Annotated in this window: 41 protein-coding genes (2 of these 41 only partly in view); 15 read left to right on the forward strand and 26 right to left on the reverse strand. The window is 56.7% G+C overall.

Annotated features, from left to right (window positions below; translation table 11 throughout):
• Positions 1-3,352, reverse strand: partial view of a tandem-95 repeat protein gene (locus BGIM_RS56955; protein ID WP_020468702.1) — the 5' portion only. Its footprint begins 1,640 nt before the window's first position; only the first 3,352 of its 4,992 coding nucleotides appear in the window; it begins with the start codon at positions 3,350-3,352; its stop codon lies off the left edge, out of view.
• Positions 3,353-4,886: 1,534 nt separating this feature from the next.
• On the opposite strand from BGIM_RS56955, the gene BGIM_RS0105030 reads away from it, so the two are divergent.
• Positions 4,887-11,699 (forward strand): right-handed parallel beta-helix repeat-containing protein, encoded by a 6,813-nt coding sequence (locus BGIM_RS0105030; protein WP_020468704.1) that lies wholly within the window; start codon positions 4,887-4,889, stop codon positions 11,697-11,699.
• Between the two features lie 154 nt (positions 11,700-11,853).
• Here BGIM_RS0105030 and BGIM_RS0105035 read toward each other — a convergent pair whose 3' ends face one another.
• A complete protein-coding gene (locus tag BGIM_RS0105035) occupies positions 11,854-12,945 on the reverse strand; it encodes an Ldh family oxidoreductase (RefSeq protein WP_020468705.1) in 1,092 nt (363 codons plus the stop codon).
• Between the two features lie 195 nt (positions 12,946-13,140).
• Between BGIM_RS0105035 and BGIM_RS62500 the strand changes: the two genes are divergently transcribed.
• A complete protein-coding gene (locus tag BGIM_RS62500) occupies positions 13,141-13,314 on the forward strand; it encodes a hypothetical protein (RefSeq protein WP_020468706.1) in 174 nt (57 codons plus the stop codon).
• 141 nt (positions 13,315-13,455) lie between these two features.
• Here the strand turns inward: BGIM_RS62500 and BGIM_RS0105045 are convergent, their stop codons facing one another.
• Entirely contained in the window at positions 13,456-14,673 is a 1,218-nt protein-coding gene (locus tag BGIM_RS0105045; RefSeq protein ID WP_020468708.1) for a nucleoside monophosphate kinase, read from the reverse strand.
• A gap of 381 nt (positions 14,674-15,054) precedes the next feature.
• Between BGIM_RS0105045 and BGIM_RS0105055 the strand changes: the two genes are divergently transcribed.
• The 3 genes from BGIM_RS0105055 (at position 15,055) to BGIM_RS0105065 (ending at position 17,662) form a co-directional block, all read left to right on the forward strand.
• Positions 15,055-15,975, forward strand: a complete 921-nt coding sequence (locus BGIM_RS0105055; RefSeq protein WP_020468709.1) for a DUF1559 family PulG-like putative transporter — start codon at positions 15,055-15,057, stop codon at positions 15,973-15,975.
• 62 nt (positions 15,976-16,037) lie between these two features.
• On the forward strand, positions 16,038-16,481 hold the full coding sequence (locus tag BGIM_RS0105060) for a peptidase associated/transthyretin-like domain-containing protein (RefSeq protein ID WP_020468710.1): 444 nt from the start codon (positions 16,038-16,040) through the stop codon (positions 16,479-16,481).
• Positions 16,482-16,507: 26 nt separating this feature from the next.
• Positions 16,508-17,662, forward strand: coding sequence for an FAD-dependent monooxygenase (locus tag BGIM_RS0105065; RefSeq protein WP_029629751.1), 1,155 nt, complete (start codon positions 16,508-16,510; stop codon positions 17,660-17,662).
• An 8-nt stretch (positions 17,663-17,670) separates the two neighbouring features.
• On the opposite strand, the gene BGIM_RS0105070 is transcribed toward BGIM_RS0105065, so the two are convergent.
• The 9 genes from BGIM_RS0105070 to aroF all read right to left on the reverse strand — a co-directional run bounded on the left by BGIM_RS0105070 (position 17,671) and on the right by aroF (position 28,885).
• Entirely contained in the window at positions 17,671-18,585 is a 915-nt protein-coding gene (locus BGIM_RS0105070) for a DNA-3-methyladenine glycosylase family protein (RefSeq protein ID WP_020468712.1), read from the reverse strand.
• A gap of 30 nt (positions 18,586-18,615) precedes the next feature.
• The gene (locus tag BGIM_RS0105075) at positions 18,616-19,962 is read right to left on the reverse strand and encodes a DUF1501 domain-containing protein (RefSeq protein WP_020468713.1); all 1,347 of its coding nucleotides are present in this window, start codon (positions 19,960-19,962) and stop codon (positions 18,616-18,618) included.
• Between the two features lie 44 nt (positions 19,963-20,006).
• Positions 20,007-21,332: a DUF1501 domain-containing protein gene (locus tag BGIM_RS0105080; protein ID WP_238537525.1), complete on the reverse strand. Its 1,326-nt coding sequence runs from the start codon at positions 21,330-21,332 to the stop codon at positions 20,007-20,009.
• 294 nt (positions 21,333-21,626) lie between these two features.
• The gene (gene pssA / locus BGIM_RS48735; RefSeq protein ID WP_020468715.1) at positions 21,627-22,544 is read right to left on the reverse strand and encodes a CDP-diacylglycerol--serine O-phosphatidyltransferase; all 918 of its coding nucleotides are present in this window, start codon (positions 22,542-22,544) and stop codon (positions 21,627-21,629) included.
• A 57-nt stretch (positions 22,545-22,601) separates the two neighbouring features.
• On the reverse strand, positions 22,602-23,432 hold the full coding sequence (locus BGIM_RS0105090; RefSeq protein WP_202947218.1) for a phosphatidylserine decarboxylase family protein: 831 nt from the start codon (positions 23,430-23,432) through the stop codon (positions 22,602-22,604).
• Positions 23,433-23,623: 191 nt separating this feature from the next.
• Entirely contained in the window at positions 23,624-24,208 is a 585-nt protein-coding gene (locus BGIM_RS48740; RefSeq protein WP_020468717.1) for a class I SAM-dependent methyltransferase, read from the reverse strand.
• Positions 24,209-24,385: 177 nt separating this feature from the next.
• Positions 24,386-25,867 carry a tRNA (N6-isopentenyl adenosine(37)-C2)-methylthiotransferase MiaB gene (miaB, locus tag BGIM_RS0105100; RefSeq protein ID WP_020468718.1) on the reverse strand — a complete coding sequence of 494 codons (1,482 nt, stop codon included), beginning with the start codon at positions 25,865-25,867 and terminating at the stop codon, positions 24,386-24,388.
• Positions 25,868-25,996: 129 nt separating this feature from the next.
• Positions 25,997-27,766: a multiheme c-type cytochrome gene (locus BGIM_RS0105105; RefSeq protein WP_020468719.1), complete on the reverse strand. Its 1,770-nt coding sequence runs from the start codon at positions 27,764-27,766 to the stop codon at positions 25,997-25,999.
• Positions 27,767-27,868: 102 nt separating this feature from the next.
• Complete coding sequence (gene aroF, locus BGIM_RS0105110; RefSeq protein ID WP_020468720.1) at positions 27,869-28,885, reverse strand: 3-deoxy-7-phosphoheptulonate synthase; 1,017 nt, start codon at positions 28,883-28,885, stop codon at positions 27,869-27,871.
• 80 nt (positions 28,886-28,965) lie between these two features.
• Between aroF and BGIM_RS0105115 the strand changes: the two genes are divergently transcribed.
• The 3 genes from BGIM_RS0105115 to BGIM_RS0105125 are packed head-to-tail and all read left to right on the forward strand — an operon-like array spanning position 28,966 to position 31,654.
• Positions 28,966-29,877: a DUF6585 family protein gene (locus BGIM_RS0105115; RefSeq protein ID WP_020468721.1), complete on the forward strand. Its 912-nt coding sequence runs from the start codon at positions 28,966-28,968 to the stop codon at positions 29,875-29,877.
• Positions 29,877-31,025: an acyltransferase family protein gene (locus tag BGIM_RS48745; protein WP_020468722.1), complete on the forward strand. Its 1,149-nt coding sequence runs from the start codon at positions 29,877-29,879 to the stop codon at positions 31,023-31,025. Before BGIM_RS0105115 ends, BGIM_RS48745 begins: the two co-directional genes overlap by 1 nt.
• Entirely contained in the window at positions 31,022-31,654 is a 633-nt protein-coding gene (locus BGIM_RS0105125; protein ID WP_020468723.1) for a class I SAM-dependent methyltransferase, read from the forward strand. The genes BGIM_RS48745 and BGIM_RS0105125 overlap by 4 nt, the downstream gene beginning before the upstream one ends.
• A 143-nt stretch (positions 31,655-31,797) precedes the next feature.
• Here the strand turns inward: BGIM_RS0105125 and BGIM_RS0105130 are convergent, their stop codons facing one another.
• The 6 genes from BGIM_RS0105130 to solA form a co-directional block, all read right to left on the reverse strand.
• On the reverse strand, positions 31,798-32,202 hold the full coding sequence (locus tag BGIM_RS0105130; protein ID WP_020468724.1) for a hypothetical protein: 405 nt from the start codon (positions 32,200-32,202) through the stop codon (positions 31,798-31,800).
• Between the two features lie 189 nt (positions 32,203-32,391).
• Entirely contained in the window at positions 32,392-33,108 is a 717-nt protein-coding gene (locus BGIM_RS0105135) for a hypothetical protein (protein ID WP_020468725.1), read from the reverse strand.
• 78 nt (positions 33,109-33,186) lie between these two features.
• Complete coding sequence (locus tag BGIM_RS0105140) at positions 33,187-33,963, reverse strand: hypothetical protein (RefSeq protein WP_020468726.1); 777 nt, start codon at positions 33,961-33,963, stop codon at positions 33,187-33,189.
• Between the two features lie 253 nt (positions 33,964-34,216).
• Positions 34,217-35,341 (reverse strand): endonuclease/exonuclease/phosphatase family protein, encoded by a 1,125-nt coding sequence (locus BGIM_RS0105145; RefSeq protein ID WP_157368616.1) that lies wholly within the window; start codon positions 35,339-35,341, stop codon positions 34,217-34,219.
• A 72-nt stretch (positions 35,342-35,413) separates the two neighbouring features.
• Positions 35,414-36,331 (reverse strand): TIM barrel protein, encoded by a 918-nt coding sequence (locus BGIM_RS0105150; protein WP_020468728.1) that lies wholly within the window; start codon positions 36,329-36,331, stop codon positions 35,414-35,416.
• A gap of 40 nt (positions 36,332-36,371) precedes the next feature.
• Positions 36,372-37,532: an N-methyl-L-tryptophan oxidase gene (gene solA, locus BGIM_RS0105155; protein WP_040888182.1), complete on the reverse strand. Its 1,161-nt coding sequence runs from the start codon at positions 37,530-37,532 to the stop codon at positions 36,372-36,374.
• 358 nt (positions 37,533-37,890) lie between these two features.
• Here solA and rho point away from each other — a divergent pair, with 358 nt between their 5' ends.
• Both rho and BGIM_RS0105165 read left to right on the forward strand, forming a co-directional pair.
• On the forward strand, positions 37,891-39,012 hold the full coding sequence (gene rho, locus BGIM_RS0105160) for a transcription termination factor Rho (protein WP_020468730.1): 1,122 nt from the start codon (positions 37,891-37,893) through the stop codon (positions 39,010-39,012).
• Positions 39,009-39,224 carry a DUF1653 domain-containing protein gene (locus BGIM_RS0105165; protein WP_020468731.1) on the forward strand — a complete coding sequence of 72 codons (216 nt, stop codon included), beginning with the start codon at positions 39,009-39,011 and terminating at the stop codon, positions 39,222-39,224. The genes rho and BGIM_RS0105165 overlap by 4 nt, the downstream gene beginning before the upstream one ends.
• Positions 39,225-39,265: 41 nt before the next feature.
• Here the strand turns inward: BGIM_RS0105165 and rnr are convergent, their stop codons facing one another.
• The 3 genes from rnr to BGIM_RS0105180 all read right to left on the reverse strand — a co-directional run bounded on the left by rnr (position 39,266) and on the right by BGIM_RS0105180 (position 42,966).
• Complete coding sequence (rnr, locus tag BGIM_RS48750; protein WP_020468732.1) at positions 39,266-41,398, reverse strand: ribonuclease R; 2,133 nt, start codon at positions 41,396-41,398, stop codon at positions 39,266-39,268.
• A 108-nt stretch (positions 41,399-41,506) separates the two neighbouring features.
• A complete protein-coding gene (locus BGIM_RS0105175; RefSeq protein WP_020468733.1) occupies positions 41,507-42,499 on the reverse strand; it encodes a 3'-5' exoribonuclease YhaM family protein in 993 nt (330 codons plus the stop codon).
• A 47-nt stretch (positions 42,500-42,546) separates the two neighbouring features.
• A complete protein-coding gene (locus tag BGIM_RS0105180) occupies positions 42,547-42,966 on the reverse strand; it encodes a thiol-disulfide oxidoreductase DCC family protein (protein WP_020468734.1) in 420 nt (139 codons plus the stop codon).
• Between the two features lie 151 nt (positions 42,967-43,117).
• Here BGIM_RS0105180 and panB point away from each other — a divergent pair, with 151 nt between their 5' ends.
• Together panB and BGIM_RS0105190 are read left to right on the forward strand one after the other, a co-directional pair.
• A complete protein-coding gene (panB, locus tag BGIM_RS0105185; RefSeq protein WP_020468735.1) occupies positions 43,118-43,915 on the forward strand; it encodes a 3-methyl-2-oxobutanoate hydroxymethyltransferase in 798 nt (265 codons plus the stop codon).
• Positions 43,916-44,101: 186 nt separating this feature from the next.
• Positions 44,102-46,975: a beta strand repeat-containing protein gene (locus tag BGIM_RS0105190; RefSeq protein ID WP_020468736.1), complete on the forward strand. Its 2,874-nt coding sequence runs from the start codon at positions 44,102-44,104 to the stop codon at positions 46,973-46,975.
• 45 nt (positions 46,976-47,020) lie between these two features.
• Here the strand turns inward: BGIM_RS0105190 and BGIM_RS56960 are convergent, their stop codons facing one another.
• On the reverse strand, positions 47,021-49,987 hold the full coding sequence (locus BGIM_RS56960) for a protein kinase domain-containing protein (RefSeq protein WP_052639661.1): 2,967 nt from the start codon (positions 49,985-49,987) through the stop codon (positions 47,021-47,023).
• Positions 49,988-50,116: 129 nt separating this feature from the next.
• Positions 50,117-51,316, reverse strand: a complete 1,200-nt coding sequence (locus BGIM_RS65745) for a hypothetical protein (RefSeq protein ID WP_020468737.1) — start codon at positions 51,314-51,316, stop codon at positions 50,117-50,119.
• 389 nt (positions 51,317-51,705) lie between these two features.
• Between BGIM_RS65745 and BGIM_RS48760 the strand changes: the two genes are divergently transcribed.
• On the forward strand, positions 51,706-52,455 hold the full coding sequence (locus BGIM_RS48760; RefSeq protein WP_157368617.1) for a 3-keto-disaccharide hydrolase: 750 nt from the start codon (positions 51,706-51,708) through the stop codon (positions 52,453-52,455).
• Between the two features lie 21 nt (positions 52,456-52,476).
• Here the strand turns inward: BGIM_RS48760 and tsaE are convergent, their stop codons facing one another.
• Positions 52,477-52,977 carry a tRNA (adenosine(37)-N6)-threonylcarbamoyltransferase complex ATPase subunit type 1 TsaE gene (gene tsaE / locus BGIM_RS0105210; protein WP_040887611.1) on the reverse strand — a complete coding sequence of 167 codons (501 nt, stop codon included), beginning with the start codon at positions 52,975-52,977 and terminating at the stop codon, positions 52,477-52,479.
• A 95-nt stretch (positions 52,978-53,072) separates the two neighbouring features.
• Positions 53,073-54,189 (reverse strand): peptide chain release factor 2 gene (gene prfB / locus BGIM_RS0105215; RefSeq protein ID WP_157368618.1). Its coding sequence is split into 2 segments (ribosomal slippage): positions 53,073-54,116 and positions 54,118-54,189, totalling 1,116 coding nucleotides; the frame shifts between segments, so codons are not numbered across the junction.
• A 113-nt stretch (positions 54,190-54,302) separates the two neighbouring features.
• Between prfB and BGIM_RS0105220 the strand changes: the two genes are divergently transcribed.
• Together BGIM_RS0105220 and BGIM_RS0105225 are read left to right on the forward strand one after the other, a co-directional pair.
• The gene (locus BGIM_RS0105220; RefSeq protein ID WP_020468741.1) at positions 54,303-55,028 is read left to right on the forward strand and encodes an SDR family oxidoreductase; all 726 of its coding nucleotides are present in this window, start codon (positions 54,303-54,305) and stop codon (positions 55,026-55,028) included.
• Positions 55,029-55,055: 27 nt separating this feature from the next.
• The gene (locus tag BGIM_RS0105225) at positions 55,056-55,811 is read left to right on the forward strand and encodes a 3-keto-disaccharide hydrolase (protein WP_020468742.1); all 756 of its coding nucleotides are present in this window, start codon (positions 55,056-55,058) and stop codon (positions 55,809-55,811) included.
• A gap of 485 nt (positions 55,812-56,296) precedes the next feature.
• Here the strand turns inward: BGIM_RS0105225 and tssK are convergent, their stop codons facing one another.
• Positions 56,297-57,671, reverse strand: the 3' portion of a protein-coding gene (gene tssK / locus BGIM_RS48765) for a type VI secretion system baseplate subunit TssK (protein WP_020468744.1). It continues 56 nt past the right edge of the window; 1,375 of the gene's 1,431 nt are visible here — the last part of the coding sequence; its start codon lies beyond the right edge, outside the window; its stop codon occupies positions 56,297-56,299.

A 57,671-nucleotide genomic window follows, 5' to 3' on the forward strand; every position in this document is an offset into this window, starting at 1 on the left:
TGGCGGAGACGGTGTCGCCCGTCGGATCGGTATCGGCCGGGGAAACAGTCGTCAAAATCGTGTTCGAGAGGGTATCCAGTACCGGCCGGTCATTGACCGGCGAAACAACAGTGAAGAGATAATCGACTCCTGAACTAAAAGCGGTGCCCCCTCCCTGACTGTCGGGAGAGCTGAGATCAACGACCCCGCCGGCCACGCCAGCCGATTGATCCCAGGCGTGATAGGTGAGGTAGACCTCTCCCGATTGGTTGGCGGCCGGAATGAATCGCACGAGGTCGGTGCTGCGGAGCAATCGAGCCGTCGACGGACTGATTGTGTCGAATGAAACCCAAGACCGCCCGGCGTTGATGGAGAACTGCCAAGTTCCCGACAAGTCACCATCGGAACCGACGACGGCGATCCCGCGCTTGGCGTTTGGGTCCAGATCGGAGATGACGGTTCCGGGCAATCCCGAAAGGACGCCGCCGCCGGATTTGGCGTCTTCCAGAATCGACGAGAAGATGCCCGCCACCCGGATGGTGGCCGTCCGAGTGGCGGCACTGAATGCCGATGAACCGCCGACATTATTGATGAGATTGGCCGTGCTTCCCGCCGTGCCTGATGTCTGGTCCCAAGCGTGGTAGGTTAGTGTGGCCGTGCCGGTGTGGTTGGAGTTAGACACAAAACGGACAAAATCGTCATCCTGAAGAAGTCGGGCAGCCGATTCGCTGACCTGGCCAAGATTCAGCCACGTTTGTCCCTTGTCTTCAGAAAATTGCCATTGGCCGTTGGAGGTGTCCGCGGTGGTAATGGCGATGCCAAGACGGGTTCCCTCGTCGGGATCGCTCATGAAGGCCGTTGCGAAATCGCCGACCCTAGTTCCCGGCGAACTTGTGCTGCCGAGGGCAACCGGATTAAGCATGGAAGAACCCGACACACTTACCTCGGGAGCCCGGTTGATCCCGACGTAAATCTTGAATGTCTGTACGTCGCTGATGGGCACGCCGCCGTTGGCTGTTCCACCGTCGTCTGCCAACAGAACTGTCACCATGGCCACTCCGGACACGCCATCGGCCGGTGTGAAGGTCAGTGTCCCGTCGAAGGAGATTATCGGTTGCGTCAAGAACAATCCGTTTGCATCATTCGAGAGCAAGAAGGAGAGCGTTTGCCCTGATTCGTCCGGGGGGCCACTGAGAAGGGCCGTCGCCCAATTGGGGATGGTTTGTCCCTCTGCATTGCTCCCTGCATAAATATCCGGTCCTTTGGTGAAACTCGGGGCATCGTTCACCGGATTAACGGTGATGGTAAACGTCCGGGAAAAGGTATTCACGCCGCCGTTGGCGGTTCCCCCGTTGTCCGTGACGGTCACGGTGATTTTGGCTGATCCGGAGTGATCGCCAAACGGGGTGAAGGACAGGTTTCCATCGGCCGAGACAACGGGGTTTGCGATCAGTCCGGGGTTGTCTGAACTGGCCGATACGGTGACGGTTTGATTTTCGCCGCCTCCGGGCGTGATCCCAGTAAGAAGCACGGTTTGGAGGCCGGCGTCCTCATTAAGGCCAAGGTCGCCTATTACATTCAGCGTTGGCGGGTCGTTCACCGCGATGATGTTCAGGCTCAGGCTCGCCGGGTCGCTGACAGTATTAGTGGTGTCCCAAACTTGGAAGCTCAGGTTTCGTTTGCCCGTGGTGGGATTATCCGAGAGGTTGCGATAGACAATGGAACGCAACGCCGTCTGATACGCCGCAACGGAAGCCATGCCGGAAAGAGTGAGAACGCCGTTGCTGAAATTGCCGGTAATGCCCGATTGATTGTTGAACAAAAGCTGGTCTTCGCCCGCGACGAAATTGTTGATTGTGACAACTGCCTGATTCAAATTGGTGTCTGCCGAGACAAGCGACACGGCAGACAGGACGAAGTCATCCTGATTTTCGAGATAGTCCGAGGTGGTTTGCGGAACTCCGCTGAGTGAAAACGATTCCGGCACCGTGCCGGTGATGGTGTATTGGCCGAGACTCCCGTAATCGCTGTAGCCCGTGGTGGTCACATTCCCGACGCCAACGCCGTCAATGACCAGATAATAAGTTCCCGGCGTGGTGATGGTCGCGGAGATGAAGGCGTTTAGCGTGTCCTGGGGATCGGAGACGATGGAAAAACTTCCGTCTGCATTTCGCAATTCAGCCCGGATGTCCAAATTCGGCGAGTTCACCCATGGCTCGAAGTCAAAGGAGACTTGTCCGGCCCCAGTGGTGAAGCGATAAACGTCCACATCCGTTGTTTGTTCGATCACGCCGCTAATACTTAGGTTGTTCGAGGTCACACCGACCGGCGTGGCGGTGGCGACCGTGTTTCCGGCGTCATCCGGCCGATAGCCGAAATTGTTCGCTGTATTGGTGATGATGCTCAGGTCATCTTGGGTTTCGTTGGCGTCGGCATACTCGCCCTTGCTCCACTGCACGAGCTGCTTGCCGTAACCGACCCCCATGATCGGCGCCCAGCTTGGCGTGTTGTTGCCGGAAGTTCCCGTGTAATAGGCCTGAACAGAAGTTCCGTCGTGGCTCAGACCGAGGGTATGGCCGACCTCGTGGGAAATCGCCTCGGCGATGTAACCTTCGTTGTTTGGTCCCAGATTGCTGGAAAAGATATAGCAAGTGGTGTCCGTGCCGGTTTTAAAGGATGGCAGATAGGCAATGCCGCCGACCTTTCCGAAAGTAGGCCTTGCCCATGCGTCGTCCGGCGTAATCACGACGCGAATGCCCCAAGATGTGTCGCCGTCTCCGGAATAAGTCAGTCCGGCCAAGCCGGGGTCTTCCGTGGTGACATCCACGTCGAACGGGCTGTAGTCTTCCATCACCCGTTGCCAGATCTTTTGGATGCGGTCTTGCTCGTTGGTCGAAAAATCGGTGTTGGTTCCCTCGAAATTGAAGGCTGATGTCGTGAAGGCCGCCCCGCCGGTGGCGTCAGTGTTCCACCATGTCCCGCTGGTGGTGTGACCGGTGAAATCAAGATAGATCTTCCGGGTCGCCTCCGGGCGACTGTGGAGCGTGAAGGTCTGTCCCGGATACGGAAGAACTCCGGATGCGCTGGCGGCCTCCGGGCCGACGAGCGCGGCCATCGCGGGAATCGCGCAGGCGATGTTTCCGCTTTCCATCCGACGTTGAACACACATCGGGCAATTGCAACCGGGGCCGTGGACGGTGGGTTGAGGTCCGACCACCGCCGGAGTCTCCACGGGCACGACCACCGGCGCCGGGGAATCAAAGGGGTTGACCGCATTGCACATCACGCGGGATTCCAGCATTTCCAATCGGAGTTGTCGCGTGGCGAGAGGACGTTGCTGATTTCGAGAGATCGGAGATTTATCACGGGGCATAGGGCACATTCGGGAACGCACTTAAACCAAGTGCAAAACCCTAGGTGATGATTGTGCCGGTTATGCCGTCAATAACGGTCGTGCCGAATTGAATGATTGAAACGGGATCACGCCTCCCGATAAATTGCGCGTTGGCTCTTACCAGCCTACGACTCGGTAAATTGAGAAGATTTTGAGGGCGAGACGCCTGGTTGAAAATCTCCGGCCGGTGAGGTCGATAAGATCATGGCAGACAAATGAATTGACTGATTGACCTCAATTTCAACGGTGGAAATCTGTGAAAATAACAGCTTGATTAGGAAGAAGTGACAACGAATTTAGTCGTTAATGAGAGGTAGAATAATTGGCGATTCATTCGCAAACACGGATGTTTGTATCGCCTGCTTAACTGATGTGAAATAGCCCTTCATGCGGTCATGATCCGGGGGCTGTTTGAGCAGGCGGGTGATGATCCGTCTGCTCAGCCTGGACGCACCGACTCTGGGTTGGACGAATTTGTGTTGTCCCCCTGAGTCATCGAAGCCCTTGCCGGGAACTTGCCTGAAAATCGATGTGAGGGAAAGATTCTCAGAAACCGGTCAGTGGTGATTATTGCCGAAACAAGAACATTTTGGCTTCACGGGCGCCAAAGCCCATCGGCGTTTGTAAACGGCATGGCATCTTCAAATCGCCAAAGCACACATCGCTGCCACTGATACGATTCTTGATGCTTTTGAGCTTTCATTTGCCCACGCTGAAGTCATTTGCAGATCAGGTTGAGACTCGCACTCTTCGGAGTGCTCTTTTTTGTCGCATCTGCCGAGCCTCTCTTGAAGAAATTCCGATCAATCCTGCGACCTGCTGAAGAGGTTTTGGAACTTTTGTGTTTTGAGAAATGTCAAATAAAGAAATCGTAGATCAAAACAAGAAGATTCACGCATGACAATAATTTGATTTTCCTCCAAAAACTTTTCACACAATTGCCGGAACAACCGCTATAAAAGCGTGAGTCATTAAAGAATTGCCACCCAACATACCACCACAATGGATGACTTCTGCCTGAAAGATGTCCATGTCGTTAGACAACATGTTTCGGAATGGATTTCCTGAATTGTTCTCAAGGCTGATTCCTCTGGCCCGAAAACGGGATTATGACCCGTTTTCGAGATCAGGTTGGAAACGGCATGAATTCGTGAGGACGGGATTTTCCGGCGTGATCATCAGCAAGACGCAGAACGAATGAGTTGGTTTGCAAACATTCGGATCAATTGAAGATCTTTGGTTGCCAAGCCTCAAATCTTCCTTTGCCGTTTTTTGCTTTGGCCAAACTTTGCTGGCGATCATTACCTGATTTGTGCGCTCCACCGGTCGCAAAACAGGTCTTTCGTCGGCCCCCCGAACATCAGTGTGATTTTACCCGCAAATCATCCTGAGAGTCCTTCCGAAAACCCCCGCCGGGTTGGTTTGACAGCCAGAACGCGTTCACTTAACCCGCTCCATGCCTTCAGAGATAAGTCTGACAGGCTGAATTTGCATTTTTTGACAAGGGACAGACATGCCTCGGATTATTCGGTCGTGGTCGATTCGTCAGATCAACAAATCGCGGATGACCCGCAAACCGGCTTCTGCCAGACTGAACATCCAAACGCTTGAGGACCGTTCCGTTCCTGCCGTCACCTGGCAGGTCCAGTCGGATTACTTTGGCACTCGGGACGGTGTGAGTCAGGCTCGAAGTTTGCGAGGGATTGCCCTGTCAGAAGACGGGACGTCTGTTTACGGCGGGTTCATCCAAGGGACAACCAGTTGGGGCGTTCGAGAGGTTAATGCCGGTGTTTTGGCCGTGCCCGGAACAGACACCGCCATTTTCGGGAACACCGGCAATGCTCCCTACGGAACTAACCCCGAGTACAAGGGGGGAAGCTCTGGAACATTTGAAGCGTGGCTCCCCACCGGAGCAAACAGCCAGCCCAAGGGCGTGGCGACGGACGAACGCGGTCAGGTTTATGTCACGAATATCGGCTCCAAGAGCGTCACGATTTACAACAGTGACCTCACCGCCCAAATCGGAACCATCTCCACCGGGGCCGTCGATCCGGCGAATGTGACAGCTCAAAAGATCGGCAACACCTATTACGCCTACGTCGCCACCGGCACCGGCGTCGTCTCGCGTTGGAATGTGAATAATCCCATCTCCCCCGTTCTGGACACCTCTTGGGGAGTCGGGGGACAGGTGAATTTACACACGCAGGCCCCGTGGCTTTCGGCCACCATCAACGGACTGGAGGTGGACCGTGATGGAACCATCTTCATCGCGGGCAAGTTAAGCACGGCTCCCGGAACACAAGGCAACACCGTCTTCAAGGTGCCAGCCGACGGAAATCTTGCAAACGCAATTTCAACGACGGTTCCCGGCGCGTTGGATGTCGCCTTGTTTGGCGACAAGGTGTATGCGACCAAATACGCAGGCAACACGTCGGCCATTGCGGTGCTGAACAAATCCGATCTCAGCAGCGGCGGGGCCGATTTGCTCACCAACATCGCCCGGAATAACACGGATACGGACAACGGCTACAGCGGGATCGACGTGAGCTATGACGGCCGGCTTTATGTGGCTGATCAGCTTTACAACATCACCACGGCCGCCAGCACATACACGCCTCCCGCGACCTCGTTCAACCCCACGCCGGTCGGCATTACTAACACACGGGTCAACTTTGACCGCATCTTGGTTTCTTCCCCGGTCGATACCCCGGCCACGGTGTATGTGGATGATGACTGGGCCGGTCTGACCAATGGCACAGAAGTGGACTCCGACCCGTTGACGGTCGGCGTTCAACCGGCGGTGATTGGGTACGATGCCTTCCCGAAAATCCAGTCGGGCGTGAACGCCGCGGAATCGGGCGGGACGGTGAAGGTTTTGCCGGGGAATTACAAGGAAAACATCACGATCAACAAGCCGTTGACCCTCTTGGGGGCCAACGCCGGAACCGCTGGCGCTGACTCACGGGGAGCCGAGTCGATCATCACGACCAACGGCAACCAGACGTCCGTGGTGACGTTGGCCTCCGCCGGAGTCACCGTTGATGGATTTACGATTGATGGTGACGATCCATCGGTCGTGGGCGGTCCTTTGACGAGCGGTGATGACACCAACGTCAGTTATGGGGTCCGTCCGACGGCAGCGTTCTCGAACGAGACAGTTCAAAATAACATCATCAAACACGTGTACATCGGTTTCCGGGGAGACGGCGCGGCCAGTGGAAACACGATCTCCAAGAACTGGTTCGACAGTATCGGGGTTTACGACTTTGGCTATGCCGTGTCGCTGCGGAGTAACTACTATGCGGATGTCACTGGCAACAAGATGACTCGCGTGTGGACCGGTGTTCACTTGAGCAATTTCTCGCAGGCCGGACCGGCGACTTGGTCGGTGTCGGGGAACGACATCAGCTCTTATGCGGGGGGGATTCTGGACTGGCTGTCGTATTCAAACGCGACGGGGGTGACGATTGACGGCAACAAGATCTCGGCCGCGACTGGGGCGGTGACGAACAATGTCGGGGTGATGTTTGAGTCGGTTCAGGACGGTGTCAAGCCGACGTTCACGAACAACACGATCACGGGCACGGACAACGGGGTTGTTCTGTTCAATGTGCCGACAACGAACACGATCACGCTCGGCTCGACCAACTCGGTCGTCGACGCTCGCCAGACGGGGGTGCTGTTCACAGACAACCTAAACTTTAACCCGGTCGGGACGACGAACTTCCTGTCGGGAGGGCCGGGGGGGGCCTCTAAGGTCATCATCGATGGGATGCCGATCTCAACCATCGCGGGGGGAACGGGCATCAAGGTGGACGCGACGCTCGGGACGGCGACGAATCTGACGGTGATGGGTGCTCCGGCGATCAGCGGGGGCGACACGGGCTTGGAACTCATCGGCTCGCTGGCCGGCCTCACTGGAAACACGCTGGGCGGGGTGTCGTTCAGCGGCCAGACCGGCCCGTATGTGGAACTGTCGAACGGGGCCGAACACGGAGTGGCACTTGATGGCACCGGGGTGACCTACGACGGGGTTCTGGGGAGCGCGGTGACAACGTCCCAAGGATATGCGGTCGAGGACAAGATCACGCACGCTGTTGATGATAGCACGCTGGGCTTTGTTCGGGTGAAGCCAGGCCAAGTGTTCGTCACGATGGGCAGCGCGACGGGCGGCGGCGGGATCACTCGCGGGATCGCTGTCGCCTCGGCCGGCGATCAAGTCAACGTTGATGCAGGCACATATGACGATGATGTGAACATGGTCGGCGGCGCCAAGCCGGGGCTGAAACTCATCGGGTCCGGAGCGGCGAATACCACCATTAAGGGGGTGCTTGGCGGAGCCAACGAAACTGTCGTCATCGGTCAAGACCAAGTGCTGGATGGCTTCACCATCACCCGCGCCACGGGTAGTGGAGAAAACAACATCGGCGTTGCCAACGACAGCGGCTCGACCGGAGCCGTGGTCCGTAATAACGTCATCACTGGTAACCGTACTGGCGTCTATTTGAATGGGAGCAACAGTCAGGCGACGTTTACCCGCAACGTGATTGATGACAACCGCACAGGCTTTCTGCTTCCGGACGGCACTGGCTACGGCGATTATCAGATCACCCAGAATGATGTCACCAACAACAAAACTTTCGGATTCCAATTCGCCGCTCCGACGGCTCTGGGTGCCGGATTCACCATTAGTGGAAACAACATCACGGGGAACTTCGCCAGCCAGTTGGAAAACAACACCGGGTCGGTTCTCAACGCATCGGCCAACTGGTTTGGGTCGGCCCAACCGGTCGTTACCCTCGCCAAATTGAACGGGACGCTTCCGTCCGTGTTTGATTATCCCGGCCCGGCTTCGCAACCGGATTCGCCATACCCGTACACCCTCACCGGTGACTCGGCCGCCCAGATCGATTATTCCCCGACACTTAACGTCGGAACGGACACAGACTCTCTTACTCCGGGCTTCCAAGGTGATTTCAGCCTGTTGAACGTGTTCACCGCCGGGGCACAATCCGGCCCGGATAGTCGCATCCAAGAAGGCATCGATTTGGCAGCCACCGGAGGAACGGTGGCGGTACAGACCGGACAGTATGGCGGATTTGATGGGACGGGCAAGACATTCACTCTCTCGCCAGAGGGAGTGGTGGCCGTCAACGGGCCGGTGAAACTGGCCGATGGCAATACCTTGAAGGTCAATCTGACCGGGACAACGCCGGGCACGGATTACGCCCAACTTGCCGTCACCGGCACCGTGGATGTGACCGGGGCCGCCCTGAATTTGTCGGTGGCCCCGGCGTTCACTCCCCCGTTGAACACCACGTTTGACATTATTGACAACGACGACACAGATGCGGTCACCGGAACTTTCGCCACATTGGCCGAGGGATCAAAGATCGTTGTCGGCACTCGCTCTTACGCCGTGAGCTACGGGACAACAGATAACGATGTTTCGTTGAAGGTCGCGTCGCTGAGTCTTAACCCGCCGGTCAATGCGATTCCGGCGCCGCAAGAAATGCTGGAAGACCAGACGCTCAAGTTCTCGACGGCGAATGACAATGAGTTCACGCTATCGACGGACCCGAATTTTATCGGTGACTTGAAAGTCAAACTGAGTGTCTCGCACGGAACCCTCACGCTCGGATCAACAGACGACGTGATGTTCTCGCAAGGAACCGGCACGGACGACGAGATTGTGGAGATCACCGGAACTGTCACAGCCATCAACACGGCTTTGGAAGGCTTGGTTTACACGCCCGATGCGGACTACTTCGGAGGCGAGGAAATCGTTGTCGTCACGAATGACCTCAACGCCACTGGAAACGGGCCGATTATCACACAGGACACCGCCATCGTGACGGTGGACCCGGTGGATGACGTTCCGAGCTTCACCGCCGGACCCAATCAAGAGGTGGACGAAGATTCCGGCGCTCAGACGGTGACGCCTTGGGCCGAGGACATCAGCAAGGGACCGGCCAACGAATCATCCCAGACCGTTTCCTTTGAGATTTTCTCCAACTCCAATCCCGCCTTGTTCAGCGCCGGTCCGGTCATCGGTCCGGACGGAACGCTAACATACACCTCCGCGCCGAACGCGAACGGGACGGCGACCATCCAAGTTCGCATCAAGGATAGCGGAACCACGGACAATGGCGGTGTCGACACTTCCGCCACCCAGACGTTTACGATCACCGTTGATCCTCAAAACGATGCCCCCTCGGACATCTCGCTCGCCAATTCCAGTGTCCCGGAAAACTCGCCGGCCGGGACAACGGTTGGAACATTCTCAACGACGGATTTGGATGGGGACAACGCTTTCACTTACACGCTGGTTCAATCGGGAACCTACCCGGACAACAATTCGTTTACGATTGACGGCTCGACACTGAAGACGACCGCAAGCTTCGATTACGAGACGAAGAATATCTATACGATTCGAGTGAATTCCGAAGATGCGGGCGGTTTGTCCACGGAAAAAGTGTTCACCATCACGGTTGCTCCTGTCAACGAGCAACCGACGATTGACATCACTCCGACCCTCATGTTGCCGGACGTGGCCAAGAACGCCCTGAACCCGTCGGGTATTCAGGTGGCGGGATTGGTGGTGAATGCCACCGATTCTGAAACTCCAACCACGGTGGGCGTGGCCATCACGGGGCTTCATGGCACGGGTGGCAAGTGGCAGTCCAGTCCGAATGGCTCCGCCGGTTCTTGGGTGACGTTGCCCGCCGTTTCCTCAAGCGGGGTTCTTCTTCTCTCCCGGAACTCGTTTATCCGGTTTTTGCCGAACAAGAACTTCGTCGGTTTTAGCGGGATTTCTTATCGGGCTTGGGACGGGCAGATTGGCACGACCAATACGATTGTGAACCCCGCCACGAATCCTGTTGCCTTCAGCACGGCGACAGACACGGCTTGGGTTCAAGTCGGGGTCACGGTTCCGGATGTGGATGTTGCCGGCCGGGCGGTTTTGCCGAAGACGACCGAAGACAACCTCAATCCGCTCAGCAAGACCTCAAAGAGCATTGTCGGCTTCCTTGGCGTGGATTATCCCGCGAACGCCAACCTTGGCCTGGCGGTCACGGCTACGACCGGCGACGGCACTTGGCAGGTGAAGGTCGGGACCAAGTGGCAGCCGATTGATGGTGTTTCGGACACCACCGCTTATCTTCTGAAGGGAACTGATAGCATTCGCTTCTTGCCGAATGCCAATTGGTACGGCAACGCCACGATCACTTACAGGGCTTGGAGCGTCCTTCAAGGTTCGGGCGGGGTTGACCCCAAGCGGGGGAACGTCACGACCGGAAGCCAGTTCAGTGTGGAGAGTGAAACGGCCGTGGTTCAAGTAACACCGGTCAACGACGCCCCTGTGTTGGATCTGTCGGTGGCCCGGATCTTCACTTCCTCGCCCCGCAGCGTGGCTGATCTCAATGCCACAGGAGCGAGCGATGTGGACACGGTGCTGGGGCCGACACCGGTGAACACGTCTGTCGTGGACAATACGAACCTTGGCATTGCCATCACCAAGATCACCCAAAAGGGGGGCTTCTGGGAATACAGCAAGACGCCCGCGAATCCGCTGACGTGGGTGAAGATCCCGACCAACATTTCCACTGTCCGGGCTTTGTTACTCAATGGAGCCGCTGAGATTCGATTCGATGCGGGTGCTTCCTCGGTGGCGTCCGGCCAGTTCCAATACAAAGCATGGGATGGTTCATCGGGTGGCGTCTCCGGAACGTTCAAATCAACGGCGGGGACGGCGTTCAGCAAGGGCATCGAGACAGCCACTTACTCGCTCGGCAATCAAACGCCGACCTTCAAACCGGGGGCGGCGACGAACTTCCCGTCCACCAAGGAGAACGAGTTCCCGAAGGATATCTTCGCCCAGAAAGTCATTTCAGCAGGAGGACGACGGTTCCTTCAACCGCAAATCATGCAGGAGACAAAACTCTCCGGTCAACCGGTGTCCATCTTGTTGGGATTGTTCAGTGACGCCGACACGGCCGCGCTGAAAGGCATCGCCATCTACGGCAGTGATGAAACGATGACCACTAACGGGGGAGGAACCGCCCAAGGGACGTGGGAATACATGATTGATGGCAAGACATGGCAGCCCGTCGGAAGCGTCTCGGCTGGATCGAAGTTGTTGTTGCGAAGCACGGATCGGCTGCGATTCGTGCCGGCCGAAAACGCTTACGGAACAGTCAGCCTGTCGTACAACGCTTGGGATCAGAAGGCCGGAGTTGCCGGAGATCGTCTTGACGTGTCCAATGATTCAGTGAGTTCTGCCTCCCTGACCTCCAAATGGACGGTGATTCAGACTCCCATCTAATCGGTCTGTTTGGCACGTGTCAAAAACATGTTTGGAAAATGCAACAAGCCAGCGGGCATCCCCGCTGGCTTGTCGCATTTTCCAAACATGTTTTTGGCCGAGGTTGGTATCGTTTTTCCAGCCTCCAAGGTTGGTGAATCAGGTCTGCCGCATTTTATCCAGCCGTTTCCCGGTCATCGGCAAGTGGTTCCGGGAGTTTCACATTCAAACGCTCCGCATGTGGTTGTAACGCCGCCATGATGCCGGGGTATAAGGCAACGCCTTCGATCAGCGCCTGTCTTTTCCGCTCAAGCCCGCGCTGGCCGGGCAGACGCACGGCATCGACGCCGGGAGCGGGTGGATTTTCACGGCAAGCAGTCGCGGTCCAGCCGGTTTCGCGACGGAACGCTTCTTGACCGCCGAAAGCCGCCGGGTCAATTGCCTGGACGAACACGGAAGCGCCCCAGTTTGTCGGCGTCTCAGCCCGGCCATAACCGCCGAGTCCTTGGGTTAATGCTTCGATCATCAGGGCCAACGCATAACCCTTGTGGCCGTGGTCGGCGCCTCCGGTTGGCAGAAGCGTGCCGGGTGGGTTTGTGAACAGAGCCTCCGGATCGTCGGTCGGCAGACCATCGCTGTCGAGCGCCCAGAGACCGGGGAATCGTTTGCCCTCTCGGCGCAGCCGGTCTGACAGGCCATTGGTGGTGATTGAGGCGCTGATGTCGATCAAGATCGGGTCGCTGTCCGTCGGAATGCCGACCGCGATGGGGTCCGGAGTGAACACGGCCTTTCGGCCGCCGAAGGGAGCAATGCTTGCGACGGCCGGGTCGGAGCAGGTCACGGTAATCATCATTCCGCGTTCAGTGGCTCGTTGCAGAAAGGCAGCAAGACAGCCGATGTGGTGGCTACGACGAATCGCCACGGCCGCGATTCCGTGGGTCGCTGCCCGTTCAACCGCGAGATCCACCGCCTTGGTGGCCAGCCAGACGCCCGGCAAACTCCGGCCATCCCAAGTCACGGTGGCTCCCCGGTCGGCAACGACTTCCGGGTCGCCACTTGTCGGCATTTTTCCGGCGGCGATTTCCTGGAGGTAAGGAGCGGCCAAGTGAAGCCCGTGCGTTGTGTGCCCAAGCAGGTCGGCCTCAACCAAGCCTGTGGCAATGATCTCCGGTTTGTCACCGTCACACCCGGCCGCCGCGAATAGACGGGTGGCAAAGTCGATCAAGTCGGAAGCTTGGTATCGCACGTCTTCGCCGGTTTTAACCATCGAATCAACTCTCTCTGCTGTGTGTGCCGCGTGATCGTCTGGTCATGGTAGCCATCCCTTGACAGACAGGTCGAAAAAAGTCCTTGGCGGTATCATTGGTTGCGGTTGAAGTCCCCGATTTTAAGTTGGAACTATAACCGGTCATTGGAAGGTGTTATTCTCAACGAACGCTCAACAAACTTACGGAAACAATAGATGTTCCGAATTTCGTCGCTGTTGTTGTTGCTTGTGATCGAGTCGCATGGATTCGCCCAAAAGCCGCCCGTTCACCTTTGGTGCGAACAGGAGTGGTTTGACGGAGTAAAGGGAAGTTTCGGCTACTGGACCGGCGACAATCGGTCGAGGTGGTGCGGACAACGTTGCCCGTGAAAGCGGTCAAGGAAATCACCGGGCCGCGCGAGTTGGCGCCAAATATCGTGGCCGGATCAACGGAGATTCGTATCACCGTGCATCCGGGCGATGTGCAAGTGATCGGATTGACTACGAAATGAAACTGAAGACGTTGGCCGATCAGTGCCCGCGGCGAATATCGGACGGAGGGTAGCGGACTTCGATCCGGTAAACTTTCTTCATCCGGCAAATGATGGCCCAAGTTTCGGGGTCGATCCGTTCCGGCACTTCGACGCGATGGATGTCCACCGTCACATGGAAACCGCGTTCCCAAAGAACATCAATCACCATTCGCAGTGCCAGCGGGTCGTCCAGCAGACACTCTTCACTATTGATCTGCGCGTGCCCGGACATTGCGTGGGTGCGCACAATCGGGATGATCTTCGCCTCGATCAACTTCACAACTTGTCGGAATAATTCCTCGTTTTCCTCCCCATATGTTTCCAATCGGCTTACCAATTCTTGGCGGGCGTGCATGCCGAGTTGGGTGGCGACGGGGATATTCTGAATCAGGTCGAACACTTCGGGGCTGAGTTCCAGCGTGCTTTGGTAGGCGAACTCCCGCAGGATGTTTCGCTGGACTTCGGGAAGATCACCCTCGGCATCAATGAAGTGAAAGTGAAAAATTTTCCGTAGTGATTGGAGGGCGTCGAAGTTGGTGTCCTTGAAACCCATATATCGCTTGCGGCAGAGTTCCGGGTCGAGATCGGTCACCCGCTCTTCGAGAAGCACGCCGACGCCGGATTCACGGACCTGTCGGTTGTGTTCCCGAATTTCCCGGCCCCGGCTCAATTGCCGCTGAACGCTCACTTCTTCCGAAACGAACAGCAGAGAGATCCGAAACATCGGCTTGCGATGGAATCGAGCCGTTCCAGTGGAGCGGAATTCGGCATGCAGTTCCAGCATGGCGTGATAAAAAAGTTTCAAGCACTCCACCTGCACCTTCGTGCGGGGGAACCCGTCGACAATCACGCCGTCTTGGTATTGCGGATCGAGTAGTTCCTGAAGCAACAGACCGATGACTTCCCGATCTCCGACCATCTGACCGGCGTTTTTGATCGCCACCGCTTGGGGCGTGGTGAGCAGCGCGCTGATGACAATCGGCGGGGCCGTGATATCGCGTGCTTGGGCGATAAACGGGGTGTTGGTTCCCTTACCGGCCCCCGGCGCGCCGCCAAGCCAGATGAACTCGCGCGGAAACCTTAAACCGTCCCGTCCGTGGCGCTCCTGCAAATCAGCCCACACCGCCGAGAAAATGAGTTGGGCATCCTTGATCTCCAAATCCGCGACCGCCAAGGTTGATCGCACAGACGGCGGGCTGGGGACGGGTTCGCTCACAATTACTCCTCGAATCGAAGAACCAAGTTGATGCGGGAACTGCTCACGATGCTGTCGAAATCTTCAATGTAGCAAAACATTGGCTGTTGTGTTCACAGGTTTGATGCTTCATTTGCCGCTCTCATTTTTGTGTTTTTCAGATTATTGTCTTGAGTTCATTGTTTGATTTCTTTATGGTTGCGAACAAGTTATGGTCGTATTGGATGTTTGGCCTGACTCGATTCGTTGGCCGAATTGTTCCTTTGATTTTTCACCAGATTGGTTATGTCGGCTCGATGCAGATTTGACGAAGAGGCATCCCTTTTTCCGTCAAAACCGATGCCTTCCCGTCAAATGGTATTTTCCCGAAGCATGGCCAGGCTTGGGAAAAAGAGGTGGCTCATGATCTCAAATCGCAAGCGGGTCGCATTTACCCTGATTGAGTTGTTGGTGGTGATTGCGATCATCGCCATCCTCATCGGATTGCTCCTGCCGGCTGTCCAGAAGATCCGCGAGGCCGCGAATCGGATGGCTTGCACCAATAACATGAAGCAACTTGGCCTCGCCCTCCACGGTTACCACAGCCGCATGGGCTGTCTTCCCTCGTCTGTCGGACCGGGGATTGTGGACACCATTGGGACAGGCGGCATCGGAACCCAGTTTGGTTATGTCTCGGGTCAGGTTTTTGACATCTCTTGGGAAAGACAGATATTGATCGATTTCGAGCAAGCCAAGGCAGGGTACAACAATCCGATCAAGGTGCTCTCATGCCCCTCGGACCCGCGAGGCTTCGGCACCCTTGGAACAGTCGACGGGCGCGCGTACACCAGCTATCTGGCGGTCACCGGCTATAGCCTCACCACCGCCACCAGCGGCGCCAATCTGGGGATGATGTACAAATATTCCAAAGTCGAACTCGGAACGGTCTCGGACGGCACCAGCAACACGATTGCCCTAGCCGAACGGCCTCCGCTGATGCAAGGGGTTAATTGGGGTTGGGGGTGGTGGGATAGCAATGATGAAGGAGATGTGGCCATTGGCTTGTACAACCAAGATCAACTAAATGGCGTGAGCGGTTGTGTGTTTCCTTCCGTGTTTGGCCCCGGTGCCCGCTCTGCGGACACGAACGGCTACATCGGAAATCCCAACGGCAGCACGACTCCTTCGCCCGATTGCCACGGTCACCACCCCTGGAGTTTTCACACCGGCGGCGCCAACATGCTCATGGGGGACGGAGCCGTCAGATTCTTTACTTACAATGCCGCTTCGATCATGCCGGCGCTGGCCACCAAGGCGGGTGGCGAAGTCGTGACGGTTCCGTGATTCCACACATCTGAACCGATGGTTTTGTCGCATGGCAATGTTCGGTGTTTGGGAAAAACCTCATGAAATATGTTCGAGCGATGCGATCAAATCTCGGGCGTCGGGCGTTGGTTCTCAGTGTGACCCTGCTGGCCTTCATCGGTTGCGGCGCCGGAACCGGGGAATTGTCCGGGACGGTGACCTACAATTCAAAACCATTGCGAATGGGATCGGTCGTCGTGTCTGCTGGTGATGGGACAGTCGTGGTTGGTCAGATCAATGACGACGGATCGTATTCGATCATTGGTGTGCCGTCCGGGTCAGCGAAGATCGGAGTCAGCAGTCCCAAACCCAAGGCCGACAATATCCACATGAGAAAGAAGGACGAGAAAGCCCCCGCTCCGGCGCTGGTTGAGGATACGTCGAAATGGATGTCGATCCCGGAGAAATACGCCGACTTTAAGGGATCAAACTTGGGCGTTGATATCAAAGCAGGCAAGAACGTTTTTAACATTGATTTGAAGTGAAGCCTCCTTGGTTAAACTCTCCTCTCGTGATCGCCGGGGGTGGGATCGCTGGGCTGGCGCTGGCTCATGCCTGTCGGAACCGGGGAATCCCGGCGGTGGTTGTCGAACGCGCTCCAGTTTTGCGAGAAGTTGGTTCTGCAATTCTCCTCGGCATGAACGCCTATCGCGTTCTTCAAGAATTGGGCATTTCGGCAGTCGTGGAGTCACATGCAGTCGAGGTTGAGCAAGCCGAACTTCGTGATTGGCGGGGTCGGTTGCTGATCTCGATTCCCCTTGGCCGGTTGAGCCGGGAATGGGGATTGAAGACACTCGTGTGTCGTCGTTCGACATTGCAAATGGCTCTTGCCTCCGGGCTTTCGCCAGACCAACTGCTGTTGGGATGGGAAGTTCGTTGTTTGCGAAATCTGTCCCGTCATGTTGTTGTGGAAAACACCAACCGAGAGATTCTTACCACGGATTTGGTGGCGGGCTGTGATGGTATTCGTGGTGTTTGCCGGCAATATGTGACTTCTGACACGGAGCCGATTTACTCAGGAAGCATCTGCTGGCGGGGCATCGTCGCCACGGACGACACGTCTTTCGTGCCGGTTCACACGATGGTTGAACGGCTTGGTCCGGGGATGCGATTCGGGGTGGCTTGGAACGAATCCGGCCGACTTGGTTGGTATTTGACTAAAACCGGCCCGGCCGGGGGGCATGACGAACGGCACAATCTTCCCGAGCGTCTGGCCTCTTTGGTGGGCGACTGGCAACCGGAGGTTGGTCGTGTGATCGCCTCGACCCCGGCCGATGCCATCCTGCGGACGGATTTGATGGATCTTTCAACGCCGCGACGGTTGCATCGGGGTGGGATCATGCTTCTGGGCGATGCCGCCCATGCCATGCTGCCGAATTTGGGACAGGGCGGGGCATCCGCTCTTGAAGACGCCACCAATCTCGCCCGTCATCTGGCTGAGGCTCCCAATCGGGAAACCGCCCTCATCTGGCATGAACAGGATCGTTGGCGACGAGTGCGATTCAAACAATTCTTGAGCAGAGGTTACGGCATCTTCAATCAGCGACCGGAACGCTGGCAATGTTCCGTGCGAGATTTTGTCCTACGGTGTTTGCCCAATGGGATAACAGGACGGGCTTATCGTCATTGGGTCGCCGGTTCGGAGATCACGTTTCGCGGGCGATGATGCCGAAGTTATTTGGCGGTCTTTGCCACATGCGTCGTCATGTGATCGCGGATAACATCCATCCACAACGCGAGACCGCACCATTCGCCGAACGATTCATACCAAGCGGCTATTTCGCTATCTTTTGCGGGAAGGCCGCCATTGAACTGTTCCCGAAAATTGGCCCGGCAAACAGAATCCAACCCCAACCGGTCAAATCGCCCCAGCAATCGGCACATGCTCCCGGCGGCATAATCACCGAATCCCTTCAACGTTTTGATCTGACGAAACAAATCGCTACTTGAAACGGTGGGTGTTCGCCACGATTCGGGATCGGTTTTTCCCGCGACGATGGCTGTTGCAAGTTCGTGTAACCAAACGCTGCGATATCCGGCCCGCACATGTTCGTGAAATTCATTGACGGGCATTTCAGCGATCCGTTCCGGTGTCGGGAAGGAATGCAGCCCATCGCCGAATGCTTCGCCGAGTGTGGCGAGACGTTTGCACATCTGCACCGTCACGACCCAAGTGGTGTTGGTGGTCAGCAAGGTTTTGGCCAAGTCTTCCCAGACGGTCGGCGATACTAGCAATCGTCCCGCCCCCATTTTTTCCACCCAGCGATATTTCGGGTTCCGGCGAACGGTCTGGTAAAACGGCTGAAGATCCAATCCGAGGTTCAAAGCATTTCTGACCGATTGTTCCACTTCTGTCTGACGTTGACGGGTCAACCGACCGGAGTTTTCAATTTCGACGGTGAGAGTGTCGGCTGGTTCTCCTTCGTGGATCACGAGTCGGGCCAAACCGCCATCATTGAATTGGTGGGTTCGTTCCAGTGCCTTTTGCTCGGGCAGGTATCGGAACGGTGGAAGCTGATGCCAGCCGTGGCCAAAAACAGTCGCCGCGAAGCAGAACCCGGCCGGGGTTTTGATGGTGATGGCCTTCATTCAGGCATTTTACGACATGATCGCCCAAGGTTATATCAACACGTCTTCAATAACATCCCCCCAAGGAACGAGAGTGTAAGGCCGGTCCAAGCCGTCTCTCAATTCCAACTCTTTGGAGATGCCCAGACAGTTATAAACGGTGGCGATGATATCGGACGGCGTCACTGGATTGCTGGAGGGGCGTCCTCCAATCTTGTCGCTCGCCCCGAAGACATGTCCCCGCTTGATGCCGCCTCCGGCCATCATCAGTCCGTAACAGAAATTCCAGTGGTCCCGGCCGGCGGCGGCGTTCACCTTCGGACTTCGTCCAAACTCTCCGGTCACCACCACCAAGGTCCGCTCCAGCATCCCGCGGGCGAGCAAGTCGTTTAAGAGCGATGAAACCGCCGCATCGAGTTGCGGGAGCAGCTTTGTTTTCAGGCTGTTGAAGTTTCCCCCGTGAGTGTCCCAAGTGGCGTTGGCGTCCGGCGCCCAGGAGACACAGGCCATGCGGGTTCCGGCTTCGATCAGTCGACGGGCAAGCAAGACGCTTTGCCCGTAGATATTTCGCCCGTAGGAGTCGCGGGTGCGATCGGATTCCTGTTCAATCCGAAACGCTTGCTGGGTGGAGTTGGATGTGAGGAGATCAAAGGCATTTTGCTGAAACCCGTTCATCTCACGGGCCAGGCGGTCCATGCGGGCCGTCGGGTTGGATCGGATGGAACGAAGAAGCTCCTGTCGCGACTGAAGCCGAACGGACGGCACTTCGGCGGGCGGGGATAGTTCCTGCACCTGAAAGTCGGTCGCATTGGGATCACGCAGCACAAACAACGGATCATAAGTGCGGCCGAGCCAGCCCCCGAAGAAACCAGGTTGGGGAGGACCGCCCGCTCCTTCTTTTGTGATGTAAGGCATAGACACATAAGGCACCACCGGCTTGACCGGCGGGTACACTTTGCCCAACACGGAGCCAATCGCGGGGTAATCGGTTGGTTTCGCTCCACCGCCGTTTTCGCCGCGATCATGTCCCGTCAGGGCGGCATACACTGCCGCCGCATGGGAGTTGTTCACGCCGTGATGAACGGATCGCACGATTGTTGTTTCGTGAGCCAGTTTCCCCAACCGGGGAAGATGCTCGCTGAGTTGAATTCCGGGCACAGTTGTCGAAACAGGTTTGAATTCCCCGCGTATCTCGGCCGGGGCATTCGGCTTCATGTCCCACATGTCGAGATGGCTCGGACCGCCGTTCAAGAAAATCATGATGCAAGAATCGGCCCGTCTCGCCTTGCTCTCCGAGACGGTCTGCTGATCCGCTCGCAGTAATTGCGGGAGTGACAAATTCAGACAGCCAATGCCGCCCATTTGGAGCAGTTGGCGTCGTGAAATTTCGGAGGGCATATGCACGGCGTGTCTCTCCATCACGGGAATCAATACTCAATCATTTAACCACGACCGAAGAGATTCGGAATGGGATCGGCCTCGGCCATCTGTTGAATTTCACGAGGCAACCCACGCACCACGCGAAGCTTGCCAACATCGAAAAGGGTGTTCATCACAGTCCCGACAAGATGTTTGATCGTCACCGGGTCCGAGTTCGGTTCTCCACCGTTTCTCGCCGACCGGCCGATCACCTGGCCCATGTTCAATCCACCACCGGCGAGGAGCAACGGCCCAAGGTTGCCCCAGTGATCCCGGCCCCCTTTGCCGTTGATCTTCGGCGTCCGGCCCATTTCACCACAGCAAACCAACAAAATTTTCTCGGACAGGCCGCGAGCTTCGAGGTCTTCGACAAAGGCCGAGACGGCATGATCGAGGGGCGGGGCCATGTAACTCATCCCCTCGGTCATGGTGGCGTTGTTCACATCCGCGTGCATGTCCCACACAAAGTTCGTGGTGACCGTCACAAATCCAGCCCCTCGTTCGCACAACCGCCGGGCCAGCAACAGTAATTTGCCAAGGGTCTTCGAGTTGTCGCAGTAGTGGTTATAATTCTTCCACTTCTTGTCGATGTTCTCCGGCCGAACCAGCGGAGCCGTGTCGTAGCGAGCAATAGTCTTGGAATCTTCCCGCGACAGATCAAAGGCGTCGGCGACACCGCCCAACAGCATTCGGCAAGCCTTGTCGCGGCCGATGTCGTGGCCCGACTGCTGGCTTTGGTCGAGGGATTCTTTCGCCCGATCCAGTTGAGTCAGCAAGGAACGCCGGTCGTCGAACCGGTCAACGGGCAACGCGAGTTTCATGTCCTTCTGGAACTGGCCGGTGCCGCCGGGGACAAACGGCACGGCGGCGGCGCCGAACATCCCCGGCGAGAGGAAATTGCCGAATCCTCGTTGCTCGGCTTGGGCGGTCGGTTCGACACATCGGGGGAACAAAGCAATGTTTCGCGGCATTCCGGTTGCGGGATGATTCCCGCCTTCCATCCGGGCGAATGCCGAACCCAAGTTGGCTCCCGCCGTTTCTTTGCAGACAACGGGCTTGATATCGTGATTGGCGTCTCCGGGCACATACGACCGAACAATGGCCAGGCGGTCGGCGAGTTTGGCCAGTTTCGGAAAAGACGCCCCAAACTGAACGCCGGGCAAGGCGGTCGGGATATGTCCGGTGGCGCTGCGGGTTTCGACCGGAGCCTCCGGGTGGGGATCAAACGTCTCGATCTGCGACGGCCCGCCGTGCAGAAATAGAAAGATAACGCTTTTTTCGGAAAGTGAAACTTCCGGCGAGGCCCGGAGAACGCCCTGACCGGGAAGCGCCAGGCCTCCCAGCGACATGGCCCCGACTCGGAGGAAATCACGGCGACCGAGACGTTTTGGATCGTGAAAGGAGAGCATGGGTGGGATTCGACAAGGAGAGAGCGGGGTGGGATAAATCCCAACATACCAGACCTTCGTCGGGCATGCAACACTCCAGTTTTACAAGTGGCAGGCCTGCAAAGACGAGCTCGATTTCCACTGTCAACCCGGCGGCAGTCGGCTTCTCGCAGGTCAAGGTCGGACCAAAGTCTCGATAGTACCGTGAATGTTCACGTTGGATGCGGGTGACGACCGATCAATTTTGGCCGCTAATTATTGCCCCTCGACATGAACCTGCTCTGGTGGCGTCTCTTCAATCGGTAATGTCGGAGGCTGTGTGCGGCGTCGCCAAAGCGCCCGCATGGGTGTTGAGAATGCGTACCATCCGAACAGAAGCGGGACCGCAATCTGTGGCATCACGAAGATCACGGCCACTGCGAAAACCAACTTGATCATATACGAAACATTTTGCCGACCACGAACCATGTAATGGAAGGTGTCCGGATAGCGGACTCGTGACACCATCAGGCATGCGACCAAGAGTGTGACCGGCGGCAGAATGCGAGCCATCGCCCAGTCAGTCCAGTCAGCGAATCCCTTCCACATAAAGTCGTCAGCCGTAATCTCCAAAGACTTTAGCCCAAATACCATGAGCGGGAAGGAGGCGACTGTGCCGGCGGCGGCGGGCGACGGAAGACCGCAGAATGATCGGTCTTTGACGGTGTCATCTGACTCGACGTTGTATCGGGCCAGTCGCAGCACGGTGCAGGAAACATAAAGCGCGGCGATCAGCCAGAGCAACCGATGGTGGAAGCCGGCCGCGAGCTGGAGCATCAGTAAAGCTGGCGCTGCCCCGAAACTGATCGCGTCGCAAAGAGAATCAAGCTGGGCTCCGAATTCGCTGGTCTGTTTCAATCGACGGGCCGTGCTTCCGTCCAGGGCGTCAAAGACCATTGCCAGATAAATCAGACATGCGGCAGCGAACAGGGATGTGGTTTGGTCGAAACCGGTCCAACGGCCGGCGAAAGTAATCGCGCCGAACCCGCAGATGGCATTCCCGAGTGTCAAGAACGTCGGCAGGACAGACACCGACTTTCGGGCCATGGCCGCGCGGACATCCCGATCCGTCATGGCCTGATGGACCTTGCGGGCGAGGGGCAATCCTCGGCGATCAATTTTGCGTTTGGACATCGGCGCCCCCTCGCTTTCATGGAGACAGGTTTTCAACCCGCTCACACGCAACTCCTGCTATTCGTATGCCGCCAAAACCGTCTGCCCGGCTTTTACTTTGTCCCCAAGTTTCGCACAGATTTTCAACCCGTTGTCACGCGGCAAGACAAGTTCGGTTCGCGAGCCCAGTTTGATCATGCCGAACTGCTCCCCGCGGGCCATTTCATCGCCGGGCTTGAGCCAGCAGACGATTCTGCGGGCAATCGCCCCGGTGATTTGCCGGACGACATACCGCCGGTAAGGGGCTGTCGTCTCTTGCATCCGAACCGATAGTTGTTCGTTTTCGCGGGCTGACTCCGGACGCAAAGCGTTCAAGTATTTGCCCGGCTTGTAACGCACTCCAATCACCCGGCCTGCCACCGGAGCCCGGTTAATATGGACGTTGAAAATCGAGAGAAAGATCCCGATTCGGACGGCCGGTCCGCCGATGAAATCGTCGTCATCAATCTCATCGATTGCCACCACTTTGCCGTCCGCAGGCGAGACAACCAACCCGGCTTCCATCGGGATGCGTCGCGGCGGGTCGCGGAAAAACCAGACGATGTGCAATCCGATGATGACCAGCGAAGCGACGACAAGCCAGCCAATCACCTGAAGCAACAGGTCGATTTCGGTTCCCGGCCAATTCAGCCAAATGGCCAGACCGGCGGCCGGTCCGAACGTCATCAGCGAGAATACGAGCAATTCGGCCAACCCGGACCGGGCGAACGGAATCCGGTCTCGCCAGCGAAACAGGTCGTCCTCCGGATCCCAAAAATAGCCTGGCTGATTCCGGAAGAACTTCACGTCTCTTGGGTCGATCACCTCGTGCGGACAGCCATTCACTGTTCCTTTGCGAGTCGCGGCCATGCGACGCACATATCCTGGTCGAAAAGTCTTCAACCAGAACCGTCGCCAGCGCCCCCAAGCCAGTTCGAGCCGACAAACCACCCCGCCGCCGGGCTGAATCCATCGGAGTTCCGGGTCCATCGGTTCAAGTGGCAGTGGCCCGTTTTGAGTCACTGGTGTTGGTTCATCAGACGGCAAGGTCATGTGATCAATCAAGAGGTTGATGCGGCATCGGCAGACCGCTCGAATGTGAGGACGCTGGCCGGCGGGATGTTAAGCATGACTCGTTGCGAGGGGAGAGCCCGAAACCCTTCGACGACGAACCGGCGCCATGCCCGCCGGGAGTAAGTGAATTGCACATATCGTCGGCCGGGCCGAAGCACGCCTCGAATGGCCGCGAGAATCTGCCGTGACACCTCCACCGGGAACGCAAGCAGCGGGAGCCCGCTCAGAACGGCTCCGACATTCTCGGGGGCAATCCCCAGAACTTTTAAGTGGGTGTCCAGATACGATGCGTCTCCGCGAACCACTGTCACCGTCGGGAACGTCTTTTCGAGTTGGGCGGCAAAGGCCTCAATGATCTCAACGGCGACGATCCGGTTATTGGGGAATCGTTTGACAAGTTCGCGGGTCGTGACGCCCGTGCCCGGCCCGAGTTCGACGAGAACCTGCCCGTCCGCGATCTGTCCGGCTGCGCGGGCAATTGCCCGTGCGAGGGAACGACCGCTGGGGGCGATGGCTCCGGTCGTCCGCCACCGGGTGAAGGTATGAGCCATGAATAGGATGGATTCTTTCATTCGCGAGCGTCTTAGGTGTCGGGCGTCGGTGTTTTGGGTGGTTGAGGCATAAAAACGGTGCCTGCTTTCTTATCGGTCCCGCATCAGTTGGCAACCACGCCCGTTTCTGGACCCGCCGCTCAAGGTCTGAATTAAAACTCTTGCGACGCCAGTTTGTTTGATGAAGACCGATCTGTTTCAAACCATTGGCAATCCGAACCGCCGTGTCGGGACCATCTTTGGGAATGTCCCGTCCCGTGCGGTCAGTTCGTCTGATCCCACCTCGCCTGTCAGCACGGTGGCATAAAGTGTAAACGGGCTGGCCTCGTCAACTCGCAGTTTAATCATTTGACCGATGAGTCGCTCATTCCCCTCGAAGACCACGATATGATCAGTGGTCGTCCTTCCGGTGAGTTGTCGGGGACCGGGGCCGATTTGTCGTTCGCCGACCTTGCTCGGACCTTCGACAAGAACCTCCACAATCGACCCGACACGCTGCTTGTGATCCTCCAGACAATTCAGGTTCTGCACCGCCAGCAGATCGTTATTGCGGCGTTTCTTCACATTCTCGGGAATGTCGTCCTCGTACAGGTCGGCGGCCTTTGTGCCTGACCGGGTGCTGTACTTGAAGATGAAGCTGTTCTTGAATTTGGACTCGCGGACGATGTCCATCGACTTTTGGAACTGCTCCTCCGTTTCGCCACAGAAGCCGACGATGAAGTCGCTCGTCACGGCCACGCCCGGCACTTTTTCCCGGCAGCGGGCGAGCATTTCGCGGTAAAGTTCCACCGTGTAAGTGCGCTTCATCTTTTTGAGCATCTCGTTGCATCCCGATTGCACCGGGACGTGAAGATACTTGGAGACTTTCGGCAAATCACGCACGGCGTCAAGGAGATCATCCGTCATGTCTTTCGGAAAGTTCGTAATGAACTTCACGCGAACGAGGCCGGGAATGTCGCAAAGCCGTTCCAGCAAATCGCTGAGGCGTGTCACCCGACCGTCGCCGTGATCGTAGCGGTAACTGTTCACCGTCTGGCCGAGCAAGGTGATTTCTTTGCAACCTTCATTCGCCAGCTGTCGGCATTCGGCGACAATGTGATCCGGAACCCGGCTTTGTTCCGGGCCACGGGTGGCAGGGACGACGCAATAGGTGCAAAACTTGTCACAGCCGATTTGGATGCGGACAAACGCTTGAAACGGCGTCGGCCTCATGGTGGCGTCGCGGGGGGGATCGAAGCTCTCGAAACTCGCCTCGACTTCGCTTCGACCGCCGTCTTTGCGACCGAGGCTGAGGGCGTACTGCGGTATCCGGGTTCGTTCCACCTCAGCAATCAATTCCGGCACTCGGGCGAGTTGACCGGTGCCGACGACGAGATCAACGTGAGGCATTCGGTCGCGGATGTGTTCCTGATCTTTTTGGGCCATGCAGCCCAAGACGCCGATCACTGTTTCGGGATGCCTCTTCTTGTGCTGGGTCAAGCGGCCGAGGGCTGAGTAAATCTTGTCCTCGGCATGTTGCCGGACGGAACAGGTGTTGAACAGAATCACGTCCGCTTCGGTCGGGATGTGAACCAGTTCATAACCTTGGCGGCGGAGACTGCCGACGACGAGTTCGCTGTCCAGAATGTTCATCTGGCAGCCGACGGTGTCGATGAAGAGAGTTTTCGTGCGGTCTTGCATGACTGGCCTCGGGGAATCGGGTGTGAAACCCGTGCCGGGGAAAAGAAAACACCGCAGGGAAATGCCCCCTGCGGCGGGTGATTCCAAACAGTGATGATATGACTGTTCCGAAGTTCGGAACAGTCATGGTCATTTCTGGTTGACGACGGGCTTGACGGGCTTCTTTACCAAGCCGGTATGAACGACGTTCTTCCAGTAATTGATCAAGTCGAAATGGGGGTCGTTCTCGGGGTCATGACATTTGGCGCATGTCGCAATGACACCCTGATAAACTGGTTGCTCGACGGGGTCTAACATGGCATATTGTTTGTTCGTGTCTTTTTCAGCCGCCATCGCCGCAAATTTTTGAACACTGGGCAGCTTGGCGTTTGGATTCCCGGCCTTCCACGGACTGAGCATGGCCAAGTATTTGCTGGTCGGTTTCTTCAATTTCAGGTTGGCTTGCTCCTCGTCAACATGGAGATTGCCGGGACCGTGGCAGCTTTCACATTGCACATTCATCAAATGCTTCGTCACTTTATCATTCACAAAACCAGTTTTGTAATCGTATCCAACCGTGTGGCAGATGATGCACTCACCATCGAATTGCCGTCCGGTCGGTTTCACAGATGTCTCCAGTGCCTTGTAAGCACCCGCGTGTTTTGAATTGAACCAAGCGGCATGTTCGGCTTGATGGCAGGCAACACATTGGCCGTCGCCGACATAGGCTGCGTTTTTGAACAGGATTTGGGATGTGTGATCTTTTTTGCGCATGCGCATATCGGAAAGATAGTCGTTATCCCTGACGGTGTTCGAGTAGTCTTGAAGCGTTTTCAACACTGGATGATCGGCTTCCTTGCCAGCCGGAGTGTCGAATTCATCGGTGATGGCGACCCGCTGATAGAACAGCTGGATTGCACCGCCGATCTTGTACACACCAATCACGCCAACATTTTGCCCTTTGTGGCCAACCTGAACGATGATCGTGTTGTCATTGTTTGCCTTTTTAGGCATGTTTGGCGGTTCAGCATCGTTGGAGAGACAGATGACCACATGAAACTGCGGGTGAGCGGCGGCAATGGATTCCGCATCAGCCTTCACCCCTCTCGGATCTTTCCAATCCAACGGACCATTGTACATGAGTACGTTCAAATCTGGTACGTTTTTCGCTTTGGCCCAGCCTTTCAAGACCTGATTAAGCACTGGTCCAGGTCGAGGGCTAAACTTCACCGAATTGTCGGGGTTCGCAGTTTGAATTTCTGCGCCTACGATACCCACCACACCAATGTTGAGTCCGGTTTTGGCGGTGATGATGTCCGATTCAACCAATGCCGAACCACCGTTGGCGTTTGGGAATTCGTCACGGTTATCGATGTTTGCGAAATGTACCTTTGGCGTTTCATTGCCTTTTTGAGCGGAATATTTGGCCAGTGGGTTGAGAAGTTGAGCCGTAAGTTCTTGAACACCTACGCCAACGCCTTGATAACCCATCAGTTTCATGGACTGCATTGAGCATTCATATTTTGACAGGGTCTGTTGGAATGTCGGGGTGTAATCCAAAGGTTTCATCACATCACCGAGATCGAGCCCAACGACTTCCCATCCTTTCGCCCGCAAGCTTTCCATGAAGTTGTAACGGCGATCCAATCCTCCTTTTTGAGGGTTGGAACAACCGCATTTTTGAATGTAACCGTTGGTCTGTCCGGTGACGACGATCACCATCTCCGGCTTGCCTTTGGTCGGCCAGTGGGTGAACAATTCTTGTGGTTCGGATTTTTTCGGCGGATCGGCGGCGAGCAATTCATTTGTGTGGTAGCGGTCGGCATAGACCCAACCGATGGCCGCCAAACCGGCGATCAGGACGAGACTGGCGATATAGTACCGGCCTCGTGACGGGCGGGGCGAGTTTGTGGTGGCCATTCGAGAACCTCAAGGAACCAATCTTGGGCGCGGGAATGCCTGTGACGGCAACGCCCGCACGTCCGCTTCATTTTATGTTATCGGACGAACAGCCTTCCGGGTTCACCCCATTTGCCTGCCCAGCGGTTCCGCGATTTGTCGAAGCGACCCGAGCATCTTCTGAAAGTTGGGGAAATCGAGGGATTGCGCCCCGTCCGACATGGCCCGGTCCGGGTCTGGGTGAATTTCCACCAACAGCCCGTCGGCCCCGGCGGCGAGGGCGGCGAGCGACATCGGCGGGACGAATGCGCGTTTGCCCGTCCCGTGACTTGGATCGACGAAAATCGGCAAATGGGAAAGAATTTTTGCAGGTGGAATCACCGAGAGGTCCAGCGTGTTCCGGCTGTGGTCAGAAAACGTCCGCACGCCTCGTTCGCACAAAATCACCTGATAATTGCCGCCGGCCATTACATACTCGGCGGCCATCAGCCATTCTTCCAGTGTGGCACTCATGCCGCGTTTCAGCAACACCGGTTTGCGGGTCAGGCCCACCCGTTTCAGCAGGGAAAAATTTTGCATGTTCCGCGTGCCGATTTGGATCACGTCCACGGCGTCCTCGACGGCGGCGGCATGTTCGGTGTCCATCAACTCGGTCACAATGCCGATGCCCGTGCGTTTTTTCACCCGTTTGAAGATTTCCAAACCTTCCAGTCCCATTCCTTGAAAAGCGTAAGGGCTTGTTCGGGGCTTGAAGGCTCCGGCTCGCATAAGTTTGACGCCGTTTTCCATCAGGAACTCGGCGGTTTTCATAATCATCGCTTCGTTTTCGAGCGAACAGGGCCCGGCGACCATTGTGAAGGTCTTTGAATTCACCTTTGTGGAGGCGATGTCAAAGGCCGTGTCGGCCGAGTGCATCTCGCGGCTGGCGAGTTTGTAAGGTTTGGTGACGCGGATACACTCTTTGACGCCCGGAAGCACCTCCAGCAACCGGGAATCGACGGCGCCGGTGTTGCCGGTGATGCCGATGGCCGTGCGGGTGGCTCCGGGCAACGGATGTGGCGTGAGTTCCAACGCCCGAATCGAGTCCAACACCCGGCTGATTTGCTCGGGACTCGCCCCGGCTTGCATGACGACCAGCATGACCAACCCACTTTCTCAATATCGGTCTGACGGGTGATATTATACCCGTTGGGAAGAACAACAAGCGGTGAGGAATACCGTTGGACGATTCACCGGACACCACTCCCCGAGACATTGGTTCGGACTTGGCCGAAATCACCAGCCGGCTTGGCGAACCTGATTCCATGCACCAAACGAACCGGGGCCGGGTGATCTGGCGGTTTGTGTTTGGTGTGTTTTTGGTCGTCGCCTCGGCTGTTTTCCATTACTTGTTCTGGACGGAAGAAATCCCCTGGCCGGCCGCCCGGCATTTCAAACTTTGGGCGTTCATCCTTATCGCCGGGGTCGTCGGTCCCGGCGGGGGGCTGGCGTTGATCGGTTTTGCTGTCAAAAGCATGAAAATGTGGGTGCTGACATATCCCGCCGGGCTGTTCGTCTGGCATCGCGGGCAGGTTTGGGCTTATCCGTGGGGTGACATTGTCAGTTTGCAATTCAGCGGGTTGCCCCCGAAGGCCGCGTTCAATTTGCTGAAACTGTCCGATGATCCCCCGGAAATGGGTTGGTACGATTTGGAAAAAAGCAGCGGCCGAATCTTCGGCACATCAATCACGCTTGAACGAGCCAACGGGGAGGAAGTCTCGATTCCCTCAATGTTGGATGATTTCGCGGAACTCGGCGAACGCATTCAGCGGGAAACCTTCACGCAGATCTTTCCCGTATTGCGAGAACGTCTGCGAGCCGGTGAAACGGTGGAAGTTCAACCATTTGCCATTTCCCCAATTGGGTTGACCTACGACAAAAAAGAATTGACTTGGGCGGAGATGGAACGAATAGACCGTGTGGGAGAGGAGTTGCACATCTTCAATAAAGACAAGAGGCGGCCGTGGAAGAAAGTTCCCATGGGAGTGGTTAAAAATCTACATATCTTCATGGGATTGGTCGAGGCGATGTTGACATCAGATCGTGGGAAAACAGAACCGTCAAGGGAAGAAAACGACGGGGAGAAGTCTTGATGTTGTCTGCGTTTATGCGTTACCGAGCCACTCGAACCTTTGGCGCGCTCAACGGTCTTCGCGGATTGAGTATTCTGGCGGTCATTTCACATCATGCCGCCGGTCACTTGGAATGGTTGCCGATGAGCCATGACGAGCGAGGATTTTTGGGCGTCGATCTCTTTTTCGTCCTCAGCGGGTTTTTGATCGTCACCCTGTTGCTGCGTGAACACGATGCCACGGGAGGAATCTCCCTGCGGCAATTTTACATACGGCGGACACTCCGCATCTTTCCGTTGTATTACGCAGTATTGCTGCTCACGCTGATCATTTATGGCTTCCAAAAGTCGGGGCCGGAGGTTTCGGCGAAGTTCTTGCGAGATCTGCCGTTTCTGGCCAGTTACACCAGCAATCTGGTGGTTCTCGCCTCGGCGACACCGTTGTTCGTTGCGTGGTCGCTGGCTACAGAGGAGCAGTTTTATCTGATCTGGCCGGCGGTGGAAAAGTGGTTGAAGGGTCCGATGCTGGCCATGGTCTTGGTGGTTCTGCTGGCGATCAATCAAATCATCAATTTTCGGCTGGCGAACGGGTTGCTCGAAAGTGTTTTCGGGCCGGGATGGGAAGGGTTGCTGATTCTTCAAATCACCTTCACGCCCATTTTGCTTGGGACAACGCTCGCCCATTGGCTGCATCATCCGCGGACATTTCAGTGGCTCAACCATTTGGCGGGATTTCGGTTCGCCTCGGTGCTCTGGGGCATGGCTTTAATCGCGGTCCTGAACATTCCCCAGCCGGATATTCAGGGGCTCCATCGTCTGGTGATTCAATTGTTGATGACCGTTTTGCTGGCATCATGTGTGATCCGGGAAGATCATCTTCTTCAGCCGATTCTGAAATTCAGGCCTCTTGCCCGCCTTGGCGTGGTGAGTTATGGCATGTACCTCATCCATATGTTTGTTCTGCCGGTGAGTAATGGCCTTCTCTCCAAATTGCATTTCGAGCGGCCGGAGGCCCGGTTTTTGATGACGACCTTGTTGTCGTGGATTGCCGCCGAGATCAGTTTCCGGTTCTTTGAACACCGGTTTCTCGCCCTCAAAGATCGATTCACCCCGAACCGGGATACTAGGAACGTCCCGGTTGCACCAACCACGGAGAGTATCCCGTCATGATCCGATGGCTGCTTCGGTTGCCCCTCAAGGCGAGTTGTTTGGGGTTCAAAAAAGGCCCGCATGTCACGCGGTATGCGATGTATCGCCGGATGGCCGATTTTCGCTGCCCAAACCCGGCCGGGCTAAAGGTGTTGTCGATCAGCCATTCCGAGCCGCTTTGCCATATTTTGGGATTTGAAGATTCTCAACTCACGGATGCCAGTTACCCGGCCGTCAACATTCTGAGCCTGCCTTACCCGGATGCGACATTCGATTATGTGATCAGTGATCAGGTGATGGAACATATTGAAGGAAATCCAAACGCCGCGTTCGACGAATGTTTTCGAGTGCTGAAACCTGGCGGGATGGTCATTCACACGACTTGTTTCATTAATCCCATCCACGGATTCCCGAGCGATTATTGGCGGTTCACGCCGAACGCCCTCAGTTTCCTATGTCGGGACAAGGCGACAATCTTGGAATCAGCCGGTTGGGGGAATCCCTATGTCTGGCTGTATTCGGCCATCGGGATGCGTTCCCAGCCGATTCCTCATGCGAGATGGCATCCGTTGAATTGGCTCGCTCGCAAGAATTCGCAATACTGGCCGATTTCAACGTGGGTGGTGGCCAAAAAGCACGAAGTTGCTTGAACATGCGCATGGAAAAGGCCGGGGGTGTCGCCCACATCACCCACCGGCCGGGCGGCCAATCTCACGATCAACTCGCCCAATCCAGTATTAGGCATTCGTCAAGAGGGCGGGCAAGCAACCGAGTGGATTTCGGTTGCGAACCATCACTTCGGTTCCCACATAAAGAAGTCGCGCGGGCTGCGAATATAAGGATTTTGCGGGAACACCAGCGTGCCGCCTTGGGCCGCTTCCATCGTCGGGCCATACGGACCCTGATTGCCGCCGTGACCCATGCCTTTATGATTTCCGGGGAAGGCGATTTTGTCGATGAATGCCTTGTGCGGTTCCAGCAACCGGCTGATGGCGGGACGCACACCATACACGGCACTATGAAGATGACCGCCCGCTTGCGGGTAACCGTAGCCGGGGGCGGCGGCGTATTCGGGGCCTCCTTGGGCACAAGTTGAACACCCACCCGTCGGACCTGCTGCGACCACTTGAGCCGAGGCGGAACCGGCTGACGCCGTCAGGGCGATCACGGCCGCCAAGGCGAACATGAGCTTCTTCATTCGGGAAAATTCCTTTCTTCCAACATGCGGACGGACACCGTGTCGGCATCCGTGTGTGTGGGTAGCATCGGAAGAAAAAACGACCGGTCTGCGGGGAATGAATGCTCAAAGACGAGGACAGGCCGGGATCGGGATGTTAATCCCGGCAAGATGGGAGAGGAAGCGTCAATCGGCAGAAACGGCTTGCGACTAACCGACCGAAATCATCAGGACGACCAGAAGAACCATCCAGAACAGCATCAACAGCATGACCGTCACGGCGGCCGTGTACATCCAGCCGGCAATGGCCAGCCGGGGGGCGTTGATGCCGGTTAATGATTTCTCAATCGCCGCCTCGATTTGAGGCCGGACGTTTGCCCAATCCCCGTTCCATTTCAACAAGACATGATTCATCACCCGGAAATTTTCGACCATCAACCCGGCCGGGGAACGACCGGTTTTCCCGTCGCTGATCGTCCACAACGGGCCGCCTTGTTGCCATTGCAAATGAAGTGCGGTGAGGGTCGCGGCCAGCAGAGTTTCCAATCGGGCCATGTCGATGTTGTAAATGGCCGTCACCGATCGTCGGGACCGGATCAGGCCGGGAATCACGCCGAGCATCAACAGAAAATACCCGGCCGACATGAGCGACCACGCACGGGCTTCCCGGGTTCCGAACGTTCGTAGTTCGGACCAGTTGCCGTAGGTGTGGGACCGCCATCGGGAGTCAATCACTGTGAGAAACAACGGGCCAGAAAGCAGGATGAAACCGGACAGTCCCAACAGGGTGGCTGTGAAGTCCCAACTACCGGAAACCATCACCGGGTGCGGTTTGGAGTTGAGATTGGCGAGATAAAGGAGATAAATCGCCAGCGGCATGAGGCATACCAGGCAGCCCGAACCGATGAGGATCAGAGACGATTCCAAACGAACATCCCGCCGTTTCCAAGGGTGAAAAGGATCATCTTCGCCGGGACCGGGTCGTTGGGCAATGGTCCCGGAAAACTACCGGGTATTCCGCACCAGCGCCGAAGGCCGGTGATCGGCCGAATTCAGGGCGTTCCGCATTTCCCGGTCTTCCCCCGCCGGAAGCGGGGCAAACACGGCGTTGGCGGCGGCGGCTCGCAATGCTTTTTCCGCCGGGCGGGGTTGGTCGAGCCGACTCCAGACGAGATGAAGATACCATGCGGAGCGGGCATCATCTTCCTTCAGTGTCCTGGCTTCCTTGAGTTCATTGGCGGCCCGGCACCAAAGTTGTTCGGCCTCCGGGCTGAGTTCATTCGGGTCTTCGGCTTTTGACTGAACTTCCCCGGCAATCAGGTGCAAACCAATCCCGCGGTGTAGTTTCTCCGCAAAGGCATCTTCCCTGACTTGGGCAATCTCCATTAACCGGGTATGGCAATGAATCCGCTGGCCGAGCAATGGAAGGCCGGAAGCGGCCGCCGTTTCGTCAAATCGCGCGAAATGAAACTGAGCTTCCGCATGGCGATCAAGTTTGAATAGCAATTCGGCCAGTTGATTCCGGAACACCAATTGGTCCGGATGATTTCGCAGATGTCTCTTTAGATGAGTGGCCGCTTCCGCATCGCGTCCGGCGACCATCGCATCGGCCGCCAGACCGAGAGAATCTTCCTCTTCCACCGGGGAATCAACCGCCCGGCTGACGGGCAACGCCGCCACTTCATTTGGCTTGCTTTTGAGATGTTCGGGGGAGATGACATGGCAGCCCGCCACGCTTGCACCGCCGACCAACAGACAGCCCCAAGACCAGTATCGGGTCACGGCAACTCCCCCGCGAAAGACCGGTCCGGGATGGATCGGGCGACGAGGGGAAATATCGAATATCGGGAAAGCCGGGATTCAGCGAAAGATGGCGATGTTTCCGCAAGTGATGGCTACTGGGTCCGCTCATGCGCATCGGGAAAACCGGGGGATCTGGATAATTTTCAAGTGAAAATTGGCGAGTCAAATAACTAAACAGTGGCCGTTTCAGGGATTCTTTGATCCAAAAGCAAAATTTAATCAGATCACGGACTTACGAACCCGCAACGTTCAAGCGGACCGTCACCGGGAAGTGATCGCTGTAGCCTCGCGGGCCGGTGGCCTTGGGTTCGCCGAATCGGAATGGTGTTCCCGCGCGGCCAGTGCGGAATTCTTTGGGAGCGAAGATGGTGGCCGAGGTCGGGTCGGCAGACCATCCTTTGTCATCCAACAAGCCCCTTGTCACACACAGATGATCAAAGATAGACCAGTGACTTTTGCCGTAGATACTCCCTTTGGGATCGCCGGACCAATTCGCCAAGAGGGCCAGCATCTTGGGCGGGTCGGCCGATCCCTTCACGGCTTCTGCGTCTGCTGAGGCATTCAGCCCCTCTTGCATTGACTTGTCTTGAAACTCATCGTTGAAGTCCCCGCAGAGGATCACATCCGCGTCTGGGTTTTCCATCAGGATGGCTTTGACTCGCCCATAACAATCATGGGCGTAGCTTATTCGACGGTCGCCGTCGCCATCCTTGTCCGTCACCCGGCTTGTCCAGTGAGCCGCGATCACCGTCAAGTCATACCCGTTTACTTCGATGTGACCTTCGACGATTCGGCCGTTCCCGTGTTTGCCCAGTTTTTTGGTCCGGTCGGCGATGACCGGCAATCGGGTGAGGATACCGGGGGCGAAGTGTCGGCCGGTGTTATCCCCGGTGAACAAGATGTTCTGATATTTCTTGTCACCCAGACCGGCCGCATCGAGTTTGGTGTTCAGTGCGTCTCGCAGGGCCTCGAAGCACCGCTTGCTTTCGACTTCCATCAGGGCGATGATCTCCGGTCCGGCTCCGTCGTTCATCATTAACAAACCGGTCGCGAGATGATCGACTTTGAGTTGGAACATGTCGGGATTTTGCCCGTACCAGTCTTCCATCTCGTCGCGGATGTTTGAGTTGTCCGTGTCGTCAAAGAAGTTCTCGGCATTCCAAGAGCAAAACAGAATGCTTCCGGGCGGTCCCTTGGTGCCCGGACCGGAATGAGGCTTGAATTGCCCGCCGAATCGGACGACCAGATAGCCAATTCCGACAATCACAATCAGGGCGATGACCACACCCTTGGGCAACTTGGAAAGGAGTTGCAAGACTGCTTGGATGTCTTTGGGATTGATTCGGTTGTCGGCCATGTTGTTGATCTGCTTGATGTGAGGGAGAAATGGCAATCCGGTTTTCGCCGGATTGCTTTGGGTCAAACAGACTTACCCCTTGGCCAGTTCTTCACGAATGGTTTCGAGAAGCTTTTTGGTCGCCACAATTCCTTCGCTTTCGCCGATCTTGCCCCCTTCGTACTCGATGCCGACATAACCGGAATACCCGGCGGCGAGGACGATCTTCATCATCTTGCGGTAATCGGTGTGGATTTCGTTGCCCTTGTCGTCAAAGTCGTGGGTCTTGGCGCTGACTCCCTTGGCGAATGGCATCAACTCTTGAACGCCCTTGTAGCGGTCATATTGCTTGCCATTCCCGAGGTTGAAGTTGCCGAAATCCGGTAGCGTGCCGCATCGTGGGTGGGCGGCTTTCTTGATCGTCGCCGCCAGCCATTCGCCGTTGGACGACAGGCCGCCGTGATTCTCAACGATCACGTTGATCTCGTGCTTGTCGCCCAGTTCGCACAATTTGTGCAACCCGTCGGCCGCCCGTTCCATTTGCTCTTCGTAAGTTCCGCTGCTTTGGGCGTTAACGCGGATGGAGTGACAACCGAGGGTCTTGGCCCATTCGATCCAGCGAATGTGATTCTCGACGGCCGTTGTTCGCTTCTTTTCGTCCGCATCCCCCAAGGCGCCTTCGCCATCGCACATGATGAGCACGCTCCGGACGCCGAGATCATCGCAACGCTTCTTCAGTTCCTTGACGTAACCGTCGTCCTTCTTTTTGTCCTTGTAGAACTGATTCACATATTCCACGGCCAAAATGCCGTAATCATTCTTGGCGATTTTTGCAAAGTCAACGGGATCGAGTTTCTTGGCGAAAAATGCCTTATGCAACGACCACTGGGCCAACGAAATGTCAAAGAGAGGTTTCTTCGTCTCTTTGGCAAAGGCGGCCCACGGCAGGGCGGCGCTTGCGCCCAGAATGGCCGAAGTCTTCAGAAAATCACGACGTTCAAAATGGAACATGCTGAAATCCTTGAGATGAGAGGGGGAGACTGAAATTACTCTATTCAACCGCTTCGTCGGCGGGAGGATTTCCAAGCAATCGGCCGATGTTAAACATGCCAACAGGCAGATCGGTTCCACCCTTTTCGGCGAAGTCGGCCATGATCTCGCCGATCACCGACGCGAACTTGAAGCCGTGTCCGCTGAAGCCTCCGGCGATGAACACATTCGCATGTTCCGGATGGGCATCCATCACAAAGTGGCGATCCGGCGTCAGAGTGTAAATGCATGTTTGGGCATCACTGACATCGCCATTGACACCCGGCAAGTATTTGCCAAGAAAATCACGCAAAGGCGCTTCGTCCTGCTCCCCGACGTTGCCATCAACTTCGTTTGGACCGCCCAGTTCTTCGGCCCCGTAATGCCGGGCGACTTTCACGCCTCGCTGGTCCAGCATGGGCAACCCGTAGAAATATCCTTCCGGAGTTTCGCTGATAAAGATGGGGAAACGATCCCGCCGGAAGGCCGCCGCTCCGATCGGGTTGATCCACCACATGATTTGCCGCATCACCGTGAACGGATAGCCGAACTCCCGAAGTAATTCAGGAAGCCACGGCCCGGCGGTGATGATCAGTTTGGCGGCCGAGTATGTTCCCTGAACCGTCGTTACTTCCACCGTATCCCGATTGGCTGACCAATTCAGGACAGGTTCTTCAGCATGGATGCTTGCACCAAGTTCAATGGCCGCATCCAGATGAGCTTGGACGCAATCCTCGACATAGAGGAATCCCGCGCCATGCTCCAACAGACCGACGAAATTCCCCGGCATGGTGAACTGAGGATAGGTCGTCTTCAGAGCGGCCGAGTCGAGATAATCGACATTGAGCCGATGTTGCGATGCGGAAGCCATCACACCCCGGACCAATTCGCTTTGCAGCGTGCCGAGACTGAGACACCCGCATGAGGTGAGCAAATGTCGGCCGGTTCGCTGCTCCAGATCGTGCCAGCGTTCATAGGCCCGGTGAAGCAGGGGGACGTAATCGGGGTGTTCGTAATAGGCTTTGCGGATGATCCGTGTGTGCCCGTGTGAACTTCCGAAAAGATGGCCCAGTTGGTATTGTTCAAGGGCCAGCACGGAATGGCCGCGACGCGACAGTTCAAAGGCTGTCGCCGATCCCATGCCCCCGGCCCCGATCACGATGATGTCGAAGGTGTTTTTCATCCGGAAATTGTAAGAAATCGCAAGCGGGCAATAATTTTCCAAATCTCGGCTTGCATTTCGTGCTAAGATGAATTCAAATACTCTAAGACGATTTACGGATGGGATTGCCTTCCCGCTCCCCGTCATACTCTCCTTGCCATCTGAGTTCGGTCCGACTCGCTGGTGCGGAGTAATCACCCTTAACCTCTGTTTGATACTTTTTTCACTCGCCACGCAAGTAGATGCGTGACCGACTTATGACGAACTGATTTGCTTACCCTGTTCAATTGTTTCGACCGTCCGGCCCGTCCGGCGGTCTCCCCGGCCACCCTCATTTCTGTGGGCTCGGGAACGTCCATGTTGTGATCGGAAGAAGAAAATGACCGTTGAAGAAAATCTGACTACCCAAGGCGTCCTCGAAGTTCATCCCAAGGGATTTGGCTTCCTGAGAAACCCGGCCCGACATTACGCGGCCCAAACCAGCGATGCCTATGTTCCCGCCCCGCTCATTCAGCGGCATTCGCTTCGCGAGGGAATGATGCTTCGCGGTCCTGTGGAACCGCCCAAGAAAGGCTCGACCGGTCCGCGGCTCACGGGTGTTGAACTCATCGAGGGGGAAAGCCCCAAAAGCGTGAAGTACCGCGATTGGAACGAACTTACCCCCATCGACCCTCGCGAACAAGTTCGCTTGGAAATTCCCGGTGGCCCCCTCACTACCCGCGTGATGGATCTGTTTATGCCCATCGGCAAGGGCCAACGCGGCCTAATCGTCGCCCCGCCGCGAACCGGCAAGACGGTGATGCTCGGCCACATCGCGGATTCCGTCAGCAAGAACCATCCCGAAATGAAACTGATGGTCCTTCTCGTGGACGAACGTCCCGAGGAAGTGACCGAAATGCGCCGGACCATCAAGGGGGATGTGATCGCCTCCACCAGCGACAACGACGCTGGTAATCACGTGCGAATCGCCGAACTGGTGATGGAACGGGCCAAAAGATTGGCCGAACAAGGGCAGCAAGTTTTTGTGCTTCTTGACAGTCTGACCCGCTTGGCCCGCGCCTATAATAAGACGGCTGGAAACAGCGGTCGCACAATGACCGGCGGGATGGACAGCCGAGCGTTGGATACCCCCAAACGTCTCTTCGGCATGGCCCGTTCATTTGAAGAAGGTGGCTCTCTTACGGTGATGGGAACTTGCCTCGTCGAAACAGGTAGCCGCATGGACGACCTGATTTTCGAGGAGTTCAAGGGCACCGGCAACATGGAGTGCATCCTGAACCGTGAACTGGCTGACCGCCGGATATTTCCGGCCATTAATCTCGGGGAAAGCGGCACCCGCAAAGAGGAGCTGATCCTCCAACCTGAAGTTCTGGCACGTGTGACATTGCTTCGCCGACATTTGATGGGGATGAAGCCCGTTCAAGCAATGGAATCGTTGCTAAAGCAACTGGAAAAATCGGGCTCAAACCAAGCCTTCCTTGACCGTATGGTGGTGAAATGATTCACGCACTTGCTCCCGGCAAATACCGGCATTTCAAGGGCCGCGATTACGAAGTCCTCGGCACGGCCCGTCATAGCGAAACTTACGAAGCGATGGTGGTTTACCGCCCGCTCTACGAAGAGAGTGGGTGGTGGGTGAGGCCGCTGTCAATGTTTGAAGAAACGGTCGAAGTAGACGGGAAGACAGTTCCCCGGTTTTTCAAATTAGATTGAGCCGAACAAAACCGATCTGTTTCGTAAATCTTTTCTCCCTGTCAGCCCTTTTTCTTCTTTTTCCGCACCACCGTGAAATCCAGTTGTCGGCGGGGAATGTCCACCTTGGCCACCTCCACGGTCAATCGGTCTCCAAGACGGAAAAGGATGCCGGTCTTTCGACCTTCCAAGGTCAGGGCGTCCGGGTCGAACTCAAAATAATCCATCGACAACGAAGCGATCCGCACCAACCCCTCGGCCGGGAATTCCACTCCTGTGGCGAAGAAACCATATTCGGCCACGCCAGTGATCGTGGCTTCCATTTGGGTGCCGATGCGATCTTCCATGTAAGCCAGCAACCTCAACCGCACGGCCTCTCGCTCGGCGTTCTCGGCCCGACGTTCCGTTTTAGAGCAATGATGACCGAGGTTTTTCAATTCCTCCATGTTGGGTTTGGTTTTCCGCTTCGCAAGCCACTGACCCAACAGACGGTGAACGCTCAGGTCCGGATATCGCCGGATTGGTGAGGTGAAATGGCAGTAATGGGTGCTGGCCAATGCGAAGTGTTCAACCTCCGCCGGTGTGTAGGAAGCCTGTTTTAACGAGCGTAACAGACCGTAATGGATGGCTTGTCGGTCGGGCTTGTCGGCGGTTTCAAGCAGAAGTTTTTGCAGGTCGAACCGGCTCGGGCGTTTTGAGATTTTGTGGCCCATCGAGCGGGCGAACTCGGCAAAAGCCGCCAGTTTTTTCTCCTCCGGCGCCGGATGGCCGCGACGGAGAATCAGCAAACCTTGTCCGTGAAAGAACTCGGCCACTGCCTCGTTGGCGGCGAGCATGAAGGCCTCGATGAGTTGATGGCTGTCATCATTGACGGCGAAGTGGGCGCCGTTCAAGTGGCCGTCGGCATCGTATTCCAGCACCGTTTCGGGCATGGAAAGTTCCAGTGAACCTTTTTCCGAACGACGCTTCCGCAGAATGTGTGACAACTCCCGCATCCGTAAAAGCATGGCCACAATTTCCGGGGCCACGCCGCGAGCAACTTCCCCGGCTGGTTCTTGAAGAATGGATTGCGCCTGTTCATAAGTGAACCGTTTGCGGTTGCGGATCACTCCTTCATGAAAACGTTGCGACACCCGGACGCCGTCATTGGTGAACTCCATCACCGCCGTTTTCACATATCGTGTTTTGCCTTCCTGCAAACTGGCCAGCCCATTGGAGATGATCTCCGGGAACATCGGAATCACCCGCTTTGGCAGGTAAACGCTTGTTCCCCGCAATCGGGCTTCCACATCAAGCGGACCGCCAGGCGGGACGAACGCCGCCACATCCGCGATGTGAACGGTCAATATCCAAAACCCGGTTGATTCATCCCGCGTGAGCGAGACGGCATCGTCGAAATCTTTGGCGTCCACGGGATCGATCGAGATGACGAGTTCACCGGTGAAATCGGTTCGCCCGGCGTGGTCGTCCTCGTTAAATTTGACAGCCTGTTCGCGGGCTTCCGCTAGGACTTCTTCCGGAAATTGGTCCGGGATGCCCAACGCCCGCACGATGGATGTGGTGTCCACCCGCGGATCGCCGGACTTGCCCAGCACCTCGGTGATGACTCCCTCGCCCCGAGTGTCCGGGGTGGGAAAACGAATCATTTCCAGCACGACTTTGTCGTTGGGTTTGACTCCCTTTGTCGCCGCATCACGAACGGCGACACTTCGACGGAATAACTGCCCGTCGATTCGCACAAGCGTGTCGCCATCCCGCACGGAGTATGTTCCGACGAATTGCTTGGTGGCACGCCGAACGATGGATTTGATCTCGGCCGTTTGCTCGTCATGCCGCCCGGATCTTCGGCGAATCGTGATCTCAACCTCATCCCCGTTGGCGGCGTCCCCGGCTTGTTCCTCCGGGACGAAGAACTCTTCGTAGCGTTCTCCTTCGCCTTTTTCGACCCGGACAATTCCGTCTCCGCGTTGCAATCGCTTAAAGGTGCCCGTGATGGTTTTTTGCGGTGTTCCCGGCCGGATCGTCTGGTTTTTGCCGAGTTGAACTTTCCCTTCTTTCAACAAAGCCTGAAGGGCTTTCTTAAATTCACGAGGTTGCACCTCCATGTCAAGTTCACGGGCGAGGGTGCGAGCCGTCAGGGGGACATACCCCTTCGCGGTGACGGCTTCCAGAATCTTGGGGGTGAGGTCTTGCATGGTTTTCTTTGATTTGTTGGCCGCAGGCGGCTTGGCAGCGGGTGGAGAGACTAACCAAAACGAAATGTAACCCGTTTTGATTTTGTCTCTCCACCCACTGCTCATTGCTTATTCGTCCGTGTCGGCCGAATCCGGATTCCGGCCGCCCTTGTACAACCGGCGTTGCAGGGCATGGTTGAACGGCGTCCATGTCGTCGGATGTTTCTTGTCTTCTTCGATTTCACGCAGGGCGATGAAGATTCGGGAGTCCATCACGTCGATGGTGTGCAGGGCGACGGCTTCCGGCGTCATCGGAACCTTCGGGCTGCCGAACTGCGGTTCGCCATGATGACTGAGAATCAAATGCTTCAATCGAAGGAGCGTCTCGGCCGGGAAGGGTTCGCCCGTGAGGTCAGGGACTTGCTTCACCTTGTCGGCGAGCATTTCGAGGCCGATGGTGAGGTGGCCGAGGAGTTGTCCTTCGTCGCTGTAGGCAAAAGCGCGGGTATAACTGAGTTCACGGATCTTGCCGGTGTCGTGCAGGAAAACGCCCATCAACACAAGATCGCGATTCACTTCCGGGTAGAGCGGCAGAATTTTGTCCGCGATGTCCAGCATCGTGACAACGTGTTCAAGCAGGCCGCCAATGTAGGCATGGTGAACCTTGATGCCGGCCGGGGCTTTGGTGAAGCCCCGCATGAAATCGTCGTCGATGAAGTATGTTTCGGCCAGGGCTTTCAGGTGGGGATTGCCAATCCGGCGAAGCGTTGTTTTCAGCTTTTCCGTCAGTTTGCCAATGTCCTGCTTGGTGTGGGGCAGAAACTCCCCGAGGTCCACGCGAGAGGCGTCGGCTTTTTCAAAGCTGTTCAGGATCATCTGAAGCGATCCCTGAAAAAGCTGCACCTTGGCCTTGATGTTCAGGAAGTCCCCGATTTCAAAGCTGCGAAATTGCTGGTCCCCGGCGTTCCACATCCGGGCTGTGATTGACCCCGTGCGGTCGGCCAATTCCACTTGCAGAAACGTCACGCCGTTCCGGTTTTCTTTCAATTGCTTGTCCGCGACGAGATACACGTCTTCGACGTTGGAACCGTCCGCGAACTGATCGACACATAGCCGAGCCATTATCAGCCTTTCCCCATAGGAAGCGGCGCCGGGGAGAAGCCCCGGCCTCAAGACCGCTTGGGGGGAATGGTACAGATGCCATTGTGACATGGCACGATTTGAAATCGCCGCCGGGCGATCCACAGATAGATTTTCTGGCCGAGTTGCGGAATTCCGGGAACATACATCAGCGGCAAGGCCAGCCAGCCCAGCGGCAATCGCCCGAAGATCCACCGCACCGCCCGGAAGCCGGAATAGGCCCTTTGGCGGTCTGGCGTGAGCAGGTGCATTTCCTCAAGCATTTTCTCGGGACGGAGATTGGCCGAGTTTTCGGGAATCCCGGCCAAATCCCGGCAGTTGTGGTAACCCAGCCGGTGAAACCAATCCAGTTTCTTCAGCAAAGCGACGCTTTTCTGACAGAACGCACAATCTCCGTCGAAGAGAACAACGCCCTTCGGGACAGATTCAGCGACAGTGATCATCTCCATCAAAAATCTCGCAGTGACAACATTATGATAGCTCATTCCCGACAGAAGTCCGGCAACTGAACTTCTTTGCATTTCATTAACCGCATTTCTCCGGTGAAGCCGACAGGGGAGATGCGTAAAATAACTGTCAGCGAACCTGTGAGAGCATCGGATGACCGGCCCCAAACCCGTGACCGTCAATGATTTTCGACTGGCCCGTTCGCGCAATCAACGGCTCGGCGTGTTGACGGCTTACGATTATTCAATGGCCAAACTGTTAGATGCGGCCGGTGTCGATGCGATTCTGGTGGGGGACTCCTTGGGGATGGTTTTGCAGGGGCACCCCACGTCCCTGCCGGTTACGCTCGACGAGATGATCTACCACACCAAATGTGTGGTTCGCGGAACAAAGCGGGCAATGGTCATCACCGATTTGCCGTTCATGACCTATCAACTTGGCCCCATGCAAGCGTTGGAATCGGCCGGGCGGGTGCTGAAAGAGTCCGGCGCGAACGCCGTGAAACTTGAAGGGGGCGTTCGCAGCCGGGAGATCATCGCTGCCGTTGTCGGGTCGGACATCCCGGTGATGGGGCACATCGGTCTGACGCCGCAATCTGTGCAGGGCTTCGGCGGTTTCCGTGTCCAGCGAGACGCCGAGAAGTTGATTGCGGATGCGAAGGCCGTGGAGGAGGGCGGGGCTTTCGCAATGGTGGTGGAATGCGTGCCGGCCGAGATCGTGCGGAAAATCCGGGAAGTCACAACGATTCCGCTCATCGGCATCGGAGCGGGCCCCGAGTGTGATGGTCAGGTGCTGGTGATTCAGGACATGCTTGGCCTCTATGGCGATCTGGCTCCCAAGTTTGTGAAAAAGTATGCGCAGCTCGGCGAGCAAATTACTTTGGCGGTTCAACAGTATTGCAGAGAAGTAAAGGACGGATTGTTTCCCGCCGAAGAGCATACCTTCCACTGACAGGCTTTTCCCTTTCTCGTTTATTTTTGTCGACAAATCTCGGTCAATCGACTTATCGGCATCACGGTTGCAAACCAAATTTCGTTCAAAACCACGAAGAGCTAACAGCCTTCCAACATAAGCATTTCCGCTGACAACGATCCGGTCGCGGCTAATGTTCTGATACCCAACAAGGCACGTATATCCATGTCACGCAAAAATCGTGTTCGCCCCTTCCTGCGCTTGCAGAATTTGGAAACTCGGGAAACACCCGCCAATGTCACCACTTCCCAAATGGGCACCATTCTCACCGTAACCGGCACATCCGAAGCGGATGTGTTGACGATGAGGAACCTCGGCACCGGCGTTGAATTCACGGCCGGCGGCACAACGACGATCGACACACTGGCAACAAAATCCTTCAGCAACGTCACCTCCGTGCGTTTCATCATGAAGGAAGGCAATGATCAATTGACTCTGGACACTTCCGCCGCGTTTTCGTTGATCGGGGCTCTCTCGGTCGATCTTGGCGACGGAGACAACACCCTAACCCTGGCGGCCGGAACCAACGCGGTCACATTAGGCAGTCTTGCCGTTGTGGCCGGGGATGGAAATGACACGATTTCCTTGGGGGCCGCCGGAGGGACGACGACGATCAATGGTGCGTTGGCCGTCAGCGCTGGAAACGGCGGGTTGAATTTGAATGTGACCGGGGCCACCGTATTTGGGGAAATCGGAGTGGCGGCGACGACAGGGGTGGACAACATCGGGCTGAACACAGTCATTGCCAAAAAGAACATCGCCTTAAGCCTCGGCGCCGGATCGGCGGCCGTCGACTCCCAAGTGAACATCGCCAATGCCACGGTCACGGGCAACGTAACCGTCACTGGACTCGACGGATCGGAACAAATCGTTCTGACGGGCGCAAACAGCATTAATGGCGTGACGGGACTCACTGTTAATGGCGGCCGGGGAGACATTGATTTTTCCGCGGCGGGAACATTGAGCCTCCCGGCCGGCGGGGTGACGGTCACTGGCACGCTGGGCACGACAACCGTAAATCTTTCCGGCGGGGCGGCGATCAAGAAAAATTTGACATTCTCCAACAAAATCATTGATGCCACTTTCTCTTCTGCAACGGCGATCACTGCCGGGGCGGCCATTTTTACAGGACTGGATGACACCCAGCTTGACTTCACGGGAGCAGGGGCAGTCAGTGTCGCGGGCCTGACCATGTCTGCCTTGAGCACTGTGGGCACTGCCGAACTGACGACTGCCACCGGATCAAATGTCACGGTCAATGGAAGACTGACGGCGACCTCGACCAAGAATTTAACGGCGACGTTGAACGACAGCCTTGCTGTCACCGGAGATGTCGCTTTGTCGAGTCTAAGGGGAAAGGCCACCCTGACGCATACGGCCGATACTCTGGCTCTAAGCGGCTTGGTTGCCATCAAGGGCGGGGCGGGAGCCGAAGTGGATCTCCAAAGCACCGCCGGGGCAAACATTACCAAGAGCCTGACGCTCACCGGAGGAGTCGGCGATGTCATTTTGAACCAGACCGCCGGGGCGGTATCCGTCGGAGGCGCGCTGATGGTGTCGGCCTCTGGAAACGCGACCTTGTCCACGGCGGCCGCTTTCACGGTCACGGGCGACACCACTTTGAGCAGCCTCCTCAAGGCGGCCACTTTTACCAGGATGGCGGGAGTCGTCAGCCTGAACGGGGCGCTGACTGTCCGGGGTGGGGTGGGGGCCTCCATCATCGTGAGCGCGCCAGACAATTTGACCGTGTCCAAAAATCTGACGCTGGCCGGGGGAGTCGGGACGGCTGACTTCAATCAGACCGCCGGGGCGATCACTGTGAACGGCGTTATCGCCGTGACGGCGGCAGATGATGTTTCTCTTGAGTCTGCCGACAATCTCACGGTTGGCATGAATGTCAGCCTGGCGAGTACGTTGGGGGCAGCAACTCTGAACTCAACGGCTGGAATTCTTGATTTGAACGGGTTGCTCGCCCTCAAAGGTGCGGAGGCTGTTTCCGCGACATTCGCCTCGTCGGCCGGAACGGATATTGCCAAGAATCTGAGCCTTTCCAGCACATTTTCCTCGGCAAACCTTGTTCATTCCGCCGGAACGTTCAAAGTGGGCGGGGTGTTGACGGCAACCGCCAAGACCAGTTCGGATATCACTTTCTCCAGCGGATTGGCGGCCGAGGTCGTCGGTTCGCTGACACAAATTGCGGGCGATCAAGGAGCCAGCATTGATCTCTCCGGAGCGGGAAGCCTGAAGGTCGGCGGTACGCTCACCCAGACAGCCGCCGGGGATGCGACTTTGACGCTCGATCAGGGTGGCACGAAACAATTCGTGAGTGATGTGTTGATCACCTCGACCACCGGATTGGCCGGATTGAATGTCGCCGCCGGAGGTTCCACGTTTAGCGGGAATGTGTCCGTCCGAGGATATGAAACCAATATCGCCCTCGGAGCCACGGCCACGGGAAGCATTGCCAAGAACCTGACGGTGATTGGGGGAGTCGGGGCTGACTCTTTGAATTGGGGCGCCAATTTCTCCGTGCTGGGGAACACCATGCTGTCCTTGGGAGCCGGTGTGGCGACGCTGCAACTGGGGGCGGTGGGTGGCGTTGCCGCCCAGACGAACAATCTGACGGTGACCACGGGGGCCGCCGCCGATTCCGTGTTGTTCGATAACTTCAAAGTGCTCGGAATCACCACGATCAACACAGGTGACGGGGCGGACACGGTCAATGCGGAAAATGTCACCGTGTTCACCGGAGCCTTCAACCTTGACACCGGCAATGGCGATGACATTCTTCAGTTCGGTCAGAACGGCGGGGATTCACTGGTGGCTCCCTCTCTCTCCTTCGTTGGCAAGGCAACGATCAAGGCCTCGGGAGGCAACGATCAGCTCTTCCTGGGAGTGTCGGGAGCGGGATTCAGCAAGGTCAACTTCGGCGCCCTTGGATCGACGATCAACGCGGGAATTGGTTTCAATGCCTATGACCTGACACATGCCGGACTGCTCGGAACACTTGTGGATGTGTCCACGTGGATCACGATTTGAGAGCGACCATGTTTGTTTTTACAGTGACAAGTCATCTCCATCGAATTACGCCGGAACAAGCCATGTTCCGGCGATTCGATCAAGAGGACTCCGATCCGGATCGATCAGGGTGAAGATCAAGCTTGCCGGCAGGATTGCCAGCGCGATCCACCACAGGATTTCCCAGGCGAGTTCCACTTCCGGATGCGTTGATCGAATTAAAACCACGACAGTCAAGAGTGACGTTTGCGGCAGCCAGAACAACAATGCTTTCAACGCATGTTGTCGCCGATGGGCCAATCCTCCCGTGGCTCTCACCAAACGAAGCCCGAAGAACATGCGCATCAATAATCCGCTTGCCAGGAAAGCGAGCAAGGCCGCGATCAACGGCCAGAGCAACAGATCGCGGACGGATGTTCCCCAAGGATGCGGCAACCGGGCGGCTGGTGTCGGCGGCGTGGCCAAAATCTTATTCGCGGCATCCATCAGTTTTGCCGGTTCGGGGTCGATATCTTGAATGGCGATTCCGCGGATCACGATGGTTTCAGGGACTGTTAATCCTTGGAACATCAAAGCGGCGTGTCGTGTTTCAATGGCGAGCCGGTCTTCCAGTTTTTCACGCTGCGAAGGAGTTTCCGCGAGAAACTTTGTCCCCTCTTCACTCTCCGCCAGTTGAAGCGTTTCTTGGAGGATCAGGATGCGGGCTTGTGTGTCCATGTAAGACTTGTCTTCCAAGACTACTGGCAGACTTAGAAAAGCAGAGCCGCCAAACATGATCAGCCACGGAAGCAGAAAAAGCACTGCCTGAAAGGCTGCCTGGAGTGTTCGCATTCCCCGGCTCATGCGGGGCAGGAGTGTCTTCGTGGCGGCCAAATCATCTGCGAAATGTTGCAGCGTGGCCAGATTGGCCGGGGAATGGTGCAAGCGATTGAGCATTCGCTCGGCGTGCCGGGGCAGGGGGGCTTGATAATCCGAACGGTCGTCGGGTTTTCTAACCTCTCCCTCCAGCAGCACGGCGGCCGTTTGCCGGACCAGTTCCGCGCTCGGAACGCCTTTCGCCGGCTTTAGCGGAAATTCCATCAGTTGTACACGGCCGTCGGTCTGCACCCAAACTTGTTCGATGGTGAGTGGCGTCGGGAGGGTGTTGTCCTTCTCGGCCTGGAGCAATTCGCCGACAAGTTGTTCCAGCACCGGGCGAGCCTCGGGCCAGCGGACCGGTTCGCCAGGGTCGGCCGCGTCCGCCAACGGTGATCCCACCGGGGCAACGAACGCTTTCCATCGAAATGCCTCCCCGCCCACGGCCACGGTTCCGGCTCCGAGGGACCACAACCGGCCGGGTCGGCCCAACGGGGGGAAGTGCTCTGGTTGATTTGGCGGGGTGAGTTTCAAAAGAATCGCCCGCCCAAGCAAAGGATCTTCGCCGACCGCCTGCCAGCCATCGCCGACCCGCATGGCCCGTGTGATGGCATATGAACCAATCGATTCGGGAAATTCGACTGGTCGCCGGGGGATTTCCGCGAGCCGGTTCACCCGGCCGGGCCGTAGTTTCAATGGTCGGGGCCGGTGCGGCAAGCGCATCACACACGTTCCCGAGAGGAGTTCATGCAATCCGCGATAGTCGTTTCGGTCGCGCATTGGCACAACCAAAAGGAGCAGGCCGATCCCAAAAGGAACAATGTTCCATATCAGACTCAGGCCGGATCTTCCCATTTCCAGCTTGTCAATGGCCAGGGGAAATTGGGCGAACGTGAGGGTAATCAGCAGGAAGAAGATGACGGTGCGCAAGCCGGCCCTTTTGAATCCGGGGGGCATTGTCGTTCCCTGCCGGCAAACACGCAGGCCGAGGATGGCCTTGCCGATCGACCGGCCGAACAGCCCCTCAAAGAGAACGAAGTAGAGCGGGAACATGGCTAGCGTGACGGTTTGGTTGAGCCAGGTCCACGGGATGACGGCCGACATGACGAGCCGCAATGGTCCGACTAGCAATAACCTGACGAGAACCTCATCCAACACATAGGCTCCGATACGAACGCCCATGCCGCCGAAGGTCAGTTGCTCCGGGATCAGCGAGACAAGGGCGGCCTTCATTTCGGCGAGACTTGCATATCGTCTTGATCGGTCCCGTTCCAGACTGCGGTGGACCACCTGGGCCAGATCGGACGGGATGTCCCGGTTGATGCCCCGAATGTCCGGAGGGGACTCGGAAATAATCTTCGCCAGCACGGCCGTCGGGTTTTCGTGTTGAAACGGCGCCCGGCCGGTGAGCAGGTGGTAAAGAGTGGCCCCCAGAGAATAAACATCCGAGGCGAAATCGACCGGCTCACCCCGGATTTGCTCTGGCGAGGCATAGAGGATTGTGCCAAGGAATGCGCCGCTTTGCGTGAGTTGGGCGGCCGAGCCAAGAGACTTGGAGAGGCCGAAATCCCCGATCTTCACCCGGCCATCCGGCATCAGAAAGCAGTTTGATGGTTTGATGTCCCGGTGAATCACTCCCAACCGATGGGCCTCCTGCAATCCCTCAATCACATCAAGAATTAACCGGATTGCCTCGGCGGCCGGGAGAGGTCCCCGCCGGTCCACGAGATCCTTCAGGGTGTCCCCCGGCATCAGTTCCATCACAATGTACGGCTGTCCCCGGTCTGCGTCGGCGCCCAGCACAAAGACACAGCGGGGGTGGGCAATCTGCCCGGCGAGTCTTCCTTCTTGTTTGAAGCGTTCCACCGAGACCGGATTGGCTTGGAGGCGGGAAGAGAGGATTTTGACCGCCACCGGTGAACCGCCGACCACGGGGACGGCCTCGTAAACGCGACCCATGCCGCCGGAACCCAAATGCCTGATGATCCGATAACCGCCGATCTGCGAAGGATGATCCTCCAGTGTGGATTTGGCGGTGGGAACGTAGGCCCCGGTGTCTTCCAGAGCAGGCGGTGGCTGGGTGGAGTCCCGAAGGCGTTGCCCGCAATATGAGCAAAAACGAGGCGGATCGGCTGTTTCCGGCAGGGGTCGTTGGCAGTGCGGGCAGACCGTCGGCATCGGAATTTCAAGAAAGGAACAGGTTGGCTGGATGCAGTATGACGCAGCGAAGCCAAAACGCGAAGTGCAAAAACAAAGAAACCCCGCCGGTTGGCGGGGTTTCTGGCATCACGATATTGAAACCGGAAATTACTTGCAGAAGTGGAACAGCTTGAAGCTCGTGCCGCAGCACTTCTTGGCCGGGGTGGCGCAGGTGTCGCAAGCCGGGGCCGGGGCGGCACAGGTGTCGCAGGTCGGGGCGGCACACGGGGTCGTCACGGCGACCTTGATGGTCTTCACGACGGGAACCGTCTTCGTTTCGACGATTTCCTTTTCTTCTTCGACGGTCACGCAGGTCGTTTCCAACCGCTTGCCGACCTTCTTGACGGCGACGCATTCCGTGGTGGTCACGTCTTGCGTTTCGACGACGGAGACGATTTCACAAACCTTCCGGGTCCCCTTCTTGGCGACCGGAACGCACTTCACGACGGAGAATTCTTCGTTCGTGACGACCGGGACGCACTTGGTCACGGTGCGGGTGCCGTTCTTCACGACCGGAACGCACTTGGTCACCGGAACGGTGACTTCGGTGGTTTGGGGAACGCGTTCCATCACGGTCTTGCAAACCGTTTGGTATTCGGTCACGCAGGTCGTGGCCGGAGCGGCGCAGCTGTGGTGCGAACCGCAACCGCCGCCGAAGCACTTGGAGAACAGACCGTGGCCACAGCTCGGGGCCGGGGCACAACTCGGGGCACAGTCAGTCGGGCAAGCCGGGACGACTTTGACGACCGGAACGCATTGCGTGATGGTCTTCGGCACGCAAACGTAGGTCGTTTGCAGACGCTTTTCCATCGTCGTGACAGCTTGGTATTCCGTGTAGCTGTACGGAACAACTTCCGAGACCGTCGTGTACTTGGTGACCGGCCGGGTTTCCTTGGTCGTGACGCTTTCGTACACGGTGTAGTCGAAGCTGACGTCCTTCCAAACTTGCTTTTGGACGGTGACCGGCTTCTTTTCCGTCTTCGTCACCAGTTCGTTGACCGTGTAGTCAAACGTGACTTCCTTGGTGACCGGCTTTTGAACCTGAACCTTGATCTTCTTCTTTTCGGTGACGCATTCGTAGGTGGTCACTTGTTGATCAACGTAGGTCACCGTCGGGGCCGGGGCGGGAGCGGCGCAGGGGGCAGGTGCGTCACAAGCCGGAGCCGCACACGGAGCCGGGGCGTCACAAGCCGGAGCAGCGCAGCTCGGCGTGCTCTTGCAGCCTTTCAGGAGGCTGCAAAAGTGAGCTTGGGCCGGACTGGCGGCCAGCAGGGCGGCCGTAACCATCATCCCAAAAATACGTTTCATAAGCTCTCCCTCGCCGCCACGTTCAACTCAAGTTGCTTGTTCACCGGTTGCTGCGAATTTTGCAGTGTGGCGGTTGCCAGTACGAATCTTGCCGCTGGTTCTCGCAACCTCCACCGGTTGCGATGCTGAGGATCACGTTGTTGTTAAACTGGTGAAACCAGCGAGTTCGTACCATCTTTAAGTAACAGACGAGTGTCAAGATACCCAGTTTGCGGGAGATGGAAAGACTAAAATGGATAAAATGTCGAGAAGAAAAATCCACGCAACCATCATATTCCACACAGGTTCCGTTCCTCCCGAGGCTTTGGAATTTGATAAACTGACCATCTGTGACAGGGCCACACATTGAATTTCGGCCTGAATATCCGTATCCAACGGGAGTTTTTCACATGGTTTTCGCACGCTGGCGGTCTCTCTTCCTCGCCGCGGGATGTATGCTTTATGCCGTTTGCAATGGTTATGCCGAGGACAAGACTAAGGATTCCGATGGATGGGTTCAACTCTTCAACGGCAAAGACCTCACCGGTTGGAAGATTCACCCGAACCCCAACGGGGCCATCAAGGAGATCACCGAAAAGAAGGTGGACGGCAAGGTCGTCGCCATTGAGGGAACGGTCAAGGGTGTGAAAATTCCCCTGTGGCGGGTCGAGGAAGGCACGATCATCGGGGGCGGCCCGTCCACCCACCTGTTCAGCGAGCGGGGCGACTACACGGACTTCCATTTCCGTGTCGAGGCGAAAGTGAACGACAAGGGCAACAGCGGCCAATATTTCCGCACCGCGTTTGGCCCCGGCTTCCCGGCGGGTTACGAAGCCCAACTGAACGCCACCCACGGCGACCCGGTGAAGACCGGCAGCCTGTACCCGGACAGCCGGACCAGTCTGGTCAAGTACCGTGACAAGATCACTGTCCTGAACACCGCCCCGCACAAGCCTGATGAGTTCTTCACCCAAGAAGTCATTGCGGTCGGGCCGAAGATCACGATTCTGGTGAACGGAAAGAAGACCATCGAATTTGAAGACCCGGACCAACTCTACAAGAAGGGGCACTTCGCCCTTCAGGCCCATGATCCGGGTTCGATTATGACGTTCCGCAAGGTTGAAGTGAAGGAATTGGCCCCGGCCAAGAAGGCTGAATAACTCGTTTGGAACCCGGCACGGTCAAAGACCATTCCGGGTTCCAATGGCGATCATATCTGTGAGCAGCCGAACATATTCTTCGCCGGATGCGGTGGCATTTATCTGCCGACTCTCTTCGCCGGTTGTCGTCAAAACCAATTCCAATCGTTCAGTCGGCATGGCGTCCCCCACGCGGTCAGCCCATTCGATCAGGCAGACACCGCCCATCGTGTAATACTCGTAGGCACCAAGCTCCAAAAAATCGGTTGTCGTGGCGAGACGATAGGCATCAAAATGGAAGATCGGCAGGCGGGCGGGGTATTCCTGAATCAGCACAAAGGTGGGACTCGTCACCGCCATTGGGTTGCGAACTTCAAGCCCCTCGGCAATCGCTCGTGAGAGATGGGTCTTCCCGGCTCCCAAACCGCCGATCATTGCCACCACGGCGTTGGGGAACAGCAACTTGCCCAAGCGACGCCCGAAGGCTTCGGTGTCGCCAAGGCTTGACAGACTGAATGATCCGGTGAGAGTGAGAGGGGACATGTTGATAGGTGAATGATTGGACTGGCGGTTGAATCGGAACACATGAACCTCGCCGTTTCAGCGGCGAGGTTCATAATCGTCGGACAAAAACGGGTTTACTTCTTCTTGTGCTGCCGTTCCGTCTTGTGCCGGAGGTAGGCTTGCATGAAATCATCGATCTCGCCGTTCAGAACGCTCATGATCTGGGGCGTCTTCACTTCAATGCCCGGTCGTTCGTCGCGGACCAGCGTATACGGCTGCATCACGTAACTGCGGATCTGGCTGCCGAAGGCGATTTCCCCTTTGGCGTCGTATCGGCCCGCCAACTCGCCCATACGCTTTTGCTCTTCAATCGCATACAAGCGAGCCTTGATTAGTTTCAAGGCATTGTCGTAGTTCTTGTGCTGACTGCGTTCGGTTCGACTCTCGCCGCGGACACCGGACTTGTGAATCAACCGCACGCCGGATTGAGTCTTGTTTTGGTGCTGACCACCGGGACCACCCGAGCAGAAGGTCTGCATGATCAGTTCGGACTCGTTCACTTCGATGTGGATCGTGTCATCCAGTTCCGGAACCACGTCCACCGCCGCGAAGGACGTGTGGCGGGTGTCCCCGCTGCCGAACGGGCTGATCCGAACCAGTCGATGCACGCCGACTTCGCTTTGGAGAAAGCCATAGGCGTATTCCCCGATCACCTTGAACGTGACGCTCTGAACGCCCGCTTCTTGGTTCGGTTCCAAGTCCACTTCTTCGATGCCGAAGCCCTTGCTCTGGGCCCACCGGCCATACATGCGATAGAGAATCTCGGCCCAATCACAGGCCTCGGTTCCGCCCGCCCCCGGTTTGATCGAGATAATGGCCGTGCAACCGTCTTGCTTCCCGGACATCATGGCGAGAAGTTCAAACTTTTGGAACAAATCGGCGGCCCGCAGCACCTCGGCTTCGAGTTCCGGTTCCATCGACGGATCTTCATCCACCATCTCGACAAGCACGGCAAGATCGTTGGTGGCCTTTGTCACCTCTTCGTAGGGTTTTAGCAGGGCATTGTGCGTTTTCAGGGCACCGATGATTTTCTGGGCCTTTTCCTGGTTGTCCCAGAATCCGGGTTCGCCTTGCATGTCCATGAGGCGGTCCCGTTCGGCCATTTTGCTGGGGACGTCAAAGAGAGTCCCGGAGTTGTTTCAACCGGGCCGTAAGGTCGTCTGTCGTGCGTTTCAGTTCCGGATTGGTCATTGCTGATCCCCAAATCGGTACAATCCTCCACACCGCGTGGCGGACAGGCTCATTGTACAGAGACGGCCGGATAACAAACGGTTCATTTTTTGACAGATCCAAGAGGAGAGAACATGGGGCGGTTTACGGGCAAAAAAGTGTTGGTGACCGGCGGAGGCAGCGGCGTCGGGCAGGCGACGGCCAGACTGTTCGCCCAAGAAGGGGCAATGGTCGCCATCGCCGGGCGGGATGCGGCCAAGCTCGCGGAAACCGCCAAGGGGCTGCCGGAAATGCTGGTTGTCCCCACGGACGTGACCGATCCGAAGGCCGTCGAAGCCCTGTTCAAAACGGTTCTCGCCAAGTTCGGCCACATCGACATTCTGGTGAACAATGCCGGGACCAATCTCAAAGCCCGCACGATGCGGGAACTGACGGTTGAGAACTGGCACAAGCTCATCAACACCAACCTCGACGGGGCCTTTTATTGCATCAAGAGCGTTCTGCCCGGCATGATTGAACGGAAAGACGGCATCATCGTGAACGTCAATTCCGTCTCCGGCAAACGTCCTTATCCCCTCGCCGGGGCGGGCTACGCTGCCGGAAAGTTTGGCCTGCACGCTTTGGCAGGTTGCCTCGCCAGCGAAGAAATGGAAAGCGGCATCCGGGTCAGCACCATTTACCCCGGCGAAATCGACACACCGATCTTGGTTGAACGCCCCACGCCAGTGAGCGCGGAACAACGGGCCAAGATTTTGAAGGCCGAGGATGTGGCGAACGCCATCCTGTTTGTCTCCAGCCTGCCGCCGCATGTGTCGGTGCCGGAACTGATTATCAAGCCCACGAGCCAAGTTTACTTTTAATCCTCACGTACCTCATCGGGAGAAACAATGCGTCACATTCGTTCACTGCTTCTGTTGGTGGCCGCGACCATCTCTCTTCCCGCTTGTGCGGAAGACAAGGCCGGCCCGAAGGACAACATGCCGCCCGAGGGATTTGTCGCCCTCTTCAATGGCAAAGACCTGACCGGCTGGAAGGGTCACATCGACATGAACGAGCGAAAGAAGCCCGAGGCCGATCAGGCCAAGCTTCAGGAAGCTCGCAACAAGCTGATGGCCGAAACATGGACCGTCAAGGACGGGATCATTCATCACAATCCGAAAGTGAATGAAAAGGGCCAGAAGAGCGGCGTGAGCCTGCAAACGGTCAAGGATTACGGCGACATCGAGTTGATGGTTGACTGGAAGATCGAAAAAGCCGGTGACAGCGGATTGTATTTGCGGGGCAATCCCCAAGTGCAGATTTGGGACTCGGAAAATCTCTCCCCAAGCCTGAAAGCCGACGCCAACACCGGTTCCGGCGGTTTGTGGAACAACCCTGTTCCCGCCGGAGCCACCCCGCAGAGCGTCGGCAAGGTTCCCCTGAAGAAGGCCGACAAGCCGGTGGGCGAGTGGAACACCTTCAAGATTGTCATGAAGGGTGACAAGGTGACCATTCACCTCAACGATGTGCTGGTGGTCGACAACGCCCCGCTGAACAACTACTGGGAGAAGGGCAAACCGCTCCCGGCCACCGGGCCGTTTGAACTTCAATACCACGGCGATAAGTTGTGGTTCAAGAACATCTTCATCAAGGAACTGAAGTAACGAGCCGTCGTTTCTTGAACGAAGAAGCCCCGCTGCATCATCAGCGGGGCTTTTTTGCGCATGGGGACCGGTTGGAATGTGTCTCCACACGCTACACATGAGAACCAGTGGCTGCTTTCACGTTCAAACGAGGCAAATAAACCGGCATTTCCTGCAACCAATGGGGCTACAGGGCTTGCGGTTTCACGATTTTTAAACCAGCCAAATTCGACCCGAAAAGTGACCAAAAACGGGTGAAAATGACCTTCAGGCGACCATTTTTGGACAGTTGGACACCCACCCGGCTGGTCAAAAACAGTGGGCCAACTGAACAGTATTTTTCAAAACCCTCGGTAAATCGACATCTCGCCTAATGATTTTGGAGTAATCTTGGGGCTTTTTACGTCATTTCAGATGGCCCAGAATAACCGCTCACGGTTGATTATTGGACCGTTTGAGATGAATCAATTTTCAAAAAAGGTGTTTTGGCCCAAACAAGGAAGATGTCAACTTCTCGCCCCGGTGTTTGGGGTCACGTAGAGGGTAAACTGCATCGTCGCGTTTTGGCCGGCGGCCTTGATGGTCAGTTCTCGTTGTCCCTGAATGTTGCCGACGATGTCGCCTTCCCGGAGGCGAATCGCCAGACTGAGGGAGCGTTGCACAAACTGCCATTCGGCCGAATTGAGATCGCGGGGGACTTCAAAGTAAGTCAGGTTTCCGGCGCTCGGCAGATCGCGCGGCGGCCGGGGGCTGGGGGTGAACCGCAATCCGTCCTGGCCGCGGGTGAAAATCGTGTCCACGCGATCCGAGGCCCCGATTTTCATGCCGAGACGTTCGGGTCGGGTGAGCAGACGGATACACTCGTCGTTCGAGAGGGTGCTTCGCACTCCAATGTACATTTGCCAGGCTGATTCTAGCCAGGCCGATTCGAGCGTCACCTGCATTCGCATCCCGGCACCGACGAACGGGCGTTCCTGATAAGCGGGTTCTTCGACATCGTTCAGCAAGGCGTCCAAATATTGTTTCACCCGCCAGAAACAGCCGCCGAGGTCGTCGTGGTCGTAACGCGGCAGTTGCGGCGGCCGGGCGGTTTCTCCGAGAATGCTGAGTTGGCCGACGAGGCGGCAAAGTTCCAGATAGGCCGTCAGCGGGTGGATGCCGGGGACGAAAGCCAGATTACTCAGCAAGGCGTAGGCTTCGTTGATTTGGCTCAATTGCTGCAATCGACGGGCATCTCCCGGCGAGTGGCTGTCCAAGGTGATGCCGCGCGAGGTGACTTGCCCGGCCAGCACTTCGATCTTCGTATTCAGTCGGTGAAACAATTGTTGAAGCAAATCATGCTGAAGGGGATGCCAGCCATCGCAGCCCAACAGCGGGGGAATGTAAGTGGTATCTAATTTGGGGGTGGCCTCGGCCCGGTCGGCTTTCACCAGCCGGGCGAGGGGGATCGTCTCGAAACCGGCCGTGTCGTCCGTCCCGGTGAGCAGACGGACGTTCAGCTTCCGCACGGCCAACGGTTGCGGATTCACGCCCGTGTTTTCATCATCCAAGGAGAGATGTTCGACCGTGTAGCGCCGATCAGGGGCTTCGCCGTTGGAGGCGTTCGGGCCGCCGCTTTTCCATTGCGGCAGCGCAATGAGGACATCCACCCGGTTTTGCCCGGCGAAGGCGGGTTTCAGGTCCAGGGAGAGTTCACCCGCTTCGTCCGGGAGGATTAACACCGTGCCGTCGCGCAATCGCACTTCCAGCGAGCGCAGGACAAAGCGAAACGCCCCGAGGGCTTCTTCGTCGAAACGGATGCGGCGCACCCCCCAATAGTGGGCGAGATCGAACTGAAGTTGCTGGAAGCGCACCGTCCGTTCGTGCCGGTCGGCCGTTTGA

The sequence above is a fragment of the Zavarzinella formosa DSM 19928 genome (assembly GCF_000255705.1).
In the GTDB taxonomy this organism is placed as follows: Bacteria; Planctomycetota; Planctomycetia; order Gemmatales; family Gemmataceae; genus Zavarzinella; species Zavarzinella formosa.

Excerpts from the sequence above, each read along its gene's own strand:
- rho (WP_020468730.1), top strand. The coding sequence starts at position 37,891 with ATGACCGTTGAAGAAAATCTGACTACCCAAGGCGTCCTCGAAGTTCAT.
- BGIM_RS0105125 (WP_020468723.1), top strand. The coding sequence starts at position 31,022 with ATGATCCGATGGCTGCTTCGGTTGCCCCTCAAGGCGAGTTGTTTGGGG.
- BGIM_RS0105060 (WP_020468710.1), top strand. The coding sequence starts at position 16,038 with ATGAAATATGTTCGAGCGATGCGATCAAATCTCGGGCGTCGGGCGTTG.
- BGIM_RS0105070 (WP_020468712.1), bottom strand. The coding sequence starts at position 18,585 with ATGAAGGCCATCACCATCAAAACCCCGGCCGGGTTCTGCTTCGCGGCG.
- aroF (WP_020468720.1), bottom strand. The coding sequence starts at position 28,885 with ATGCTGGTCGTCATGCAAGCCGGGGCGAGTCCCGAGCAAATCAGCCGG.
- BGIM_RS0105180 (WP_020468734.1), bottom strand. The coding sequence starts at position 42,966 with ATGGAGATGATCACTGTCGCTGAATCTGTCCCGAAGGGCGTTGTTCTC.
- BGIM_RS0105220 (WP_020468741.1), top strand. The coding sequence starts at position 54,303 with ATGGGGCGGTTTACGGGCAAAAAAGTGTTGGTGACCGGCGGAGGCAGC.
- BGIM_RS0105055 (WP_020468709.1), top strand. The coding sequence starts at position 15,055 with ATGATCTCAAATCGCAAGCGGGTCGCATTTACCCTGATTGAGTTGTTG.
- miaB (WP_020468718.1), bottom strand. The coding sequence starts at position 25,867 with ATGCAAGACCGCACGAAAACTCTCTTCATCGACACCGTCGGCTGCCAG.
- BGIM_RS0105175 (WP_020468733.1), bottom strand. The coding sequence starts at position 42,499 with ATGGCTCGGCTATGTGTCGATCAGTTCGCGGACGGTTCCAACGTCGAA.
- solA (WP_040888182.1), bottom strand. The coding sequence starts at position 37,532 with ATGAAAAACACCTTCGACATCATCGTGATCGGGGCCGGGGGCATGGGA.
- BGIM_RS0105190 (WP_020468736.1), top strand. The coding sequence starts at position 44,102 with ATGTCACGCAAAAATCGTGTTCGCCCCTTCCTGCGCTTGCAGAATTTG.
- BGIM_RS0105165 (WP_020468731.1), top strand. The coding sequence starts at position 39,009 with ATGATTCACGCACTTGCTCCCGGCAAATACCGGCATTTCAAGGGCCGC.
- tsaE (WP_040887611.1), bottom strand. The coding sequence starts at position 52,977 with ATGTCCCCTCTCACTCTCACCGGATCATTCAGTCTGTCAAGCCTTGGC.
- BGIM_RS0105080 (WP_238537525.1), bottom strand. The coding sequence starts at position 21,332 with ATGTCGCTGGGAGGCCTGGCGCTTCCCGGTCAGGGCGTTCTCCGGGCC.
- BGIM_RS48740 (WP_020468717.1), bottom strand. The coding sequence starts at position 24,208 with ATGAAAGAATCCATCCTATTCATGGCTCATACCTTCACCCGGTGGCGG.
- BGIM_RS62500 (WP_020468706.1), top strand. The coding sequence starts at position 13,141 with ATGTTCCGAATTTCGTCGCTGTTGTTGTTGCTTGTGATCGAGTCGCAT.
- BGIM_RS0105150 (WP_020468728.1), bottom strand. The coding sequence starts at position 36,331 with ATGTTCCATTTTGAACGTCGTGATTTTCTGAAGACTTCGGCCATTCTG.
- BGIM_RS0105105 (WP_020468719.1), bottom strand. The coding sequence starts at position 27,766 with ATGGCCACCACAAACTCGCCCCGCCCGTCACGAGGCCGGTACTATATC.
- BGIM_RS56960 (WP_052639661.1), bottom strand. The coding sequence starts at position 49,987 with ATGCCGACGGTCTGCCCGCACTGCCAACGACCCCTGCCGGAAACAGCC.
- BGIM_RS48745 (WP_020468722.1), top strand. The coding sequence starts at position 29,877 with ATGTTGTCTGCGTTTATGCGTTACCGAGCCACTCGAACCTTTGGCGCG.
- BGIM_RS0105030 (WP_020468704.1), top strand. The coding sequence starts at position 4,887 with ATGCCTCGGATTATTCGGTCGTGGTCGATTCGTCAGATCAACAAATCG.
- BGIM_RS0105035 (WP_020468705.1), bottom strand. The coding sequence starts at position 12,945 with ATGGTTAAAACCGGCGAAGACGTGCGATACCAAGCTTCCGACTTGATC.
- BGIM_RS0105145 (WP_157368616.1), bottom strand. The coding sequence starts at position 35,341 with ATGGCCGACAACCGAATCAATCCCAAAGACATCCAAGCAGTCTTGCAA.
- BGIM_RS0105225 (WP_020468742.1), top strand. The coding sequence starts at position 55,056 with ATGCGTCACATTCGTTCACTGCTTCTGTTGGTGGCCGCGACCATCTCT.
- pssA (WP_020468715.1), bottom strand. The coding sequence starts at position 22,544 with ATGTCCAAACGCAAAATTGATCGCCGAGGATTGCCCCTCGCCCGCAAG.
- BGIM_RS0105075 (WP_020468713.1), bottom strand. The coding sequence starts at position 19,962 with ATGCCCTCCGAAATTTCACGACGCCAACTGCTCCAAATGGGCGGCATT.
- BGIM_RS0105130 (WP_020468724.1), bottom strand. The coding sequence starts at position 32,202 with ATGAAGAAGCTCATGTTCGCCTTGGCGGCCGTGATCGCCCTGACGGCG.
- BGIM_RS65745 (WP_020468737.1), bottom strand. The coding sequence starts at position 51,316 with ATGAAACGTATTTTTGGGATGATGGTTACGGCCGCCCTGCTGGCCGCC.
- BGIM_RS0105090 (WP_202947218.1), bottom strand. The coding sequence starts at position 23,432 with ATGGCCGCGACTCGCAAAGGAACAGTGAATGGCTGTCCGCACGAGGTG.
- rnr (WP_020468732.1), bottom strand. The coding sequence starts at position 41,398 with ATGCAAGACCTCACCCCCAAGATTCTGGAAGCCGTCACCGCGAAGGGG.
- BGIM_RS48760 (WP_157368617.1), top strand. The coding sequence starts at position 51,706 with ATGGTTTTCGCACGCTGGCGGTCTCTCTTCCTCGCCGCGGGATGTATG.
- panB (WP_020468735.1), top strand. The coding sequence starts at position 43,118 with ATGACCGGCCCCAAACCCGTGACCGTCAATGATTTTCGACTGGCCCGT.